The following is a 57,671-nucleotide window of genomic DNA, read 5'->3' on the forward strand; positions in this document are numbered from 1 at the left end:
TCGCCAATGTTCCGGGTGCCGCACAGGTGCAGCCAAAGATTTCGGCGACCGCCGATGGCCATTGGTGGATCAGCTGGTTCAGCCTGATTCCACAAGGCAGCCCCCCCCAGGGATATGACGTCTACCTGCAGCGACTGGGGCCTGACGGCAGCGAGAAGTATCCGCACCAGGGAATCCAGGTGGCCAATCTCGGCGTTGGCTGGACCGAAGACTACGGCCTTGCGAACGACGCGCAGGGCAATGCGCTGCTGACTTTCCAGGACGACCGCACCAACCCGCCGGCACGCGCGATTGCCGCGACCAAGATCAATGTCGCGGGCCAGCCGCTATGGCAAACGCTGACCGCCCCTTCGGGCCATGCGCCGCATGTCTCCATACTGCCCGATGGCCACTCGGTGATCGGCTGGAGCATGGACACCGAAAACAGCGTGCGCCTGCGCAAGCTCGACCCTCAGGGCCAGCCGGTCTGGAAATCTGCCGACGGCGCAGCGCTCGATTTCGTGCTGGCCGAGCCGGGTTTCAGCTACCACCTCGCAGACCTGAAGACCACCAGCGACGGCAGTGCGATCGTGTCCTTCGTGCGCAGCCGCGGCATCTCGGGCGCCAAGCACCTGTATGCGAACAAGATCTCGCCCAGCGGACAACTGCTCTGGGGCCAGGCGCATGTGAAGATCTTCGATGCAGGCTCGCTGCAGCAAGGCAATTTCCCGCACTTCGTGCTCGACGGCCTGGGCGGCGCGCTCTTCGCCTGGTACAGCATCTCCCCGCAAATGCAGGTTTACGCCCAGCATATCCAGGCCAATGGCAGCCCGGCGTTCGCGGTCAACGGCGTGCCGGTGTCGACCAATCTGCAGCAGGCACGGGTCGATCCTTCGCTGTCTTATCAGCCGTCGACCGGAGAGGTCACGCTGTTCTGGGCGGAGATGGACAACGCGGTGGAGCAGCGCCGGCGTGGCCTGTATGCACAAAAGCTCGATGCACGCGGTGCGCGTCAATGGGGCGAAACCGGGCGCACGATTCAGCCGCTGGCCCACCACGACATCACCAACCTGCGCACCGTCACGGCCGCCGATGGAACGCTGGCTTTCTGGGTGCAATCAGTCGCCGGCCAGCATGACAGCATTCAGGCCATCAAGCTCGATGCCATGGGCAACACGCTGTGCCCGCAGTTCGCGGTGTCCACCCGGCCATCGGGCAAGTCGCGCCTGGTGGCCCGTGCATCTTCCTCAGGCAAGGCACTGATCGCCTGGGAGGACCAGAGCCAGCAACAGGGCTCCGATATCTATGTGCAAAGCGTCGGGTCCGACTGCAAGCTGAGCGTACGCTGAGCCTCAGATCATCAGCGCCAGGCTCTCTTCGAGATGCTCGGTAGGCTGGCGGCGAAAGCCCGAACGCGAGAAGCGCTGCAGCCGGCCGAGCGCAAACGAGGTCAGCACGCTGGCGGCAACCTGCGCATCGACCGTGGGCTTGGCCGAGCCGCGCGCATCGGCCACGGGGCGCAGACATTGGCGCAGTGTCGACTCGATGCGGTCGAAGAACTGGTTCATGCGCTGCTGCAGGCGTTCGTGTTCGAACACCAGCGCATCGCCGACCATCACGCGGGCCATGCCCGGATTGCGTTCACCGAACTGCAGCACCAGCGCGATGACGAGCGCCGCCTGGCGTGCGCCGTCAATGCTGGGCTGATCGGGGTCGGGCACATCGCGGCCGACGATCTGCTGCACCAGCGTGAACACCGACTGCTCGATGAACTCGATCAGGCCTTCAAACATCTGCGCCTTGCTGGCGAAATGCCGGTACAGCGCGGCTTCGCTCACCAGCAGGTGGGCGGCCAGCGACGCGGTGGTGATGCGTTCGGCCCCAGGCTTCTCCAGCATGGTCGCCAGCGCTTGCAGAATCTGCTCGCGCCGCTCGCCCGGCTTGGGGCGCTTGCGGGTGGCGGGCGCTGCGGGTGCGGCGGCGGCGTCGCTGTCGCCAACAAGGGCGGCAGAGAGAAAAGAGGAGGACAGGACTTCAGACTCAGACATAGGCGATCAAGAATTTGTAAATAATTCTCTCACAGCCACCCGCTCCCATGTCCTACTGTTTTCACGCTGAATGGTCTTGACAAACTCAAGGCACCCCCTGAGCCGCTTCTCTGCATGGGCCGCGCCGGCGTACCTGACCCGAAGCACGCCAGCGGCTCAAGCTCAAGGCACGGCATCGGGCTCAGGCGGAAACACCAGCTGCACGCGCAGGCCCACGCCGTCGGCGCCTGGGCCCAGCACCAGGCGGGCCTGGTGCAGTTGGGCGATCTCGTCGGCGATCGCCAGGCCCAGACCCGAGCCTTCGCCCGATGCGCCGGGCAGGCGGTAAAAGCGCTGCACGATGCGCGCGCGCTCCGCTTCGGGCACGCCCGGGCCGTCGTCCTCGACTTCGAGGAAGGCGCCGTCCGGGCCCACGCCGCTGCGCAGCGTCACCCGCCCACCTTCGGGGTTGTATTTGAGGGCGTTGTCGACGAGGTTGCTCAGCAGCTCGCGCAGCAGCCAGGCATGGCCCCAGACGCTGGCCGGCGCGACCTCGAGACCGAAGTCGATGTTCTTCGCTGCCGCCTGTTCAAAGAAGGCTTCGAGCAGGCTTTCACACAGGTCCTTGAGGTCGACGCGCTGCAGCGGCTGCGACTGCGCATGGCGCGCATCGGCACGCGACAGCGCGAGCAACTGGCGCGCCAGCTGCGACGTGCGGCGCGTGGCATCGCGCAGCTGATGGATCTGTGTGGCGCTGAGCACCAGCGAGCGCTCGCCTGGCGGGCCCGACGCCGGCGCTGCGGCGTTCGCGGGCGCCGACTGCACCATCAGCGCCCAGGCCTCGACCTGGGCCTGCAAGGCCGCCAGCGGCGTGCGCAGCTGGTGCGCCGCGTCGGCGACAAAGCGCCGCTGCTCCTGGGCCTGGGCATCGACCAGCGCGAACAGCCGGTTGAGCGAGCGCAGCAGCGGCCGCACTTCTTCGGGCGACGCGGCTTCATCGATGGGACTCAGATCGCGCGGCGAACGCCGCTCCACGGCCCCGGCCAGCGCCACCAGCGGCTCGAACGCCTGGCGCACCGACCAGTAGATGGCCAGCCCCGCGGCGGCGATCAGCAGCACATTGGGCAGCAGCACGCGCAGCAGCAGTTGCTGCGCCCATTGCTGGCGCGCATCCGAGCCGTCGGCCAGCGCCACCACCATCTCGCCCGCCCCCGCGGTTTCCACGCGCAGCACGGCGACGCGGTACATGATGCCGGCGAACTCCTGGCTGTGAAACTCCGTGACCCGCGTGCTCGGCACTTCGACGCGTATCCAGGTGTCGCCCGCGAGCACCCGGCCCTTGAGGTCGGCAATCGCGTAGCCGGCCTCGTTCTGGCGCTGGCGCAGAAACTCTTCCACCGTGGGCGGCAGCATCAATACGGGCGGAGATTGGCCGTCGAGCGACGGCGCGAGCACGGCCTCGGCCAGCGCGGGCAGAAAGCGCATCAGCCGCTGGTCGTGCTGACCCGCTGCGGCTTCGGCCGAACGGTAGGCAAACCACGAGCCCATCAAGGCCAGCACGCTCAACGGCAGCACCAGCAGCAGCAGCAGCCGAAAACGCAGATTGGAAGTCATGGTTCAGGGCAAAGCCGACGCTGCGGCGTCAGCCGGCGCCAGCCACCAGCTCCAGCCGGTAGCCGAAGCCGCGGATGGAGCGCAAGGCCACGCCATACGGCTCGATCTTGCCGCGCAGCCGCGAGGCATAGACCTCGACGGCGTTGGGAGTGATTTCCTTGTCCCAGCCTGTGAGGGCCTGCAGCAGCTTGTCCTTGCTCGCGGGCTTGGGCGCATGGATCAGCAGGTATTCGAGCACCGTCCACTCGCGTGGTCCGAGGTCTATGGCCTGCAGATGGCTGCCTTCGGCGGAATCATCGGCCACGCGCGCGCCCACGCTGCGCGCCGCGGTATCGAGTTCGAGCGGGCCGAAGCTCAGCACCGCCGTGGTCGCGGCCTGGGAGCGGCGCGCGAGCGCGCGCAGCCGCGCCAGCAGTTCGGGCAGCTCGAAAGGTTTGACCATGTAGTCGTCGGCGCCCATGTCGAGCCCCTGCACGCGGTCCAGCAGTGCATCGCGCGCGGTCAGGATCAGGATGGGCATGGCGGCGCTGTCCATGCTGCTGCGGCGCAGGCGCTGCGTCAGCTCCAGGCCGCTCAGGCCCGGCAGGCCGATGTCGATCACCGCCAGGTCGAACGATTCATTCGCCAGCACCTCGAGCGCACGCTCGGCGCTGCCGACCCAGTCGACCGCATAGCCGGCATCGCTCAGGCCCAGCTTGATGCCGCTGGCCACCATCACATCGTCTTCCACCAGCAGCAGCCGCATGTCGAATCTTCCAATGCATGGCCCCGCAGGGCCCTGGCCACGTTCAGTGGCTGCGGATCATGGTGCCGTAAGCCTGGTCCGTGAGGATTTCGAGCAGCATGACATGCGGCACGCGGCCGTCGATGATGTGCACCGCGTTCACGCCGGCCTTTGCCGCGTCGAGCGCGCCTGCGATCTTGGGCAGCATGCCGCCCGAGATCGTGCCGTCGGCGAACAGCGCGTCGATTTCACGCGCCGTCAGGTCGGTCAGCAGATTGCCGGCCTTGTCGAGCACGCCGGGCGTGTTCGTCAACAGCATCAGCTTTTCAGCTTGCAACACCGTCGCCAGCTTGCTCGCCACCACGTCGGCATTGATGTTGTAGCTCTCGTTGTCTTCGCCGAAGCCGATGGGGCTGATGACCGGAATGAACGCGTCGTCCTGCAGCGCCTTGACCACGCTGGGGTCGATCGCCACGATGTCGCCGACCTGGCCCAGGTCATGCTCGATGCTCGGGTCCTTGTTGTCCGCGAGCTTGAGCTTCTGCGCCCGGATCAGTCCGCCATCTCGCCCCGTGAGGCCCACGGCCTTGCCGCCCGCCTGGTTGATCAGGCCCACGATGTCCTGCTGCACTTCGCCGGCCAGCACCCATTCGACCACTTCCATGGTTTCGGCGTCGGTGACGCGCATGCCCTGGATGAACTCGCCCTTCTTGCCCAGACGGTTCAGCGCGGTTTCAATCTGCGGGCCGCCACCATGCACCACCACCGGGTTGATCCCCACCAGCTTGAGCAGCACCACATCCTCGGCGAAGTCGGCCTGCAGGGCCGGATCGGTCATGGCGTTGCCGCCATACTTGATCACCATGGTCTTGCCATGGAACTTGCGGATATAGGGCAGCGCCTGGGCGAGGATTTCGGCTTTGTCGCGCGGGGCAATGGAGAGAATATCGTTCATGGTGCAGGCCGTGGGGCTGGGAAGTAATCAACAACAAGCGGGGCATTGTGCCGCAACTGCAGTGTCGCAGTGCGCTCTGGGGCCCCCCGAAACGGTAAACGGCTCACTTCTGCAGCCATCCCGGCACTTTGAACCGGACTATTGCCAGATAGGCGCAGACATAGCTGATCATAAACAACGCGCAAAAGGCAATCAGCACGGGCGTGTTGCGCCAGAACAGCACGGCCGGCAGCACCGTGAGCAACGTGAAGGCCCACAGATAGGGCGAAGTGCGGTTGTTGCGCATCAGCATCTGCCGTGACTCATCATCGTGGAACACGCCCCACACGATACGCCGGTAGACCAGCTGGTGGAAATGCAGCGCATCGGCCATGCCCGGCGAATCGCCGCGCACGAGCTTGCGGTAGATGGAGAACACCGTCTCCCAGACCGGGTAGATCAGCAGCAGCATAGGAAACCAGGGCGAAACCTGCGTGTGGCGCTGCACCAGCAGAATGCTCGAGAAAGCAATCACCACGCCCCAGATGTAGGCGCCGCCATCGCCTGCGAACAGCATGCCGCGCGGATAGTTCCACACCAGGAATCCGCCCGTCGCCGCCGCCGTGCTCAGCAGCAGCGCCGCCAGTGCACGGTCCCCGACCTGCAGGGCCACATGGGCCAGCGCCAGGCAGATGATCACCGCCACCATGCCCGCCAGGCCGTTGTAGCCGTCAATGATGTTGAACGCATGCGGCAGGCCGGCAATGGCCAGCAGCGCGATGCCCATGCCTATCCATGGCGCCCAGGCCAGCATGCCATCTATCCAGGGCAGATCAAGCCGTGGCACGCCAAGATCGAGCAGCCAGATACCCAGCACGCCGGTCAAGCCCGTGAGCAGCAGACGGTAGCGCACCGACAGGCGCTGCGTCAGGTCTTCGGCCAGGCCGCCGAGCACCGCGGGCATGATGGCCAGCATGAACCAGCCGACCCAGATCTTCATGCGCAGCGCGGACAGGTCGCCAAAGAAGGCGGTCGAGAGCATGCCCGCGCTCCAGCTCATCAGCAAGGCGATCATCACCGCCAGCCCGCCGATGCGCGGCACATCACCGAAGTGAAAGCGCTGTGGCATGTCCTCGCCATAGACCATGTGGTGGTCGCCTGACCAGCGCACTATCATGCCTCCCGAGATCAGGGCGAAAAAAAACGCGATTGTGGATAACCAGATCATAAATAGAGCTCAGGGAGCGATATGTCCCACATTACGCAAACGACAACGGGCCTTGGCATAGGCAGGCGACTGCCACAGCGTCCAGAGACTTTGCAGATGCCATTTGAAATGCATCCACTGCCGGCCGCTCGCACGCTGGCCCGCATGAACGATGCGCACCGGAACAACCACCAGGCACCAGCCCGCGAGTTGCACGCGCAGGCTCAGATCGACATCCTCACAGTACATGAAGAAACGCTCATCAAAACCTTCCACGGCACGCCAGACCTGCGCAGGCAAAACGACACACGCCGCGTTCACCCAATCCATGCGCACCTGCTTGCGGCCCAGCAATCTGCGCTGAAGCAGGCTCAGCGGGGTTGTCAGCTCACGCCGGCTGTCCTGCTCGTGTCCCGCTGCATCGACCTGCACGGGGCAAGCCATGCCGGCCCCCGGCGTCGTCGCCGCCCGGCACAGCGCATCCAGCACATCACCTTGCTCCGGCAACAAGACCACATCAGGATTCAACACACAGACAAATGCCTCATCCGCGCCGGCCAGGGCTTGGTTGTGGTTGGCACCAAAGCCTTGGGGCTGCGGATTGCGAACGATATCCAGCACGAAAGGCCAGCCTCCCTCAGGGGGGGCTGGGGGCATGTCAGGTTCCGGGATATTGAGGGTCAGCACCACCCGTGTCACGCGCGCACTCGACCACTCTGCCAGTTGATACAACAAGGAAGTGACATGCGCGGCGTGGCCGTGGCTGACCATCGAAACGACCAGGTTACCGGCGTCATCCGCGTATTTTTTGTTTTCACTCACTGCATTGCACCAATAGAAATACCCACTTAGAGCGGCCAACACACCCGTGGTACCTCGTGGCCTTGTCGTACGGGATGTACTGCCTGCGGCAAAGCACCTGACTCCACCGCAGATCTGACGATTTGCTGAATCGTATTGGCCGTGGCGCAACCTGCAGCGGCCACCGACTCACCGCTACCCCATACTGTTTCACGGCGTGGCGGGGAGACATCACACGGTCTGTCGGCAATCACCTGGCGAACATGCAAGCCTATGTGACCCGCACCGCCCGCCATGGCAAAGGCTTCTAGGCGAACACCTCTGCATCCTCCCATTGCGGTGCCTCGGCATCCTTGCCCGACAACTGCGGTGCTGCATTCAGCGGCCATTCGATCGCCAGATGGGGGTCATTCCAGGCAACGCTACGCTCAAATGCAGGCGCGTAATAGTTGGTCGTCTTGTAGAGGAAATCGGCTGTCTCGCTGAGCACCACGAAACCATGTGCAAAGCCCGGAGGCACCCACAGCTGTTTATGGTTCTCGGCCGTCAGTTCCGCCCCCACCCATTGCCCAAAAGTGGGCGAGCTGCGTCGCACGTCAACGGCAACATCGAACACCGCCCCCTGCACCACGCGCACCAGCTTGCCTTGTGCATGCGGCGGCAACTGGTAATGCAGGCCGCGCAGCACACCTTGGGCGCTGCGACTATGGTTGTCCTGCACGAAGTCGTAGTGCGAACCCGTGGCTTCGTCGAACGCCTTCTGGTTGAAGCTTTCGAGGAAAAATCCGCGAGCATCGCCAAACACCTTGGGCTCGAACAGGATGACGTCGGCAATCGCCAAGGGAGTCGCCTTCATGCATTCACCTTCTCTTTCAGCAGCCGCAGCAGGTACTGGCCGTAACCGTTCTTGGCCATGGCCTGGCCCAGGCTTTCGAGTTGCTTCGCGTCGATCCAACCCTGGCGAAACGCGAGTTCCTCCGGGCAAGCCACTTTAAGGCCCTGGCGATTTTCGAGTGTGGCAATGAACTGACCGGCTTCCAGCAGACTTTCATGCGTGCCGGTATCGAGCCAGGCATAGCCCCGGCCCATGATTTCCACCTGCAACTGGCCCTGCTCGAGATACATGCGGTTGAGGTCGGTGATCTCGAGTTCGCCGCGCGCCGAAGGCTGCAGGCGCTTGGCCATCTCGACCACCTGGTTGTCATAGAAGTACAGGCCGGTCACCGCATAGTTGCTCTTGGGCACGGCGGGCTTTTCTTCCAGCGACAGCACTTTGCCCGAAGCGTCGAAATCGGCAACGCCATAACGCTCGGGGTCTTGCACATGATAGGCAAAGACGCTCGCGCCCTCGTCACGCACGCTGGCCCGTGCCAGCAGATGCTGGAAGTCGTGGCCATAGAAAATGTTGTCGCCGAGCACCAGCGCGCTAGGTGCTCCATTCAGGAACTGCTCGCCGATGATGAACGCCTGGGCCAGACCGTCCGGGCTGGGCTGCACCGCGTACTCGAGGCGCAGTCCCCATTGGCTGCCGTCGCCGAGCAGTTGCTCGAAACGCGGCGTATCCTGGGGCGTGCTGATGATCAGGATTTCGCGTATGCCCGCGAGCATCAGCGTGCTCAGCGGGTAATAGATCATTGGCTTGTCGTAAACCGGCAGCAACTGCTTGCTGATGGCCAGCGTGGCCGGGTGCAGACGGGTGCCGGAGCCCCCGGCCAGGATGATGCCCTTGCGTTGTGTCATGATTTTTTAGAGAGTTTCGTGAAGCATGCGGGCCACGCCCTGCTGCCAGTCGGGTAGCTGCAGGCCGAAGCGGGCCTGCAGGCGCGACGTGTCCAGTCGGGAGTTCAGGGGCCGCTGCGCAGGGGTGGGAAAAGCGCTGGTGGGCACGGATGCGATCTCGCTGACGCGCAACGGCAGCTGCGGGCGCAGGCGGCGTGCGGTCTCGATCACGAAACCAGCGTAGGCATGCCAGGATGTCTCGCCCGACGCCACCAGGTGGTACAGGCCCAGGTCTTGCGGCGAATGACCCACATGCCGAATGGCATGGGCGGTCACATCGGCGATCAGATCGGCGCCCGTGGGTGCGCCCCACTGGTCATCGATGACCGTGAGGCGTTCGCGCTCCTGCGCCAGGCGCAGCATGGTCTTGGCGAAATTGCCGCCACGTGCCGCATAGACCCAGCTGGTACGGAAAATCAGATGCCGGCAGCCGGACGCGACAATCGCCTGCTCACCTTCGAGCTTGGTGCGGCCGTAGACCGACAGCGGCGCGGTTGCTGCGTCTTCCGTGCGGGCCGCGCTGCCGCTGCCATCGAACACATAGTCGGTGCTGTAGTGCACCAGCAAGGCGTTGAGAGCCTTGGCCTCGCGCGCCAGCAGCCCGGGCGTGGTTGCATTGAGCAGGCGCGCCAACTCGGGCTCGGCTTCGGCCTTGTCTACCGCGGTATGCGCGGCTGCATTGACGATCACATCGGGGCGAAGGTCGCGGACGCTGCGCGCCACGCTGTCGGGGTCGGCAAAGTCGACGGCAGGCGTGTCCTGGCGGCCCAGGGTGATGACTTCACCGAGCACGGCCAGGCTGCGCTGCAGCTCCCAACCGACCTGGCCCGTGGGGCCCAGAAGAACGATTTTCATGCGCTGGCGTATTGGGTCTGCACCCAGTCCCGGTAGGAACCACTTTGCACCTGCGCGACCCATTCGGGATTCGCGAGGTACCACTGCACTGTCTTGCGGATGCCGGTTTCAAACGTTTCTGCCGGCTTCCAGCCCAGCTCGCGCTCGAGCTTGCGGGCGTCAATGGCATAGCGTCGGTCGTGGCCGGGTCGGTCCTTGACGTAGCTGATCTGTTCGCGGTACGACAGGCCATCGGCGCGCGGACGCAGTTCATCGAGCAACGTGCAGACCATGTTGACGATCTCGACGTTGGGCTTTTCGTTCCAGCCACCCACGTTATAGGTCTCACCCAGGCGGCCGGATTCGAGCACGCGGCGGATGGCGCTGCAGTGATCCTTGACATACAGCCAGTCGCGCACCTGCATGCCGTCGCCATAAATCGGCAGCGGCTTGCCGGCCAGGGCATTGACGATCATCAGCGGAATGAGCTTTTCCGGGAAGTGCAGCGGCCCGTAGTTGTTGCTGCAATTGGTGGTCAACACCGGCAGGCCGTAGGTATGGTGCCAGGCACGCACCAGATGGTCGCTCGCGGCCTTGCTCGCCGAATACGGGCTGTTGGGCTCGTAGTTGTGTGATTCGGTGAACGCCGGTGCATCGGGCGCCAGGCTACCGTAGACCTCGTCCGTGGAGACATGAAGAAAGCGAAATGCCGTCTTTGACTCGCCTTCCAGCTGGCTCCAATAAGCGCGCACCGACTCGAGCAAGCGAAAACTGCCGACGATGTTCGTCTGGATGAAATCTTCGGGGCCGTGGATGGAGCGGTCCACATGGCTTTCCGCAGCGAAGTTGACCACGGCGCGCGGCTGATGCTGCTGCAGCAACTGGCCCAGCAGGGCACTGTCGCCGATGTCGCCTTGCACAAACACATGGCGGGCATCACCCTGCAGACTGGCAAGGTTGTGCACATTGCCCGCATAGGTCAATTTATCGAGATTAACAACCGGCTCGTCATGCGCTGACAACCAGTCGAGTACGAAATTGGCACCGATAAAGCCTGCGCCGCCTGTGATCAGAATCATGGGGGGTGTGTATAAATGCCTTTCGGCGAAGCTTTCAATTATCTCATTGACTCCCCAAGGCGTGCACTAAGGCGAGTCACCAGCGGTAATCCGTGCAGCGCGATGAATCCATGCACCGCTACGTGCCATGTCCTGGCCACGGCCGACGACCGCGGAGCGCGCATGCGTCAAGCCTGCGCACCCGGACAAATCCTCACAATTTCACGTGCGCAGATGCGCGTCTCACGCCTGCCAGCGCTGTGCCGCGATCACCAGCAGACCATCAAAGATCAGGTTGTCGGTGAGCTCGAACGGACGCGACATGCTGGGTGCCATTTTCCAGCCTGCGCCACCGGCCATGATGCAGGCCGGCGCCTCGCCGCAGCGTGCGCTCAGATGCTGGTAGATTCGTTCGACCGCGCCGGCAATCGCATACGTACCGCCACTGGTCAACGCATCGCTGGTGTTGGTCGGAAAAAGTGTGACCTCGCCCGTGGGCACATGCAGCCCCGCGGTACCGGTCTCGAGTGCGCGCAGCATGATGCCGTGGCCGGGAAGGATCAGCCCGCCGAGAAAACGGCCCTCGGCGTCAAGCGCATCTACGGTCACGGCGGTGCCGACCATGACAACCACCAGCGGCCGGGCCGCACCTTGGCGCAGCACCTGGTGGCGCGCACCTATCATAGCCACCCAGCGATCCGCGCCCAGACGGGTCGGATGGTCGTAGCCATTGGTCACACCAGCCTCGGCCATCGATGGCACCACCCATTGCGGCACGACATCCCAATCCGCCATCTGCTCGATTTGCTGCTGCACCCGGCGCATGACAGCATCGCCCGCAACCACGCAACCGAGCATGCGATCGGGCGCGGGCAGGCCCGCCCAACCGGTTTCCGCCAGTTGATCGATGTGCTCGAGGAATTCGGCGCCATGCGCCAACAGGTTGGCGCCAGGATGCGCCGCGTCGTACATCGCCCATTTGAGACGGGTGTTGCCAACGTCGATGGCCAGAAATGTCATGCGGCGAATTATGCGGAGTTTTGCCCTGGCTGGGGGGTTCGTGCGGCCTGGCGTTGACATATTGATGTCGGCCCGAAATGTATTGAAATGTCTTGACAAGTCCTTATCCGACGCCGCTGCGCCCCAACTCGGGCTAGAGTGAGGTCTCTTTGCTTTTCACAGGAGTCAATCCCATGGGTCTTTTCTCTTTCATCAAGGAAGCTGGCGAGAAGTTGTTTGGCGGCAAGGATGCCCAGGCGGCGCCCGTTCCGGGCGCATCGCAGGACGACTTGAACATCAAGGCGGCCAGCGCTATCGAAGCCTATATCGCCAGCCAGAAGCTGGGCGCGAGCAACATCAAGGTGGTGTTCGACGGCGTGCAAGGCAAGGTCACGGTGACGGGCGACGCGCCCACCCAGGCCGCCAAGGAAAAGATCACGCTGTGCTGCGGCAATGTCGCCAACGTGACTTCGGTCGACAATCAGATCACGGTCACCAACCCCGAGCCCGAAGCCCAGTACCACGATGTGGTGCGCGGTGACACGCTGTCGGCAATTGCCAAGAAGTACTACGGCGACGCCAACAAGTATCCGGCGATCTTCGAGGCCAACAAGCCCATGCTGAGCCATCCCGACAAGATTTATCCAGGCCAGAAGCTGCGCATTCCTGCGCAGTAAGCACTCATCGAATCAAAAAAACGGGCCGCTGGCCCGTTTTTTTATGGCGGACTCACTGGCGCCAGGGCAAACCTGCACGCCGCCAGCCGCCCATATTGCCGCGCTGGCCATTCGCATCCGCATCGCCTTCGAAGCCTTCGAGAATGTTGTAGGCCTCAAGGCCCAGGGTTGCCGCGCGCTGCGCGGCCGCGACCGAGCGCACGCCGCTGCGACACAGCAGCACCACTTTCATGCCTTCGGGCACGGCAGCGCGCAGTTGGGTGTCGAACTCGGCGTTCGCCGCCATGCCTGGCCATTGCTTCCAGGCCACGGCCGCGGCGCCGGGCACACGCCCCACCCATTCGCGCTCGGCGTCGGTGCGCACATCGACCAGCACCGCCTGCCCTTGCTGCACCCATTGCCAGGCCAGCGCCGCGGGCAGATCGCCTGCATAGCCCTGGGCGGGCCGCACGCCGGAAGATGTCGAAGAACCGGGAGTCAAAGAATCAGTCATGGCATACAGTCTCGCAGAACTACGGCCGCGTTTCCAGCGCAACCCTGCAATGCGCGCCCATGCAGCGCGACAACATATTCCACTGCGATTATTCCCCAGTGTCCCAAGCAACAGTCGACGGCGAAAACCGGGAACGTGCGCGCGTTCGCCTACAATGCGCAGCATCCCGAGAATCAGGTGTAGCCGAGGTCGATGCCAGAGTAGTGGCACCGGCACGGCGGCTCAAGCCCTCGCCGCATGGTCACCGACCTGAATCGCCTGTCCCCAAAAAAGGCCGGTTGAACCTGCAGCACATTGGCTGAGGTCATGCCTGGCTGGACACCGACACCCACGCAAGCCTGCAGGAGGCGCGGCGGTTCATCGCCGTGCCCGGGCAGCGCCAAGGCTTGAAACCACCCTGCACCGAAGACATCGCCTGACGCATGCGCCAGATCGATGCCGGCCAATGGCCTCAGCCCCTACCGAAAAATGGCTGCAGCTGCCATCCGCAACCGTTTCAGGAGCAATTGCGGCCTCAAGGCCGCAGAATCATTTTTGGCGTAAAGATATGCATGAGAGATATTTGTTCGTTAGGTATGTAATGGTCGGTGTGGCCAACACACTGGTTCACGCCGGCGTTTTCTTCCTGGGAATCTTGTTGCTCAGTCAATCGCTGGCGAATTTGATTGCATTTTTTGTTTCGGCGTCGTTTTCGTTCTTCGCCAATGCAAAATTCACTTTCAAGGCAGCACCAAAAAAATCAAAGTATTTGTGCTTTGTATTTTTCATGGGTGGGCTGAGCTATCTCACAGGATATTTTTGCGATGAATTGAGTATTGCCCCGGCTTTTACTTTCATACTGCATTGTTTCTTGAGTTTAATTATCGGCTTTTTATTCTCGAAATTTCTTTTTAAAGAGCGGGGTGTGCAATGATCATTTCTTTGGTGGTTCCGGTCTTCAACGAAGAAGATGCTGTTCCAATCTTTCACGAAGCCATCAAGAACAACCATGAACTTGGCGCATATGATCTGGAAATCATTTTCGTCAATGATGGAAGCACAGACGACACCGCGCAGGTTGTTAAAAACATCCTGCAAAATGAATCAAACATCAAACTGATCAATTTTTCCAGGAACTTCGGAAAAGAGCCCGCGCTTTTCGCCGGGCTTCAGCATGCGCAAGGCGATGTCATCATCCCCATCGATGTGGATCTGCAGGACCCGATTGAAGTCATTCCTCGACTCATAGAGAAGTACCGGGACGGTGCTGAAGTGGTCTTGGCAAAAAGAGTCGATCGTGCCTCCGATAGCTGGATGAAGCGCACCACGGCCGAGGCTTTTTACTGGATACACAACAAGATATCCAAGCCAAAGATCGAAAGCAATGTCGGCGACTTCCGGTTGATGAGCCGCAAGGTGGTGAATGAAATCATCAAACTGGAAGAAACCCAGCTTTTCATGAAGGGCATACTGAGCTGGGTCGGATTCAAGACGGACATTGTCGAATACACCCGGGAAAAACGGGTGGCAGGCGACACTAAATTTAATGCATGGAAGCTTTGGAATTTGGCCGTCGAGGGAATCACTTCGTTCTCCACTGCCCCACTCAAGGTATGGACATACATTGGACTGGTAGTTTCAGCGCTATCTTTCATCTACGCAATCGCCATCATTATCGACAAGCTGCTATTTGGGAATACCGTATCCGGATATTCTTCCATCATGGTTTCATTGCTTTTCCTTGGCGGCGTCCAACTGATTGGAATTGGCGTTCTGGGCGAATACATTGGAAGAATATATATGGAATCCAAGAAAAGGCCCAGATATATAGTCGCCGATGTATTTCAATCCAAGCAATAAAGACAAATCATGAAAGAGGCTTTCAGCAACTTGCTACTTTCCAATAAGAAGATATTTTTTATCGGATTTCTTGTTTTTATTGCATTCATCGTTTCCGAGACGATCAACTATTACTATATTGACACCGGCGACTACCCCAGAGTGGTCTCCGGAATCTTGAATTATCACCTCCCGACGCAACGAACCAACTTCTTGCTCCTGGAAATAAAAGATCATTTCGTCAAATTCGATTACTTCAGCTCCTATACACTGATTTTATATGGAGTGACGTGGTTGACGCGATTTTTTACTGATATTTTCAATCTGAAAATTTTCGCTTCCCTCTTGAAAATATCATACATCATCGTTCTTTTTAAATTTTACTCTTTTTACTTTAAAGAGAAAAATTTAACGAGCCTGATAATTTTCATCCTGGCGTCACTTCCTCTGCTGTCGTCAGCAAATCTTGGAATTTTCTCGTCGTTCTATCAGGAGCAGGTGGTCCTGATATTTCTGCCGCTGCTCTTGATTGGCTACTTGAATGGAACGATGAAAGGCTTCTTCCTTTCTCTGCTTGCAATCCTGATCATATCGACCGCCAAGAGCCAATTCTTCTACCTGCCGATCTTCGCGTTGTTTTTCTATTTCTTGTTCTCCAGAGAAAAAATATTAAAGAAGACAATACTCCTGATCGTTGTTCAGATTTTCGCTACGATTACCGCATTCTCGTCTTCCGGAGCGGTTAATTTGAATAGATACCATTCTGAATATTTCGGACTTTATCCATATCAACAATTGAATGGAAAAGAAATCGATGCAGCGGCCGACATCGCCTGTATCGGGGTGGATGCATGGGGACATAAATTTGATCTCGACCATGGCGCCGTCAGGACAGACATTGATCAAAAATGCATACAAAAGAATGCAAACTCTTCACACAAGAAAATCATCAACTATTTCCTGATGAATCCTGTGAATATCATCTCCTTGCTTTTCGACGAGGGAATCAATAGACAGGTACGCGAAAACTATTTTCACGTCTACTACAGTGAAAAAATCGTTGTGGACGATAACGATGTTTTCGAAAAAATCAAAAATGCCAAAGACAATATTTTCGCCGACAAGAAACTGATATTGCTAATTGCCTTTTTCATACTGGCCATATTTTTCCACAAAAGCAAATATGGCCAGATGACAATCTTTCTCTCTTTATTCGCTCTATCGCAACTCTATATTTCTTTCTTTGGCGAAGGCTATAGAGATCTGGCAAAGCATTTATTCGGCCTGAATTTCTCCTTTGACCTCATATTGTTCCTGTCAGTGATAGCAATCGCATCCTGGATCAAGAACAGGTCCGCCGGAATCACCGTCGATATAGCGCAACACAAAGGCGCCTGAACCCGGCGCTCGCTGCGCCGTTGCCGCTTCACGCCCCACTCGGGCGTGCACGACTCAGGCGTCGTCGTCAGCCCACATCGGCGCGGGCTGATCGCGCAGGCGCTGGCGCAGCGCGCGGTAGTCGGGCAGCACACTGGCCACCGTGGCCCAGAAGCGCGCGCTGTGGTCCATGTGCCGCAGATGGGACAGCTCGTGCACCACGACGTAGTCAATGACTTCGGGCGCGTAATGCAGCAGCCGCCAGTTCAGCCGGATCGCGCCATCACTGCGCGCACTGCCCCAGCGCGTGCGCGCGCTTGACAGGCGCAGGCTGCGCCACTGCACACCCAGTTGCGGAGCGAAATGGTCCAGGCGTTCGGTGAAATGGCTGCGTGCCGTGTGCAACCACCAGGCATGCACGCGGCCGCGCACCAGCTCGTCCGGCGCATCGGCGGCCAGCGCCAGCTGCAAGGCACCGGATGCGGGCTGCAGCTGGGCAGCCACAACGCCCGGCCCCGGCATGACGCGCGCGACCTGCAGCGTGCCGCCTAGAAACGGCAACACCGTCTGCGCGCCCCATTGCAGGCGCGCGCTATGCGCCTCCTCGCCGCGTTCCTTTTGTTCCGCGAGCTTGCGCACAATCCAGTCGGCCTTGTCCTGCAGCACACGCTCGACAGCGCCCAGGCTGGAGCTCAGCGGTGCACGCACGCGCAGGCCGTCGACGCCCACGGTCATGCCTATGCTGCGCCGACGACTGCGTTCAAGGAGATAGCTGACAGGAATGCCTGAGAGCCGCAGATGGTGGCTGGCCTGCGGATGCACAAACGCCACGGGCAACTCGATGCGCGGTGGCGCGGCCACGACAGCCGCAGGCGTCGGATCGGGCAAGGGGTCGAGCTCCAGCTGCAGCGCCACGGGCGCCGGCGCATGGCCCTGGCCCGCGGGCGGCGATGCCCCGCGCCGTGGGCGCTTGACCAATTGCCCATCGACCAGCGGCACCTCGGGCGGCGCCAGCCAGTCCCAGGCACGCTGCAGCAGGCCCGACATGGCTGTTCTCAGCGCGCGTAGGCTTCGGGATCCAGGCGCTGCATTTCGCTTTCGATCCAGTCTTCGGCTTCGCGCATCAGTTCATCGTGCTTGCGGCCCGTGGTCGAAATCTGCGGGCCCACGCTCACGTCGACGATGCCCGGGCGCTTGATGAACGCCTTGCGCGGCCAGCATTTGGCCGACGTCACGGCGATGGGCACCACAGGCACGCCGGCCATGATCGCCAGGCGCGTCGCGCCCGACTTGTAGACGCCCTTCTCGCCGCGCGGCACGCGCGTGCCTTCGGGGAACATGATCACCCAGGTGCCCTGGGCCAGCAGCCGCTTGCCCTGCTCGACCACCTTGTGGAAAGCGCGCGAGCCGTCGGCACGGTCGATGTAGATCATGTCAAGGCTGCCGATGGACCAGCCGAAGAAAGGCACGCGCAGCAGCTCTCTCTTGAACACATAGGCCAGCGGGCGCGGCATGATCGCCGGCATCAGGAAAGTCTCGTAGGTCGACTGGTGCTTGACGAGCAGCACCACGCCCTGCTGCGGGTCGGTCGGCAGATTCTCCATGCCCTGCGTGCGGTACTGCACGCCCGCAAACCAGCCGGCGCTGTCGACGCTCAGCTTGAGCCAGGCGCGCGCGATGCGGTAGCGCGTGCGCGGCGAAGCACCGAACAGCCGCACGACCAGAATGGCCAGCGTATAGGGAATGCAGGTCACAGCCATCCAGAGCATGTGAATCACGGAGCGGATCAGTGGCATGGCGAAATCAGTCCAATCAAGTCATAGGCGGAGCGTGCGCGGCGCGCACACGCCCGGCACTCAAGGCAGTGAGCCAGGGGGAGACGGTGGCGGCAGCGGCTCGGCAGGCAGCAGACTTGCGACCAGTTCGGCCAGGCTAGCGTGCGCGTGCACCTGTGGCGGGAATTCGGGCGGCAGCGCTTGCCCCGCCGCGGTCTGCGCGCAGACCAGGTGCAGATGGGCGCCCAGATGCGCGCCGGCCTGCAGATGCGCTGCGCAGCTGCCTATCACCCAGGTTTCATGGGACTCGGCGCCATAGCGCTCGGCGATCTGCCGCATCAGCCCGGGCGCGGGCTGGCGGCAGTCGCAGCCTTCGTCAGGCGCATGCGGGCAATAGAACACTGCCTCGATGCGCGCGCCGGCCGCGGCCAGCGCGCGGTGCATCTTGGCGTGCAGCGCATTGAGATCGCCCATGGCCACTTCACCCAGGCCCAAACCGGCCTGGTTGGTGGCCAGCACCACATGCCAGCCGCCGCGGTTGAGCCGGGCGACGGCCTCGAGCGCTCCTGGCAGCGCGACCCAGCTTTCGGGTGCCTGCAGGAACGAATCGTCCGCCGCGTTGAGCGTGCCGTCACGGTCGAGGATGGCGAGCTTCATGGCGCGGCAGCCTGCGGGTCAGGCCGCGAGGCGCGACAGGTCGGCCACGCGGTTCATGGCTTCATGCAGCGTCGCCAGCAGGCCCAGGCGGTTGGCCTTGAGCGCCGGATCTTCGGCATTGACCATCACCTTGTCGAAGAACGCGTCCACAGGCGCGCGCAGCACCGCAAGGGTCTGCAGGCTGGCCGTGTAGTCGCCTTCGGCAAACTGCGCGTCGGCGCGCGGCACGGTGGTCTGCAGCGCCTGGTTCAGTTCCTGCTCGGCGGTTTCCTGCAGCAGGCTCGCATCGACGCGCGCCTGCACGGCGGTTTCAGCCTTCTTCAGGATATTGCCCACGCGCTTGTTGGCCGCGGCCAGCGCCGGCGCTTCGGGCAGCGCGGCAAACGCGCGCACCGCTTCGAGGCGCTTTTGCACGTCTGCCAGGCGCTGCGGGCGCAGCGCCAGCACGGCGTCGACCTGCTGGGCGCTGAAACCCTGCTCGCGCAGGTTGCCGGCCAGGCGGTCATAGATGAAGTCGACCAGCGCGGGCGTGGCGTCGGTGATCTTGTCGCCGAACGCGGGCAGCGTGCTGACCAGCAGCGTTTCCAGATCCAGCGCCAGGTCCTTTTCGACCAGCATGCGGATCACGCCCAGCGCATGGCGGCGCAGCGCGAACGGATCGCGGTCGCCCGTGGGCAGGTTGCCGATGCCGAACATGCCGACCAGCGTCTCGAGCTTGTCGGCCAACGCGACGATCACGCCCACGTCATTGCGCGGCAATTCGTCGCCCGCGAAGCGCGGCTTGTAATGGTCTTCGATCGCATCGGCGACCGCGACATCGAGGCCGTCGTTGAGCGCGTAGTAGCGGCCCATCGTGCCCTGGAGTTCGGGGAACTCGCCGACCATGTCGGTCACCAGATCGGTCTTGGCCAGCTGCGCGGCCAGATCGGCCTGACGCGCCAGCGCGCTGTCGCCGAGTTGCTGGCCTATCGACTTGGCGATGGCGCGCACGCGGTCCACGCGCTCACCTTGCGTGCCCAGCTTGTTGTGATAGACCACCTTGCCCAGGCCTTCGACGCGCGAAGCCAGCGTCTTCTTGCGGTCCTGGTCGAAGAAGAACTTGGCATCGGCCAGGCGCGGGCGCACGACGCGCTCGTTGCCGCCAATGACCGCGCTCGCATCGGACGGACTGATATTGCTCACCACCAGGAACTGGTGCGTGAGCTTGCCGTCGGCGGCCAGCAGCGGGAAGTACTTCTGGTTGGCCTTCATCGTCAGGATCAGGCATTCCTGCGGCACGCCCAGGAATTCCTTCTCGAACTCGCAGATCAGCACATGCGGGCGTTCGACCAGCGCCGTGACTTCGTCGAGCAGCGCTTCGTCTTCAATGGCGCGCACGCCGCCGCCCACGCGTTCAGCCGCGGCCTGCAGCTGGCGCGCGATCTCGGCGCGGCGCTCGGCAAAGCTGGCAATGACCGCGCCCTGCTCGGCCAGTTGCTGCGCATAGCTGTCGGCGCTTTCGATGACCACGGGGTCCACGGACGCCTCGAAGCGGTGGCCATGGGTGGCGGAGCCGGCCGTGAGGCCCAGCGCCTTGAGGCCGATCAGCACCTGCGTGCCGTGCAGCGCGACCAGGCCATGGGCCGGGCGCACGAAATGCACGCTGGTCCAGCCGTCCTGCAACTGGTAGCGCATGACCTTGGGGATGGGCAGCTTGGCGATGGCTTCGTCGAGTGCCTTCTGCAGGCCGTCGGTCAGCTGCGCGCCGCGCGCCGTGCTTTCGAAGTACAGCACGTCGGCCTTGCCGTCGTGCACGCGCTGCAGGCCGGCCACGGCCGACGCATCGGCGCCCAGCGCGGCAAGCTTCTTGAGCAGCGCGGGCGTGGCCTGGCCGTCTGCCGTGAGGCCCACCGTGGCGGGCATGAGCTTTTGCGACACGGCCTTGTCGGCGGCCTGGGGCGCGACTTCGGTGATGTGCGCGGCCAGGCGGCGCGGCGAGGCATAGGCCGTGAGGCGCGAGCCGGTGCTGGTCAGGCCCTGGGCCGCGAGCTGGTCGAACAGCACGCCGGCGAATGCATCGCCGAGTTTTTGCAGGACCTTGGGGGGCAGTTCTTCAACGAACAGTTCAACAAGAAGATTCGAGTGGTTCATGGTGTTATCTCTGTCGCAGCGGCTCAGGCAGACTTCTTGGCGGCGGCGGCTTGCTCGGCCTTGGCCAGGTCGGCCAGCACTTCCTCGGCCCAGTGCTTGGGCGCCATGGGGAAGCCCAGGCGTGCGCGGCTGTCGAGGTAGGCCTTGGCGACGGTACGCGCCAGATTGCGGATGCGGCCGATATAGGCGGCGCGCTCGGTCACCGAAATGGCGCCGCGTGCGTCCAGCAGATTGAAGCTGTGCGCGGCCTTGAGCACCTGCTCGTAGGCGGGCAGCGACAGCGACTGCTCGATCAGGTTCTGGGCCTGCTTTTCATGCGCGGCAAACGCCGTGAACAGGAAGTCGGCGTCGGCGTGCTCGAAGTTGTAGGTCGATTGTTCGACTTCGTTCTGGTGGTAGACATCGCCGTAGGTCAGCGTGTCGGTCCACTGCAGGTTGTAGACGTTGTCCACGCCTTGCAGGTACATCGCCAGGCGTTCGAGGCCGTAGGTGATTTCGCCGGTCGCGGGCTTGCAGTCGATGCCGCCGACCTGCTGGAAGTAGGTGAACTGCGTCACTTCCATGCCGTTGAGCCAGACTTCCCAGCCCAGGCCCCAGGCGCCCAGCGTCGGGTTTTCCCAGTCGTCTTCGACAAAGCGGATGTCGTTCTGCTTCAGGTCGAAGCCCAGGGCTTCGAGCGAGCCCAGGTAGAGCTCGAGAATGTTGTCGGGCGCTGGCTTGAGCACGACCTGGAACTGGTAGTAGTGCTGCAGACGGTTCGGGTTCTCGCCATAGCGGCCGTCCTTGGGCCGGCGGCTGGGCTGCACATAGGCGGCTTTCCATGGCTCGGGGCCAAGGGCGCGCAAGAAGGTCGCGGTGTGCGAGGTGCCCGCACCCACTTCCATGTCATAGGGCTGCAACAGGGCGCAGCCCTGGGCGTCCCAGTACGACTGCAATTTCAGAATGATTTGTTGGAATGTCAGCATGACTTTTTGAGCTTGCGGCAGGCCGGTCCTGCGCTTCGGTAAGTGCGCGCGCGGCGCGCGTAAAACGTGATTTTATGTCGGCGCCCGGGTTTGCCGCCCGCGCGTGTCCCCATGGGCATGCTTGACCATGGGTCGCCCTACAATGTGCTGCACGTTTTCCACTCCGCCAAGGCCAGCCATGAGTCTGTTGAACATCATCACCAAGCAACTGATCGAAGTCATCGAATGGACCGATGATTCGCGCGATACGCTGTCTTACCGCTGGCCTGACGAAGACAAGGAAATCAAGAACGGCGCCCAGCTGATCGTGCGCGAATCGCAGCAGGTGCAGTTCGTCTCGGCCGGCCAGTTCGCCGACCTGTTCCAGCCCGGCAAGCACACGCTGAGCACGCAGAACATTCCCATCCTGTCCACACTGCAGGGCTGGAAGTACGGCTTCCAGTCGCCGTTCAAGTGCGACGTGTATTACCTCAACACGCGGCTGTTCACCGGCAACAAATGGGGCACAGCCAACCCGGTGATGATGCGCGACAAGGACTTCGGCGTGGTCCGCATCCGCGCTTTCGGCTCCTACGATTTCCGCATTGTCGAAGCGCCCAAATTCCTCAAGGAAGTCGCTGGCACCGACCAGAACTTCCGCCTCGATGAATTCGCCGACACCATGCGCTCGCGCATCATCAGCGTGTTCACCGAAGCCCTGGCCAAGGCACAGATTCCGGTGCTCGACGTGGCCACGCGCTACAGCGACCTGGGCGACGCGCTGCTGCAGCTGATCAACCCCGCGATGCGCGAGAAATACGGCCTGGAAATCAGCAGCTTCATTCTCGAGAACGTGTCGGTGCCGCCCGAAGTAGAGCAGGCCATAGACAAGCGTTCGAGCATGGGGGCCATCGGCAACCTGAACGACTATGTGAAGTACCAGATGGGCCAGGCCATGGCGGCCGGCGGCGAAGGCAGCGCCGCTGCGGCCATGCCCGCGACCATGGCGATGGGCTTTGGCATGGCGCAGGAAATGATGCGCAGCATGCAGTCGCCTGCCGGTACGGCAGGCGTGGGAACGGCGGCCCCCGGCGGTGGCGCGGCCGCGCCCTCGGACCCGTTTTCTCCCGCCGCGGCCCAGGCCGCACAGTCGCCCGCAGCCGCCGCGCCCGCCGCCGCGCTGCAGGTGCTCACGCCCGAACAGGTGGCGCAGGTGCTGGGCGTGGGCCTGGACGATGTGATGTCCGAAATCGAATCCGGCCACCTCAAGGCCCGCAAGATCGGCAGCAGCTGGCGCATTGCGCAGAGCGCCCTGGACGAATTCCTGCGCGGCTGAGCCCAACCCCTTTCCTGCAGATTGACCGGCGCCCGCGCGGCGCCAAGGTGGCTTGGCCGTGATTCCAGAACCTTCCCGCTCTCCTGATGCCGGCTATTCCCCCGTGGCCGAAGCACCGCCCCCGGCCATGGTCGGCAAGCATCCCTGCCCCGAATGCGGCGCCAACCTCGAATGGAACCCCAAGGCCCAGTCGCTGCGCTGCCCCTACTGCGGCACGGTCGTGCCCTGGAGCGAAGCACAGCAGCAGGAGCTGGGCAATGCCGTGGTCGAGCAGGACCTGGCCACGGCCCTGCAAGACCCGCAAGCGGGCCGCGGCTGGGGCCAGCAGCGGCGCGAAGTGCAATGCCAGAACTGCCGCGCGATCTCGGTGTTCGTCGATGGGCGCACGGCCCAGCGCTGCGACTTCTGCGGCTCGCCGGCCATCGTCGCGCACGAGGAGCGCAACGATGCGATCACGCCGCAAAGCATCCTGCCGTTCAAGATCAGCGACGGCCAGATTCGCGACGCGATCCGCAAATGGTATGGCTCGCGCTGGTTCGCGCCCAACAAGCTCAAGAACGCCGCGCTGACCGACACCCTCAAGGGCCTGTACCTGCCCTACTGGACTTTCGACGCCCATGTGCAGGCCTCCTGGCAGGCCGACGCCGGCTTCTACTACTACACCACCGAAACCTACCGCGACGCCAACGGCAACACGCAGACACGCCAGGTGCGGCATGTGCGCTGGGAGCCCGCGGCCGGGCAGCTCGCGCATTTCTTCGACGACGCCCTGGTGCCCGGCACCGTGGGCGTGCACGCCGGGCTGCTGCGCAAGATCGAGCCTTTCCCGACCACCACCGACCTCAAGCCCTACACGCCCGAATTCGTGCGCGGCTGGACCGTGGAGCGCTACCAGGTCGACCTGGGCAAGGCCGCCGAACTCAACCGCCAGGACATGGACGATGCCGTGCGGCAGATGTGTTCGCGCGAAGTGCCCGGCGACACCCAGCGCAACCTTCGCGTGCAAAGCCGCTACCAGGGCCGCACGTTCAAGCACACGCTGATGCCGGTCTGGCTCGTGGGCTACACATACGGGCGCAAGACCTACCAGGTCGTGGCCAACGGCTACACCGGGCAGATCGCCGGCGAGCAGCCTTATAGCTGGATCAAGATCACGTTGGCGGTGCTGCTGGCGCTGTTCATCGCGGTGCTGCTGCTGTCGGCAATGCAATAGATCGCAAGCCGGCGAGCCCACGGGCCGGGGCGGCAAAGCCTCGAACACACCGCTTGCCCTTCTGTAGGCAGCCCCTGTGTGCAAATTAATGAGGCGGCGCCCGCTGACAACTTGGGCCACTGTAAGCTTCGGCCCCAGTGGCATAATCCGTTCTAATTTTTTCGCAATGCGGCTGTACTCTAGCCTGCAGGAGCCCTGATTTTTCATCTACCGGCAGGGCTGCATGCGACCAAAAGTGCATTTTAAACACAAAGAGTTTTATTTTGAATTCAATTGTAATTTCATCTGCGTCAAGGCTCAAATCACCCGCCCAGGCTCACAGCGCCAATTCACCTGCGCTCTCCTGCCCTTGATGAAAATGGGAAATTCGCCTGCGACCAATAATTACAACAACCCGATCAAGATGCTCGACGGCTCGCTGTACCGCGCTTTATCTCCTGCATCAGGCGATGCTCCCATTATCGCAGAATAAAGCCGATCACTAGCAGATGTACAGACGCAATTAATAAATCAAAAGAAAATCTCCAGACACATGAATCCGCACCATTCATTGCCTTGTTGATTTTCAAACGATGAACGATCAAGGAAATAAAGATGCTTCAGAAAAAAAGTGTTTTGTGTGTTGTCGGCACCCGTCCGGAAGCCATAAAAATGGCCCCGGTCATTCTGGCGTTGAAGAAAGAGCCATGGGCGCAGGTCCGTGTGCTGGCGACGGCCCAGCACCGCAACATGCTCGATCAGGTGCTCAATTTCTTCGGTATCACTCCCGACATCGACCTGGACATCATGCGGCCCAACCAGGCACTGACTACCTTGACCGCGCGGCTGTTGCTTGAAATGGACCAGGTATTGACCAACGAGAAGCCCGATGTGGTGCTGGTGCAGGGCGATACGACAACGGTGATGACGGTGGCGCTTGCCTGTTTCTACCACCGCATCCCGATTGGCCATGTGGAAGCAGGTTTGCGCACCTGGGATATGCAAAACCCCTTTCCCGAAGAAGCCAACCGGGTCATTGCAGGCAAGCTCGCGCGCTGGCATTTTGCTCCCACCGAAGGTTCGCGCCAGAATCTGCTGCGCGAAGGTGTGCCGGACAAGGACATTCAGGTTACGGGCAATACGGTGATCGATGCGCTGCTGATGACCGCCGCCAAGGATCTGCAGATCGGCATCGATATCGACCCGAATAAACGCCTAGTGCTGATCACATCTCATCGGCGCGAGAACTTCGGCGCGCCTTTCCGCGAAATCTGCCGCGCCTTGCAAACGCTGGCCACGGATAATCCCGATGTGCAGTTTCTTTATCCGGTGCACCCCAACCCGAATGTCAAGGACGTTGCCCACGAGATGCTCGGCGATCGTCCGAACATTCGCCTATGCGACCCGCTCGACTATGCGCCTTTCGTGGCCGCGATGAAGCAGGCCTATCTGATCATCAGCGATTCCGGTGGCGTGCAGGAAGAGGCGCCGGCGCTGGGCAAACCGGTTCTGGTGCTGCGCGACGAGACCGAGCGCCCCGAAGCCGCGGACCAGGGCGTGGTCAAGCTGGTCGGGCCGAACTACGAACGCATCGTGACCGAAGCGCAGCACCTGCTCGATGACGAGTCCGCCTACCGCGCGATGGCGCGCGGAATATCGCCCTATGGCGATGGATTGGCCTCGGGGCGCATCATCGAGACCTTGCGGGAACACTTTTTTTGACGCGGCTCATCTATCTGTCTCCAGTGCCCTGGGCCAGCTTCGCCCAACGACCGCAGAAGTTTGTCGAGTGGTTTCACGCGCGCACAGGCAGCGATGTGATCTGGGTCGATCCCTACCCCACCAGACTGCCGCGGCTGTCGGACCTGCGGCGTCCGCGCCCGGCCAAGGAGCTCGCGGGCCACGCGCTGCCGCATTGGCTGCGCGTGCTCAAGCCGTTGGCGCTGCCGATCGAGCCATTGCCCGGCTCCGGCTGGATCAATGTTTTCTGGCGCCCGACACTCTGCGCGCTCGAGCGCTTTGCGCAAGGCCATGACACGCTGGTCGTAGCGGGCAAGCCCAGCGTATTTGCGCTCGAGGTGCTCAAGCGGCTCGAGCACGCGCGCTCTCTCTACGACGCCATGGACGAGTTCCCGGCGTTCTACACCGGCTTCTCGCGCCGGGCTCTGGCCCACCGCGAAGCACAACTGGTGGCGCGAGTCGATACGCTGTGGGTCACGAGTACGCGCCTGCAGCAACACTGGGGCCTGGTGCGACCCGACCTGCAGTATGTCGCCAATGCCCTGGACGACACGCTGATGCCCGCTCCACGCATGCGCGACCACGACGCGCAGCCCAAGGTGTTTGGTTACGTCGGTACAATTGCCTCCTGGTTCGATTGGGACTGGGTGATTGCCCTGGCCAATGCGCGTCCACAGGACGTGGTGTGCCTGATAGGCCCCGTGTTCCAGGCAGCGCCCGCGGCGCTTCCCGCAAACATCAAACTGCTGCCGGGTTGCCACCATGCGGCGGCCCTCGAGGCCATGCGCAACTTCGATGTGGGCCTTATCCCATTCCTCAGGAATGACCTCACGGCCTCGGTCGATCCCATTAAATTCTATGAATACCGCGCGCTGAATCTGCCGGTGATTTCCACCGACTTCGGGGAAATGACCTATCGCGCACAAGAGTCCGGCACGTTCATCAGCGCGTCGCAGCACGACATTGGCGCCTTGGCGGCTTCGGCGCTGGCGTGCGAAAACGATTGCGCTGCGGCCCAGGCATTCGCGGCCCGCAACGCCTGGAGGGCGCGTTTTGATGCTGCCAATCTCCTTCCTTGAGTGCCATTTTCCCGATTCGGACACGTCGTTTCCCCCGCCACTGTCCGCTTGGTGCGCACAAGGCCACCCCCTGAATCACGCCGAGTGTTTTGCATGACCTCTTCTTCCCAGACCATCAACCCCCATGCGGCCCCGCCCACGTCCCTGCAGGCGTTGGGCAAAAGCCTGTGGCGCAACCGCGCGCTGATCATGCAGATGACCCGGCGCGAAGTGGTCGGCCGCTACAAAGGCTCCGTCATGGGCATGGCGTGGTCATTCTTCAACCCGGTGTTCATGCTCACCGTGTACACCTTTGTATTTTCTTTTGTCTTCAAGGCCCGCTGGGGCACAGGCGGTGATGAAAGCCGAACGCAGTTTGCCGTGGTGCTGTTTGTCGGCATGATCGTCCACGGCCTGTTTGCAGAGGTACTCAACCGCTCGCCCGGACTGATACTGAGCAACGTCAATTACGTCAAGAAAGTGGTCTTCCCGCTGGAGATCCTGCCCGTCATCAGCATGGGCGCAGCGCTGTTCCACGGCCTGGTGAGCCTGGGTGTGCTGCTCGTCGCCTTCTTCCTTTTCAACGGCTTTGTGCACTGGACGGTGCTGTTCGCACCGCTGGTCATGCTGCCGCTTGTGATGCTGACGCTGGGTCTGGCCTGGATGTTTGCCTCGATGGGCGTGTTCCTGCGCGACGTGGGCCAGACCATAAACATCATCACCATGGTGATGATGTTTCTCGCGCCTGTGTTCTACCCGATCACTGCGTTGCCGGAAAAATACCGGCCTTGGCTCATGGCCAACCCGTTGACATTCATCATCGAGCAGATGCGCGCCGTGCTCATCTGGGGACAGATGCCGAATTGGACGGGGCTGGCGCTTTACACGCTGGTGGCCACCGTCGTTGCCTGGGCCGGTTATGCCTGGTTCCAAAAAACCAGAAAGGGCTTTTCCGATGTCCTCTAACGATATCGCCATCCGCGTCAGCCACCTCAGCAAGTGCTACGAGATCTATGGCACGCCGCGCGATCGCCTCAAGCAGTTCGTGCTGCCCCGGCTGCTGCGCCTGCTGGGCAAGCCCGCGCAGCGCTTTTTCCGCGAATTCTGGGCGCTGCGGGATGTGAGCTTCGAGGTCAGAAAAGGCGAGACCGTAGGCATCATCGGACGCAACGGCTCGGGCAAATCGACACTGCTGCAGATCATCTGCGGCACGGTCTCGCCCACGGAAGGCACGGTGTCGACCCATGGCCGCGTGGCCGCGCTGCTGGAACTGGGCGCGGGCTTCAATACCGAGTTCACCGGCCGCGAGAACGTGCTGCTGACCGCCGCCATCCTCGGCTTCCCACAGGAAAGCATGCAGCAGCGCATGGCCGAAGTGCTGGCCTTTTCGGAACTCGGCGATTTCCTCGACCAGCCCGTGAAGACTTATTCAAGCGGCATGCACGCCCGCCTGGCGTTCTCGATCGCCATCCATGTCGATCCCGAAATCCTGATTGTCGATGAAGCCCTGTCGGTGGGCGATGCACGCTTTGTCGCCAAGTGCATGCGTCGCATCAAGGAAATCCAGGACCGTGGCGCGACCATCCTGTTCGTCAGCCATGACGTCGGCTCGGTGCGCACACTGTGCCAGCGCGCGATCTGGCTGGACAGCGGCAAGCTGGTCGAAGACGGTGACGTGTTCCCGATTTCGGGCAGATACATGGAAATGATGTTCCGCGACGAGGTGACTGCGGAGCAAGGACCGCCCAAGGCCCTCGAAGTGCCGGCCGAAACGGTTGCTCAAATTGACGACGCTCCCGCCACGCCCGCGGACGCGCCTGCGGCGCATGGCCTGGATGCGCGCCCGGTCACGCACTGGGGCTCGCACCGCGGCGTGATCCTTGCCGCCTCGGTCTGTGATGCGCAAGGCATGCGCCGCGACACCATCGCCTGGGGCGAGCCCATGGAAATCCTGATCGACGTGCGCGTGCCTGCCGACATTCCACGCGAGCATCTGAGCCTGGCGTTTTCCATCAAGGATCTCAAGGGAACCGATCTGCTGGTATCGACCACCTATGACCAGGGCACGCCCTTACCCGAGGGAGAGTGCTTCAGGGTCAGTTTTCGCATGGACAACAATCTGGTCACAGGAAAATACCTGCTGGTCGCTGCGGTCGAGAACCGCGAGCATAGCAACGTCGCGCATTACTACGAGTATTTCGAGGGCGCCCATTACTTTTCTTCATTGTCCGATCAGCGATTCTTTGGAATCTTCCAGCCGGCGGTGCAGCAATCGGTGCAAGAGGCATAAATGTCAAACAGTTCAGCAATCAATTCAGACAACTATTGGGATGACCGGTTTTCCACCGATTGGGAAACCTTTGAAGGTCCGCGCCAGTCGCGCTTCTTTGCGCGCCTGGGCATGGAAAATCTGCCCGCATGGCTGTTCGAGCAGGCGCGCCGCAGCGCCCTGACACTTGCGGACTGGGGCTGCGCCCAGGGCGACGGCACAGATGTGCTCGCCAGCTATGTGGATTCCCGGCAGGTGACCGGCGTCGACTTTTCCGAAGTCGCCATCGCGCAGGCCGCAGGCCGCTACCCCGCATTGCGCTTTGTCACCGACAACTGGCTCGCGCCTTCCGCGAGTGCGACCGAATCCTTCGACATAGTTTTCTCGTCGAATACGCTCGAGCATTTCCACCGTCCCTGGGAAGTGCTGCAGGCGCTGGGTGCGCGCGCCACCAAAGCCGTGGCGCTGGCCTTGCCCTACCGTGAAATCGACCGCATCGACGAGCATTTCTATTCCTTTCTTCCCGACAACGTGCCGATGGTCCTGCCCAACGGCTTTCGGCTGGTCTGGTCACGCGTGGTCGATTGCCGCCCCATCGCCGACACGCTCTGGGGCGGCGAGCAAATCTTCCTGGTGTATGCCGCACAAGACTGGATCGACCAACTCCAGCTGACGCTGGGCGACTTCGAGATCGACCATGACGGCGCCGCTGCCAAGACCGCCGACCTGCGCCAGCAACTGACAGAGCTTGAAGGCAAGGTCGCATCCGCCACACAGCACGAAGCCCAGCTCGAACAACTTCGCCAGTCCATTGCGGCACAGGACGCGCGAATGAACTGGCTCAATCAAGCGCTAGTTGAGCGCGATCTACAGGCTGCTGCGGCGGCTACTGCGGCCGCAGCAGCAGCCGCAGCCGCAGCCGCTGCAGCCACCGCTGCTGCCAACGCGGCGATTGCTTCTGCTGCTGACGCTGCAACAGTTGTTGCTGCCGCTGCCAAAGCCGCGCATGCCGAAGCTGCGGCTGCCGAAGCTACGGCGGCAGAAGTTGCGGCTACCAAAGCTGCTGCTGCTGCTGCCGACGCTGCAGCAACAGAGCACACGGCCCAGATGGCAATTCTCAACCAGGCCCTTGCCAAACGCGACGAGCAGATTGTCGAGTTGCGCATGGAGGACCTGGTGCGCGAATCCCAATTGACAAACTTGAATACCCGGCTTTTCCAGCTGTCCGACTGGGCGGAAGAAATAAGCAAGCGCCCTTTGCGCTACGCACTCAAGAAGGCAGCGCTGGGTTTTGCCCGCAAGGCCTTGCGCGCCATGCCACTGTCGATTGCAACCAAGCAGCGTCTGCGAAATAGGTTCTTCTCGACGCTGCGCCCCCTGCGCCAGTCTGTCCAACCGCAGCCGCAGCTGCAGCCGCAGCCGCAAGCGCAGTTGGTGCGAGACAACGCCATCAGCACCGCAGTCCTTGCTCTGACGGACAAGGCTTTTGTGGAGCGGGAGCGCGATGTCTTCGTATTTGCCGTCATCGACTGGAGCTTTCGTATCCAGCGCCCGCAACACATCGCGCGCAGTCTGGCAGATTCAGGCCGGCGGGTGTTCTACTTCAGCAACCACTTTGTCGATGCCGACCAGCCCGGCTACCAACTCGAAAAGTTGCCAGGCGCACAGGCGCTCTACCAGATCAAGCTGCATGTCAAAGGCGCGCCGGCGATCTACTTCGATGCGCCTTCCGACGAGGCCCTGCACATGCTCCAACTCAGCATGGCCCAGGTCATCCAGGATTTCGGCGCACTGTCGAGCCTGTCGATCGTGCAGCATGCCTACTGGTATCCGCTGGTCACGCTGCTGCCTAACACCTACCGCATCTACGACTGCATGGACCACCATGAAGGCTTCGGCAACGTGCCCGAGAAACTCATGGCGATCGAAAAGGACATGCTCGCTGGCGCCGATCTCGTGACCGTGACCTCATCGTGGCTCGAAGACTTCGCACGCACCCACAATTCGAACGTGGCGCTGGTGCGCAATGCGTCCGAATACGCGCATTTCGCCCAGCGTCCGGCGCAGGTCTACGTGGACAAGAAAGGCAGACAGGTCATAGGCTACTACGGCGCGATCGCCGAGTGGTTTGACCTGGACCTGCTGCGCGCCCTTGCGCTGGCCTATCCAGACTGCCTCGTTCTGCTGGTGGGCAACGACACCGTGGACGCGCAAAAGCGCCTGGCCGACCTGCCCAACGTCGAGTTCACCGGCGAAGTGCCCTACGACAAGCTGCCGTACTACCTATATGCCTTCGATGTCTGCCTGCTGCCCTTCCAGGTGATTCCGCTGACGCTGGCGACCAATCCCGTCAAGGTCTATGAATACCTCGCTGCGGGCAAACCAGTGGTCTGCGTCGACCTGCCGGAAATCAGCCAGTTTGGCGGCCTGGTGGGATGCGCCGCGACCACGGCCGACTTCATCGCACTGACCGGCAGCGCGCTGCGCGAGTCTGGTGAGGAGGCTGCACGACAGGCGGCCGCTCGGCGCGCCTTCGCGGTCGAACAAACATGGCGCCACCGCGGCGAGGAGTTGCTCCTGGCGCTTGATGGAATCAAGATGCCGCGCGTGAGCGTCATCATTCTCACGTTCAACAACCTGGACCTGACGAAAGCCTGTCTCGACAGCGTACTCAAGCGCAGCGACTATCCGAATCTCGAAGTCATCGTCGTCGACAACGCGTCCACCGACGGCACCCCGGCCTACCTCGAGGAATTTGGCCGGCGCCATCCGGACGTGCGCATGGTGCTCAACAGCGACAACCTCGGCTTTGCCGCGGGCAACAACGTCGGCCTGTCGATCGCCACGGGCGACTATTTGGTGGTGCTGAACAACGACACTGTGGTCACCCATGGCTGGATACTGACGCTGCTGCGCCACTTCCAGCGCATGCCCACACTGGGCTTGCTAGGACCGGTGACAAGCAACATCGGCAACGAGGCGCGCATCGAAATCAATTATTCCGATCTCACCCATATGCCGGCAACCGCACTGAACTACACGCTGGCGCACATGGGGCAACGTTATCCGATGAAAAACGTCGCATTTTTCTGCACGATTTTTCCACGTTCGACCTATGAACGCTGCGGTGAGATCAGCGAGGACTATGGACTGGGCTTCTTCGAGGACGACGACTACTGCCGCAAGGTCGAAGCCGAGGGCCTCGCGATTGTCTGCGCCGAGGACGTGTTCGTGCACCACCACCTGTCTGCCTCTTTCAACAAGATGAACGATGAAAAACGCCGCGCGCTGGTCGAACGCAACAAGGCAATCTACGAAAGCAAATGGGGCACCTGGGAGCCGCATCGGTATCGCCCCTGATGACGCCGCAAAGGCTCCGGGGATGTCAGTAAAATCCCCGGGGCTGGCACACGTCTTGAAACAACAGTGGGTCTCGCATTCAGACTGGCTTTTACTCCGCCCTGATATGCCTTTCGGTCACTTGACACCTATTCATATCACTCAATGAACATTCCGCAGGACATCGCCGTCATTATTCCCTGCTACAAGGTGCGAGATCATATCCTCGACGTCCTGGCGGCGATCGGCCCGGAAATTGCGCGAATTTATGTCGTGGATGACTGCTGCCCGGCCCAATCAGGCAGCCTTGTCGAGACCCATTGCCACGATGAACGTGTCACCGTATTACGACATGCGCAGAACGAGGGCGTGGGAGGCGCCGTCATGACCGGCTACAAAGCAGCGATTGCCGACGGCATGGCAGTGCTGGTCAAGGTCGATGGCGACGGGCAGATGGACCCGGCATTGATCATGGATTTCATCGCACCCATTCTGGAAGGCGAAGCTGATTACACCAAGGGCAATCGGTTCTTCGACCTCGAGAACATTCGCGCAATGCCCAAGATGCGGCTGTTCGGCAATGCCGTGCTGTCGTTGATGTGCAAGCTCTCATGCGGTTACTGGAACCTCTTCGATCCGACCAACGGCTACACGGCCATTCATGCCAACGCGGCGCGCCACCTGCCTTTCAGCAAGATCAGCCGCCGTTACTTCTTTGAAACGGACATGCTTTTCCGCCTCAACACGCTGCGCGCCGTGGTCGTCGACATACCGATGCATGCCAAATACGGCGACGAGGTGAGCAACCTGAAGATTTCCAAGATCGCGGGTGAGTTTCTGGTCAAGCATGCACGCAATTTCTGCAAGCGGATTTTCTACAACTATTACCTGCGTGATATGTCGCTGGCCTCGCTGGAGCTGCCGCTGGGCATTATCTTCTTTGTTTTCGGCGTGCTGTATGGCTGCTACCACTGGAGTCTGTCGACGCATTTGGGCGTGCCGACACCGGCCGGCACAGTCATGCTCGCCGCGTTGCCGGCATTAATGGGGCTGCAGCTGATTTTGTCCTTCATGTCTTATGACATCGCGTCCGTTCCGCGCCGGCCAATTCATCCACGGCTGGGTTCGGCGCGGCGCGTGCGCTGATCGCCGTGCGCCGGTTCGTCACCTACCTCGGGGTGGGCATTGTCTGCGCGCTGATCGACATCGGCTTGATGCAATTGCTGGCCTTTCTCGGTGTGCATGTCATGGTTGCAACCACGGCGGGATTCGCGGCTGGGCTGGTGGTCAACTTCCTTTTGCATACGCATGTCACGTTCAGCGCGGGCTACTCGCATGGCGCACTCATGCGTTACCTGATCGTGGTGGTGGTCAACTACGCTCTGACGCTGGCTTCGGTATCAATTTTTCACGCCTGGCTGGACATGGCGCTGCTCGGCAAGCTCCTTTCGCTGCCGCTGGTCGCCGTCAACGGCTATTGGTTGGGGAAACTCTGGATCTATCGATGAATAACAAAAACCATGCGCCTGCGGTGTCACTGATGGCGGGTCTGCTGGCCCAAGGAGCGCTGCTTCATCTGCAGGACAATCCTGCGGTGCACGGGCATTCTGTCGCCCAGATCAGCACGAACGTCGGCGCGTCAAAGAAGAATTGCCCGGCATGACCGCCTCTGTGCCATCCCGCAACAGGAACCTCGATCTCATTCGCTTGATCGCCGCCATTCTGGTTCTGTTCAGCCATTGCTACCCACTGGCTGGTCGGGCGATAGAAGAACCCTTCCTCTGGACCTTCGGTCACACCGGAGGCGATATCGCGCTGTGCACCTTCTTTGTCATCAGCGGCTACCTTATTTCGGCCTCTTATATACGCAGCCAGAGCGCACTCGACTACGCTTGGAAAAGATGCCTGCGCATTTTCCCCGCCTTGTTTTTTGCGGTTTTTTTCTCCATCATTCTGGGCGCACTCCTGACTCCATTGGATTTTCAGGCCTACGTCGCCCACGAGCAGACCACAGCGTACTTGCGCAATATCTTTCTCGACATTCAATACAATTTACCGCTGGTATTCTCGGAAAATCCGTTCCCGAACGCCGTCAATGGCTCGCTATGGACCTTGCCCATCGAATTTTTCATGTACGCAATGATCCTGGCGATGGGCGTTGCAGGAATTCTTTCGGCACGGTTTTCCGTCGTTGCTGCCGGCCTTTGCATTTTTGGCGTGCTGGCCGTAAGAAATGCTGACCTGGCCCGCCCCTACATCGTCCTGGGAGCTGCCGAGCTCTCGGTCGCCCTGCGACTTGGCGCCTCATTCTTCATTGGCGCCGCCCTGTATTTTTACCGAGACAAGATTCGCTACCATGGCGGCATAGCACTGCTATTCCTGGCAATCATTTTCTTCACGAAATTCACGCCGCCTGCACTTTACCTATATGCATTGTTGCTGCCGTACATAATTTTCTATCTGGCCAGCGTTGATATTCCATGGCTTGACAACATCACGCGCCACGGCGATTTTTCTTACGGCATATACATCTACGCCTTCCCGATTCAGCAGTTGCTTGTCCACTGGTTTAACAACAGCATTTCCGTCTCCATGCTATTCATCGGCAGTCTTGCCATCACACTGCCGATTGCAGTCTTGTCCTGGAAATTCGTCGAAGAGCCGGCGCTGCGTCGACTCAAGCCAGTGCCACGCTCAGCGAACGCTTGACACGCCCCCACAGTCATCGAGAGCAGGCCATGCGAAGACCTGCAGGATGGAAGCCAGTGGCACGACCCAGCCCAGCCTGCAAGGATGGCCAAAGCGTTGTCTTTTTTTGTCCTATATGAACTTCATATAGGAGATCCCCGTATACTTCACGGCTGTATGCATTCCTTGATCCGTGTGCCCTTGCAAGCAGCGCCAGACCAGCTTCTGCGCCTGCAGGCTTTGCAGCTGGGCTTTGCCCAGCTGTGCAACGCATTGGCGCCTCTGGTGCAGACCACCCGGGTATGGAACCGTGTGGCGCTGCATCATCTGGCTTACCGCCAGTTACGCGAGCAGTTTCCCAACATGGGTTCTCAGATGGTGTGCAATGCCATCTACTCGGTGTCGCGCACCTGCCGCATGGTGTTTCAGCATCCTGGCAGTCCTTTGCATCTGGAAAAACTGGGCGACAAGCCGTTGCCTTTGCTGCGCTTCGCCGACAGCTGCCCGGTGTACTTCGATCGCCATACGCTGAGCCTGAAGAATGGCCTGCTGTCGATGTTCACGCTCGATGGGCGCATGCGTTTCCAGCTGTCGATCGCCAGTGAGATCGAGGAACGCTTTCAAACGCAGAAGCTGCACGAGGTGGTGCTTTCGCGCCAGGCCAACGGCACGTTTATGTTGTCTTTCTCGCTGGTGGACCAGGCCAAGCCTGCGACAACCGCGGTTTCCGGTGGGGTGTTGGAGCTGCCAGAACCTGGCGAGCTTCCCGAATATGTGATGGTTGACGAGGCCTTATGAAAACCAGCCAGGTTCCTTCCGAAATGCGCGCGGCCTTGGCCGATTTGCGCCCTTTCTTCGTGCGTTCCGCATGGTTCAGTATGTTTGCCAGCTTGCTGGTGCTTGCGCCTTCGGGCTACATGCTTGAAGTCTATGGACGCGTGGTCAACAGCCGCAACCATGAGACGCTGGTCTGGCTCACGGTGCTGGTGCTGGGCGCTTATCTGCTGATGGAAGTGCTCGAATGGGCGCGCAGCGAAATCATGCGCGGCGCGGCCGAGGCGCTGGACAAGAAGATGCACATGCGCATCTTCAACGCGATGTTCGAAGCCAATGTGCGCCGCGTTCCCGGCGGCCAGGTGAACACGCTCTCTGACTTCAAGCGCATCTGCGAATTCCTGTACTCGCCCGCCTTGCTGGCCATCATGGAAGCGCCCATCGCGCTGGTGATGATGGTGCTGCTGTTCCTGATCAGCCCCGTGCTGGGCTGGTCGGCCGTGGTGTTCGGCCTGCTGCAGGTGGGCATCACCTGGATGAACGAGCGCCGCACCAAGCCGCCGCTGATGGCCGCCAACCGCGAGTCCATGGAAGCGCAGCGATATGCGGACGACACGCTGAACAATGCCGAAGTGCTCGAAGCCATGGGCATGCTGAAGAACACCCACCGCCGCTGGATCGCCAAGCAGCGCAAATTCCTGCAATTGCAGGCCGTGGCTTCGGACAGCGCCGGCGGCTTTCAGGCGCTGAGCAAGCTGGTGCAGAACATCTTGAGCTCGCTGCTGCTGGGCCTGGCCTGCTGGCTGCTGCTGCACAACGAGTTGAACGGTGGCGGCGGCATGATGGTCGTCGCCTCCATTCTCGGCGGCCGCATGCTCGCGCCGCTGGTGCAGGTGGTGGGTCAGTGGCAATCCGTTGTGAGTGTCCGTGATTCCTGGAACCGCATTGAAGCGCTGCTGGCTGCCGTGCCCGCCAACCCCGCAGCGATGGCACTGCCCCCGCCGGCAGGCCGCGTGCAGGTCGAACAGCTGATGGCTGGCGCTCCCGGCAACCCCGGTACCATCGTGCGCGGCATCAACCTGGCGCTGCAGCCCGGCGATGTGCTCGCCGTGGTGGGCCCATCCGCCTCGGGCAAGACCACCCTGGCCAGACTGCTGGTGGGCCTGTGGCCCGCCACCATGGGCAAGGTGCGCCTCGATGGTGCGGATATCCAGGCCTGGAACAAGAAGGAGCTGGGCCCGCACATCGGCTACCTGCCCCAGGGCGTGGCCTTGTTCGACGGCACGCTGGCTGAAAACATCGCGCGTTTCGGCGCGGTCGACATGACCCGGGTCGAAGCCGCAGCCCGCGCCGTCGGCCTGCACGAGCTGATCAGCACATTGCCAGAAGGTTACGACACCCTGGTCGGGCCCGGCGGCCTACGCCTTTCGGGCGGCCAGCGCCAGCGCGTGGGCTTGGCCCGGGCGTTCTACGGCGACCCGGTGTATGTGGTGCTCGACGAGCCCAATTCGAGCCTGGACGAAGAAGGCGATATCGCCTTGTCGCAGGCCATCAAGCAGGCCAGCGCGCGCGGCGCGACCGTCGTGGTGGTGACGCACCGCACCAGCGTGCTGAGCGTGACCAATAAGCTGCTGGTCTTGCGCGATGGTCAGCAACAGGCATTCGGCCCGCGCGATGAAGTGCTGGCGGCGCTCAATCAAGCCTCCCGCCAGGCGCAGATGCCAGTGCCCACGAAGCCGGTGGCGGCATGAGTGCGGTCCGCGAAACAAATGAGATGAGTCCAACAATGAAGACTTCCGGTTTTTTCGAGCGCAGCGAATTGACGCGCGCGCTCTGGGCATTTCGCCGAGAGTTCTATGTGGTCGGCGTGTTCAGCATGGTGGCCAATGTGCTGCTGCTGGCGCCTACGCTGTATATGCTGCAGGTTTTCGACCGCGTGCTGCTGAGCCACAGCGAGCTGACCTTGCTCGTGGTCTCGCTGATCACGCTGTTCCTGTTCTGCGTGGGCGCGTTCTCCGAGTGGATGCGATCGCGCGTTCTGGTGCGGGCAGGCATGCGGCTCGATGAAATGCTCAGCACGCGGGTCTTCAATGCCAGCTTCGAGATGAACCTCAAGCAGCTGGGCTCGGGCACGACCAAGGCCTTTGGCGATCTGGTGCAGGTGCGCCAGTTCCTCACCGGCAACGGCATGTTTGCGCTGTTCGACGCACCGTGGTCGCTGGTCTACCTGACCGTGGTGTTCCTGCTGCATCCGATGCTGGGATATTTGGCGCTGGTGTTCGCCGCCGTGCAGCTTGCGCTGGTGTGGTTCGGCCACCGCAAGACCGTGGCGCCGGCCGAGCGCGCCCAGGCCGCCGTGGCCGCGGAAACCCAGAGCCTGCACGGCAAGCTGCAACAGCTGGAGACGCTGGAGCCCATGGGCATGGTGCACAACCTGGGCCGCGTGTGGCGGACCCGGCACCGTGACGTGGTTCAGTTGCAGGGAAATTCGCAGGCCCTGTCCCACAAGCTGATGGCGTGGAGCAAGTTTCTGCGCTATTCGCAGCAGTCGCTGGCACTGGGCGCGGGCGCGCTGCTGGTGATCGATGGCCAGCTGTCGGCTGGCGCGATGATCGCGGCCAACATCCTGATGACACGTACGCTGGCCCCCATCGACATGCTGGTGGGCACCTGGCGCGGTTTCGTGACCTCGCGCGCGGCGTTCCGGCGCCTGGAGTCCCTGCTCGACGCCCATCCCGAGCGCGATGAAACGTTGACACGCATGCCGCCCACAGGCGCCCTGTCGCTGCGCAATCTGGTCGCCGGGGCGCCCGGACGCGCCGAGCCCATCCTGAAGAACATCAGCCTCGAAGTGCCCCAGGGCTCGGTCGTGGTGGTATTGGGCCCCTCGGGCTCGGGTAAATCGACGCTGGCGCGCTGCATGATCGGCATCTGGCCACACATGTCGGGCGAAGTGCTGCTCGACGAGCGCCCCATCACGGGCTGGAGCCGGGACGAGCTGGGCCCGCACCTGGGCTATCTGCCGCAGGACATCGAACTGTTCGAAGGTTCGATCGCCGAGAACATCGCGCGTTTCGGCCACGTGGATTCGGCGCAGGTGATCGAAGCCGCGCGCAGCGCCGGCCTGCACGACATGATCCTGCGCTTTCCCAAGGGCTATGACACCTCCATAGGCGAGGCCGGTGGCCTGCTGTCGGGCGGACAACGCCAGCGCATCGGTCTGGCGCGCGCCCTTTACGGCAAGCCCAAGCTGGTGGTGCTCGATGAGCCCAATGCCAACCTGGACGACGTGGGCGAAGCCGCGCTGGTACAGGCGGTACAGATCCTCAAGCGCCAGGGCAGCACCGTGGTGTTGGTGACGCACCGTCCCGGCATTCTGGCCGCGGCCGACCGCGTGGTGATCTTGAACAACGGCGTGCTGCAGGCCAATGGCCCGCGTGACGCGGTCGTGGCGGCGCTGCGCGAGGCGCAGCAGGTGTCTCTGCCAACAGCGTGAACATGAACCACTTCCTGGCGCTCGATCGCGCTCCATTGCGCACAACTAATTTCCGGTGAGTTCCGACATGAATAAATCTTTGTCTTCCGAAGCTAAAAACAATCCATTGGCCAACGTGTCTGCTGGTGCTTTGACCACATCACCACAGGGCGATGCGCGCCCCGGTGATCTGGGCCGCTCGGGGCGCTGGGGCCTGTGGGCGCTGGCCCTGGGCTTTGGCGGATTTCTGCTGTGGGCCGCGTTCGCGCCGCTGGATGAAGGCGTTCCCGGCATCGGTACGGTCGCCATCGATACCAAGCGCAATACCGTGCAGCATCTGAACGGCGGCATCATCAAGAAGGTGCTGGTGCGCGAAGGCGACGAAGTGACTGAAGGCCAGTTGCTGGTGCAGCTTGATGCCGACGTGGCCCGCGCCAACTACGAGTCGGCGCGCCAGAGCTATCTGGGCCTGCTGGCCATGCAGGGACGGCTGGTGGCCGAGAAGAACGGCAAGCCCACCATCACCTGGGCCGAAGATCTGAAGACTGCGGCCAGCGACCCGCTGATCCAGCAACAGATACTGAACCAGGAACAGCTGTTCCATACGCGCCGCAATCTGCTGCGCTCCGATCTGCAGTCGATCGAGGAAAACATCCGCGGCCAGCAAGGCATGCTGCAATCCTATGAAGGCATGCTCGAAAGCCGCAAGAGCCAGCATGTCATGCTCAATGAAGAGCTGGGTCATCTGCGCGAGCTGGTCAAGGAAGGCTATGCGCCGCGCAATCGCCAGCTCGAGCTGCAGCGCTCGGTCGCCGACATCAACACGTCCATGGCCGACATGCAAGGCAACATGCTGCGCGCGCGCAGCGCCATTGCCGAGTTTCGCCAGCGCATGATTTCGCGCAAGCAGGAAGACCAGAAAGAGATCGAGACTCAGCTGGCCGAAGTCGGTCGCCAGGTGCTGGTCGACCAGGAGAAATACCAGGCGGTCAAGGCCGAGCTCGCGCGCACGGAGATCCGCTCGCCCGCGCAAGGCCAGGTGGTCGGTCTGATGACCCAGACCGTCGGCGGCGTGATCCAGTCGGGGCAGAAGCTCATGGACATCGTCCCCAAGGGCGCGTCGTTGATGCTCGAAGCCCAGGTGCCGCCCCATATGATCGACCGCGTGCACATGGGCATGCCTGTGGATGCACGCTTTTCCTCGTTTGCCAACACGCCTCAGTTGGTCGTGCAAGGCAATGTGGAATCGGTGTCCGGCGACTTGCTGACCGACCCCAATACCAACGTCAGCTATTACCTCGCCCGCGTCAAGGTGACGGACGAGGGCCTGAAGATCCTGGGCTCGCGCCAACTGCGCCCCGGTATGCCGGTGGAAGTGGTGTTCATGGGCGGCGAGCGCAGCATGCTGACCTATCTGCTGCACCCGCTGACCAAGCGCCTGGCTGCGTCCATGACGGAGGAATAAGACCATGCAAAAACTACCCGCATTTCGCATCAAGGCCCGCACGGGCGTGGCCCTCGCGGCCGCCCTTTTGCTCACGCCCGCCTGGGCGCTCGATTTGCGTCAGGCGTATGAGGCCGCGGAGCAAAACGATGCCACCATCCGCTCGTCACGCGCCGGTGCCGAAGGCATGCGCGAGAAGCTGCCGCAGGCGCGCGCCCAGCGCCGGCCCAATATCAGCTTCAATGCCGGGGCCAACCGCAATTCGCTCAAATCCTCCACGGAAACCGCGCTGGGCACGCGGGACTCCAGAAATGCCTACAACAGCAACAACCAGGCATTTCAATTGCGCCAGCCCCTTTACCGACCTTTTCTGAGTGCACTGGAAAAGCAGGCCGAGGCCCAGGTCGACGGCGCGAACGCCATGCTGGAACAGGACGAGCAAAGCCTGGTGCTGCGCGTCTCGCAAGCCTATTTCGATGCCTTGCTGGCGCGCACCCAGCTGAGCCTGGTGGCCGCGCAGAAGCTCACCTATACCTCGCAGCTCGATTCCGCCACCAAGGGCTTCAAGGCAGGCACGGGCATGCGCACGGACATAGACGAAGCCCAGGCACGCGTCGACATGGCACTGGCCCAGGAGCTCGAAGCGACACAGAACGTGGAGTTCACGCGCCGACGCCTTGAAGTGCTGATAGGCAAGCCGTATGACGATCTCGCCGATCTCGATGCCGCGAGCTTTCGCCCCCAGCAGCCCGTGCCCGCTTCGCTGGACGAATGGACCGCCCAGGCCGAAGCCGCCAACCCCGAGTTGCGCTCGCTGCAGGCCCAGGTCGATGCCGCGGCCAGCGAGATCAACAAGGCACAGGCCGGCCACAAGCCCACGCTGGACGCGGTCGCTTCCGTGTCGCGTTCCGACAGCGACTCCGTGACCAGCGTGAACACGGTCTACAACCAGAAGTACGTGGGCCTGCAATTGAGCGTACCCTTGTATGCAGGCGGGTATGTGAGTTCGCAGGTGCGCCAGGCCGTGGCCGACCACGAACGCGCACGCGAGGCCCTGGAAGCCGGCCGCCGCGAGACGGGCGCCAAGGTCTATGAGCAGTATCGCGCGATGACCGAAGGCGTGTTGCGTATCAAAGCGCTCGAACAGGCTGCACGCTCCGCCGAAGTGGCACTGCAGTCCAGCCGCAAGTCGCTTGCGGCCGGCGTACGCACCACGGTCGATGTACTCAACGCCGAACAGCAACGCACGCTGGCGGCGCGTGATCTGGCCCAGGCGCGCTACATGTATTTGCTTTCGCGCATCCGTTTGCACGCCGTGGCCGGGCATGACCGCTGGGTCAATGTGGACCAGGCCAATGCGAATCTGATCACCCCCCGAGCGACATCGTCGCTTGGGGCCGCCCTTCCCTAGAATCCCGCAACGAAACGGAGTTATCTATATGACCAAGACAACAAACACCACCAAGAAGAACAAGGCTGTGGCCGACGACCAAAACCAGGCGGCCACCGAACAGCAGACCGGTGCGCTGCCCGCAGCCAATCTGAGCCCTGAACAGGCGCGCAAGGACCTCGCAGAGATGTTCGCCAAGGCCACCAAGACGGCACCAAAAGCCGACTGACAGCCGTTTTGCGCCAGCGCCGCCCGAGGCAGGGCGCGCTGCGCGCCTCCTCAATGCCGCGTGATCGGATTCCAGCGCGCCCGTGAGAGCGCGGCAACTCGCGTCGCGACCATAACCGGCGTTGCCGCAGGGCTTGCTTTGCAACCGGCTGCGGAAATTTGAATACGCACCTGAGAATGCGTGCCGTACAACTGGACAGGAGAATCCTGGACTCCAGACTGATGTCGGCACTTCACCGGACGCAGGCCTTACCGTTTGGGCTTCGCAGTCTTGAGTGTGGTCGCGCAGCTCTTTTCGTCGCTGCCAGACGCTGTCTGGACCTGCTGCGGCGGACACTCGGTTTTAAGCGTGCCGAAAAAGCCCGCCATTGCAGCACCGGTCCGCCAATACACCGCACGTGTGATCAACCATGTGCAGCCCGCAGCCATGGACAGCCCGGCATCGGGATGAGCACCGCCCCATCGCAGCAGAGCCCTGCCGACATGTGCGCAGCGACAGGCTGCACGCAAGGACCACGATTTGTACTTAGAACAGTGCATAAGCCAACGCGACCCTGATATGTCGCCATGGCAAATCCAGGCAGCGGCGGGCCACACGCCTGCCTCGCCATGAAAAACACTGCCGGTTGGATTGCTGTCCGACTTGCGCCCATGCTTACAAATAGAAAAAACCCCGCCCCCTCGAGAGGGGCGGGGTTCGCTAGGCTTGGTTCAGCTCGACGGTGCCTGTGGCACCGTGCGCTAATTAAGCGAAGTTTGCTGCAGTCAAATCAGTCCAGTCACCGTTCACCAGCTCGATAGTGCCGACCAGAGTGGCCGTCACGCTGCCTGCGGCGACGCCGACAGTGTCGGTCACCGTGTACACAGTGCCAACGGTGCCGTCGTAGGCCACGTAAACGTGGTTCTGTGCGGTTGCCGAGTCGGTGTACAGCGCTGCGACTTCTGCAGCGGTGTCGTTGGTGGTGCCTTGAAGGGCGATAGAGATCGAGTTGTTGGCCGTAAGGACGTTGAATGTCAGAGCATCGCCGATACCACGCAAAGCGGTGAAGTCCAGCGTGTCAACACCAGTTGCTCCAACTGCTGTGAAGTTGACGATAGCGTCGTTGCCGAAACCAGGAGCGTACACCACGGTTTCCGCGCTGGTGGCACCCGTGCTCAGCACGATCACGTCGTCACCTGCACCACCGGTGATGGTGCTGTTGGTCACGGCAGACGATGCGACACCCGTCAGTTCATCCGTAGCGTCATTTGCCAGGGCCGACACGTAGTCAGCAGCGGTAGCCCAAGCGGTCACGCCAGCATCGATCAGTGTTTGCACATCGCTGAAGCTGGTAGCAGAAGCTCCGGTAGCCGCATTGAAGGCAGCCAGCTGTGTTGGCGAAATAGTCGTCAACGCGGGAGCGGTGATGTCCACTTCGAAGTCAGCTGCAGTGTATTCGCCATCGATCAGCGAACGGATCACCAGGGTGTTGGCAGGACCGTCTTCGGCAACGATCAACTTGCTCAGAACGTTGTCTTGGGCAATCGCGTTCTTGATCAGGTTGTTCAGGCTCAGGTCAGACGTCGTGAAGTCCTGGATCTGCACTTCTGCAGTGTGGCCCAGGAACGTCACGCTGACAGTCGAACGCCACAGGGTGAAGGTATCGTTGGCGTCGGACACGAGGTTGTCGATGTCGCGTGCGACAACAGCAGCACCAGCAGTAGCTTGGTCGGCGGTGTTCAACACCCAGGCGGCACGGCCCGAGTTGTAGTTCACGCCATCACCGCCATTGCCTTCCAGCGTGACGGGGTTGACAGCAGCATTCAGTTGGTTACCCGAGTTGTCCGAGTAGATCACGTCATTGCCAGCGCCAAGGTTCACCGTCCAGGTGCCTGCACCGAAGGTTTCAACGGTGTCGTCGCCTTCACCGGTGTTGATGGCCAGGTTCTTGTTCAGATCGCTGTTGATGAACCAGGCATCGGCGAGCGTGCCCACGCCGTCACCGATTTGGACCTGCACCTTGTCGTTGCCCGCACCCATGTTGGCTTCGAAATGGAAGTCTTCACGGTTGGTCGTGCCGGACTGGGCCAGATTGGTCTTGCTGATGTTCAGGTTCAGCAGATCGTTGCCACCGGCGAAGGTGTAAGCGAAGTCTGCATTGTCAGCCGCTGGCGAAGCCGCGTCATCCGTCAGATCCATGTACTTGGCCACGGATTCGTCGGAGATGTGAGCGTGCAGTTCGAGGTCGTTCTGGAACGAAGCGGCGTTGAACACCCGAACGTCCTTCAACGCGCCGTTCTTGAACGTCGTCTTGTCGTCGTCGCTGAAACCTGCTGCATTGACCACAACACCGGAGGTATGGCTGTTGCCGATGGTCAGGTCCGCAGCGCTGCCGGCAGCGGATGCCACGTTGACGATTGCCAAGGTGTTGTTGGTCGACTGCAGGCTGGCCAGCTTGCTGAATTGCGTCTCGTCACCGGACACGGTGATGTTGAACTGCTCGATGCCCTTGGAGCCGGAGCCCGAATTCCAGACATTTTGGCCGTTGGTGGACATGCCGCCCACGGTCAGGTCGCCGCCGTCGCTGCCGCGGCCGACTTTTTCCAGTTCGATGGTGGACGTCACAGGCAGAACGTTGCTTTCTGCGATGTTGTTGAAGTCACCGTAAACGTCGTAGTTGCCCAGAGCGTCTTCAACCTGTGCGAAGCCGACGGGAGTGACCACGCTCGCATCTGGAACGTTCAGAACGATTGCGGGGATGTCGCCCGACTGCGAGCCGTCGTCCAGGAAGGTCGCATCAGCCATTGCTGGGTTCAGCGTCAGGGTCGTGCCTTCTGGCAGGGTACCGGCGGCAATCAGCGCAGCCAGTTCATCTTGCAGGCTGGCGATGAAAGTCTCATGCGTGTCCATCTGGTCGGCGAGCCAGGCAGCACGGTCGTTCAGCGTGATGATTTCGCTGGTCACGCCGTTGATGGTCACGGTGAAACGCAGACCGTCGACGTTGATTTCGCGCAGGCGGGGAACCGTCAGGTCACCGTTGAGGCGGGCCAGTTCGGCCTTTTCGTCCAGCAGGAAGAAGAATGCGCTGGAGTTGGAAGTTTGGCCGGACACCAGGTAATCCTGGTCGAAATAGACTTCCAGGTCCGATTCCTTGGTCACTGCATCGCCGTTGCCGGTGTGATCCATGCGGATGGTCACGTCTTCGGTGTTGCGACGCTCAGCGTAGACACCGCTGTCGGTCAAGGTGGTCAGGTTGCTGATGACCAGCGAAGCATTGCTTTGCACCGAAGCGACCGAATCCAGACCCAGCATGAATTGGGCGTTCAGGTCGACGATTTCATCGGCGCCACGCACATTGGAGGTCGTGAGTGCCGTGATTTCGACATTTTCGACGTCCACGGTTTCAGGAGTGATGCCCATGGCAGGGCCGGCGTTCAGAGCCGAAGCAGAGATCACCTTGGCTTGCAGGGTGTCGTTGCCAGCGCCGCCGTTGATCTGGTCGCCGGTAGCCAGCTGGTTGGTCTGTTCGCCATTGGCGTTTTGCACCACGCGGGCAACGAACACGTCGCTTGCTGCGGTACCAGTCAGGCTGTCCCAGCCAGTGGTCAGCGAGAAAGTGGTGCTGTTGGCGCCTTCACCGACTTGGGAAGCGTTGTTGGCAGGGTTGGTGGAGTAGTTGTAAGCGGTCAGAACTTCTTGGTTCCATGCCTTGGCGGCGACGCCGAAGGTGCCGTCGTTTTCCTTGGTCGACAGGATCTGGCCCAGTTGCAGGGCGATGATGCCGATGTTCTGCGTGCCGTGGAAGGAGATGTAGTCGGTGACTGCAGCTTCCAGGATTGCCAGCGATTCGGCGTTCACGGTCGTGTTGTTCACGCCCAGGTTGGCGAAGATCAGTGCGGTCAGATCAGCAGCCGACTCGTTGCCCAGAGAAGCACCCAGCTTGTTGGCGAATGCGTACTCCGACGCATCGGTCGTACCAGCGTTGGCGACCTGGTTCAGGTAGACGCTGTTGGAAGGCGACGTATTGAACAGCGCGCGGTTGGCGAGGCTGACCGCAGCTTGTGCGCCGAAAATGGAGAGAGCCATTTGGTTTTCCTTGAGGGACTGTTGAAAAAAAACTCGTTACACACGGGGCAGGCACATATGCGCCTTATCCATACAAATTTGTTCAATGTTGACTGCCTGCCCCGACCAAAAACTATGTTCGGCAAGCCACTGATCCAAATCTGCGCCCATCTTAGGATTGGTCGAGACAATTAATTGGTGATCCGGATCACACGTTTTCGCAGTGTTTTGAGCTGCGGCTTTTATGCAACGGACTCACCATTGCGTGCGCAGCGCCATATAGGCGCCCTTGTTGCGCTGCTGAAAGAGCACCAGATTGGCGCGCTGACGCTGCCATTCGAGACCCAGCGCCAGATGCCAGCCCTGTGAACCAGCTTCCGTGAGAGGGAAGCTGTACTCGGCGCGCATGGCCTGACGGCTGATGCGGCGGCGGGCGGAATCTTCCAGAAGGGGGCTGTAACCCGTTGTGTCGGTTTGTAAGTATACCTCTGCGTCCACCAGCCATTGGTCGCGCGCACCCAGCCCCTGGCCAATCGCAACCAAACGCAACATACTCTGCTGCTGCGGGCCGCCTGCACGCTCGGCCTGCTCGGGGCGGTCTTCACCCAAGCGCAGGCTGGCTTGCAGAAACTGCATCCCCAGAGGCCAGTGGCTGCCAGTCCGGACCTCGCAGGTATGCTGCAGCAGCGCCCCGACATAGGTGCCAGACAGAATGCGGTTGTCCTGCAAGCGCCGCTCCTGCAACTCCAGGCCGCTGCGAATGGAACAGTTGCTCAGGCCCCAATGAAGGCCGCCCGAGAGACCCGCAGTGCGAAAGCGGGTGCCGGTGTCGCTGCTGAACGCTGCCACGTTGGCTCCCACATAGTGCGAAGACACGGCATATTCGGCCAGGCCCTGCACCTGACTCAATCGTCCGGCGCCAGAATGCACGCCCGTGCGCGCGCCCAGGCTCGCGGAGACCTGCCAGGGGCCCTTGCGCGCTGTCCAGCCCAGGTCGCTGCGCGCATAGTTGCCCGGCTGGCGCGCATAGCTGGCGTCCAGCGGTAGTTGCACGTTCTGTCCCTGGATGGTCAAGGTGAGGCTGGAAAGGTCGGGAGTGCCGAGCAGATTGGTGTCGTGGCCCAGCTTGACGGCCGCATAGCCGCTTTGGCGCCAGCCTTGCGGCTCGTCGGGCGCGCTCCAGCGCGCCACTTCGTGCGCCAGCGTGGCGCGCAGCGGCTCCGGCAGCTGCGGCTCCTGCAGCAGGCTTTGCATCAACTGAATGGAAGCCATGCCGTCACCGCTTCCGGCCAGGGCAATCGCGTAGTCCATCTGCACGCGCAACGGACTGGGTTCGAGCATCAGCGAACGTTCGAGGTAGTCGACGGCCTCGCTGTAGCGGCCGTTCTGGTTGAGCGCCCAGCCGACCCAGGCCAGCCAGGCGCTGTCTTGCTGGCATTCGGGTAGCTTGAGCAGCTCCTGCGGCAGTACGCCACGCAGCTGCTCGGCCGTGGTCGCGGCCAGGGCCTGCGGCGCGGGGGCGCACGCCTGCGCCTGCCCAGCCAGAGCAGCACCTGCGCCAGCCCAGAGCATGAGTGCGCCAACCAAGACCCGCGGAGGGAGCATGCGGCGCGGCTTAATTTTCATGCACCGTAATGTTGTCCCTCTCCCCCGGAGTCAGAGGGTAGGCGCAGATGTGGTGCGGAACACGCATGCCGTCGAGCATGAAGGTGCCCATCGACTCGAGACGCGACGCACCGACTTGGGCGGCCATGCCTTCACCGACCAGAATGGGGTGGGACAGGTCCATGGTCATCGCGACCAGCCGGTTGGCAATGGTGACGGTATTGCCCAGCACCATGTGTGTGCGTCGGCTGGCGCGGCCGAACGAGCCCACCATGGCGGGACCGCATTCGAGGCCTATTCCCAGCGCCAGCGGTTCAAGCCCGGCCGGCGCCGGATCGGGCAGCACGCCTTGCATGCCGGCGCTCAGCCGTACCGCGGCGCGCAGCGCACTTTGCGCATGCGAGGGATTGTCGGCCGCGCCGTCGTACCAGACGGCCAGCACCGCGTCGCCCTGAAACGCTTCGATCACGCCGCCTTCGGCTTCGACGATATCGGTGGCTCGCGAGAAGAAGGCATGCAGCACGGCCGCGGCTTCTTCCGGGGGACGCTGTTCGCAATACGCAGAGAAATTGCGAATGTCGGCAAACATCACGCTGACCTGGCGAATGGACGCCTTGATGGCGCTCGAAGGCGGCTGCAATGCCAGCGCCGCGGCGACGGGCTGGGGCAGGTAGCTCGAGAGGTGGGAGTAAAGGCGGTCACGATCCTTGCGGCTGCGCGCATGTTCCAGCCCCGCCCACAGCAGCGCGGCGCCCAGCACGGCGGCAGCGGCCGGAAGCCAGGCGACCCAGAGGTTGCCGCACAACAGCAGCACGGCATGGGCCAGCAGCAACAGCACGATCCAGCCCACGGCGGCCAGCGGCAGCCATTGGGCGGAGAACACCGAGAAACGACCGGTGTTCGATTGCGGCGCACTGCGGCGGCGCAATTGCAGCACAGTCAGCAGGCCCATGCCCAGCAGCACGGCACCGATCTGCAACAGCAGATGCCCCTTGGGGGTGTAGGGAACGCGGCCGTCCATGGCGGCGAGCATGAATTGGGCGTGGGCCTGCATGCCCGCGGCGGCGCTGCTGAAAGGCGTGGCGATGCGGTCGTTGAGCCCGAAAGCGCTGCTGCCCACAAGCACCCAAGCATTGCGCAGCAGGTCGGGTGGTACGCGGTTGGCGAGCAGGTCGGCGGCCGAGATGCTCACAAAGCTGTCTGGCGCCAGACGCCAAGGCATGCGCACGTCACCGTTGGCGTGCAGCGGCACCGGCGGGAAAGCGCCCTGCGCGCCCTGCAGGAACCACTGCGGGTCGAGCCAGCCGCTGCCGCGCACCAGCGCCAGATTGTCTTCACCACCGGCCTGCATGAGAGCGGCCAGCGCCAGCGCGCCATAGGCGCGGCCCTGGAAGCACAGCACCGCGGGCTGGTAGCGCACGATGCCGTCGTGCGACAGACGCGGCGTGATGTGGCCCACCAACGTGCCGGCGCCGGTCAAATCGGCATGATTACCCAGGTAGCCGCTGGCGGTCTCGAAAGGTGCGGGGCACGAAGGCCAGTTCAGCGCGCCGGCCAGCTGGCCGCCCTGGATGTCGTCGCCCTGGCCCGGCAGGGCGAAGATTTGCGAAAGTATGGGCTTGCTCTGCTGGATCTGCGCCTTGAGCACGGAAACGCCGTGGCGCTCGTCGGCAAACACGATGTCCCAGATTTGCTGATCGACGCCGTGCTCGGACAACTTCTGCATCAGCTGCGCGGTGCGCTCGCGCTCCCAGGGCCAGGCGCCCAGTTCCTTGAGGCTCAGTTCGTCAATGTCAACCAGCACCAGACGGCGCTCTTCGGCATGCAAGCCTCCCACGCGCCAGACGAGATCGGTGGCACGCTCCTGCAACGGTTGCACCCAGGTTGCGCCCCAGATGGCAAGAAGAGCCCATATGGAGAGCGCGAACAACCAGGCCAACACCGGAATCAGTGGCCGCAAAAACTTCGCTTGCTTCATCACACTTCAACTGTCCATGACGCATTGAACTGTATTGGTCCATCGCATGGGCGGCGACAGCCGCTCAGGGAGTGCTTCATTTCAGCGACCCCACAAGGTAATACCCTGCAATATTCCTGAAGATATGCCTTTTTGGAAAAGATAACCAGCTTCGCGACCATCGGCGCTGAGCCCGCCTTGCACGATGCTGCTGCCGCCGACCGAACGCATCAAGCCGGTTTTGCTGATGGTACCCACAGCCTGGACAACATCGGAGCCCATGTTCGCGCCCTGGACATCAAGGCGCGTGGCGAAGGTGCTGGCGTCAAAGTTCACACCCAAGGTCGCGGCAGTCACGCTCACATGCTCCACCGGCTTGCCCGCACTCACGACACTGGCAGCTGCGCCGGCAAGCCGAAATTGCGCCGTGCCCGAGCCCGGGGCATAGGCCACGGGCTTACCGTCCTCGAGCGGCCTGAACAGCGCATAGACACCGTTGCTGGCCAGTCGCTCGCTCGCTTGCAGCATGGCAGCGTCGATCTGCGTGCTGAAACTGTCGCCCGTCAATGACTGCGCCAAGGAGTAACGCCCCCAGCTGAGGGTCTTGACGACCGGCGGCTCGGGCGGAAGCACGGGCAGCGTTGGCAGTGTCGGCTGCTGGGGCTCGGGCGGCGTCGGAGGTTTGAGCGTATTGACTGCCGCGGCCACCTGTTCCTCGGTCAGCAGCGGTTTGTCGGCGGCCGCAAGCAAGACGGCCGTGCCGACATTCTGCGGCTGACGTTCGACCAGCGTGACCGCCTGCTGGGGCAGCGACGCCACCGCCAGATCGGCCAGGGGCACGAGGCGAGGCGCATTTTGCAGGCGCCCGAGCTCGACCATCTGGCCCTTCATGTCATCAGACAGCAGACGGCCCTCCTGGCAGGGGCCCAGACCCGCGCCGCATGCGCCCAGCAAGGGGGCCACCGAGATGGCGCCCGTGAACACCGAAGCCGAAGTCAGATCGGACGTGGCCTTGACCAGGAAGTCGGTGCCCTTGACGCCGATCGCCGCCACGGGAGTGTTGAGGCGAAAGCGATGGCGCGCGGCCGCGCCCCACTCGCCCGTGATGGAGCGCACGACACCTTCTTCGAGCTTGAATTTGATCGCGCTGGCCTGGGTATCGGTTTCCGAATACCCATAACTGTCTATCTGCAGACGGCTGGAAGGGCGTACGCTGATGCGTCCGCCATCGACGAAGCGCAAGTGCACATGGCCGCCCAGCTCGGTTTGCACCGTGTCGCCGACGCGCACTTCGAAGCCGCGCGTCATGGAGGAAGCGCTGCCGTCGGCATGCACCACACTGACCTGGCCGATGACCATCGTCGCCTGCGCGACCAAGGGCTGAACGGTGAGCGCGTGCGCAGCTGCGCCACTGGCCAGCATTGCCCCGATCACTGAACACCGCAGTACCTTGCTCATCGCCATAGTGCATACCCCAACGTAGTTCTGGCTAGTATCACAGAGTGGACCAGAACTTTCTGTGCGCCGGATCACACAAAAAGTCACATTACCGGCATAACGACCGAATCGCGCGCAGACGCAAATGCCTCATAGTGCAGCCAGAGGGAAAAGTCCGCACCGTCTTGACACCCGTGCCAGAAAGCGCACAAAAAGTCACACTCCCGGCATATTGACAGGAACATTGCGCATGAGCGCGCGCCTCATGGCGAATTCAGGGGGAAGAACAGAGCACCTGACGGCATTTTGGAAGCCGTTGAGAGTGGCCCCTGAATCTGATTGATACACTCTCGCCCTATGCCCGTTTCGGTTCAACTACTGACACAGTTCCCTTTGCTGCAGTCGCTGACTCGTGAAGAGCTGGAAAAGCTTTCAAGCCGCATGAACTTGCGCTCGTTCGCGCGCCGGGCAATGGTGTTGTCAAAAGACGCAAGCGTGTTCGAGCTGGGCTTTCTGGTGGAAGGCCGGCTGCAGGGCCTGGACTTCACCGTGGATGGGCGCAGCGTAGGCTTGTACTTCGTCGATCCCGGAGATTATTTTGGCGAGCTGACCGTGGTCGATGGCCAGCCGCCGGCGGAGTTCGTCGTGGCCGCCATGAAGTCGACCGTGGCGTTTCTCGATGCGGAAACAGTGCGTGAGGTGATCCTGAGCCATCAGGAGGCGGCCAAGGCGGTGATGCAGAAACTGGCGCGGCGCATCCGCGAGGTCACGGCGCAGCGCACGCTGCTGAGCCTGCCCAACCCGTTCCAGCGGCTTTGCGTTCTGCTCTTACAATTGCCGTCCAGCCAGATCAACAACCAGCGGGTTGTCGAGCAGATCCCGACCCACCAGGAGTTGGCGATCATGATCAATGCCAGTCGCGAGACCGTGACGCGGGCTTTTCAGCTGCTGTTCACCCAGCGCATCCTGGTGCGCGACGGGAACTCCTTGATCATCATCGACCCCGTGGTCATCAAGGATATTGCCGAGGGCCGCATGCCCCCGCCCAAAGCCTGACCCTGAGCCACCCTGAACCTTGAAAAAGCTTACTTCCTATTTCTTTCCTCTTGGCCACTCGGATCTGATCTTTCAATTCGCGCGCCGCGACATCGAAGCCAAATACCGCCAGTCATGGCTGGGCATGGCGTGGCTGCTGCTGGCGCCGCTGTTGATGCTGACCATCTACACACTGGTGTTCCGGCATATCTTTCAGGTGCGCTGGGCTCCGCCCGAGGAAGGCAACCTGGCCTTTGCGCTGCGGCTGTATACCGGCCTGCTGATCTTCAATTTCTTCGCGGAATGCATCAACCGCGCGCCCAGCCTTATGCTGGAGCAGCCGCATCTGATCAAGAAAGTGGTGTTCCCGCTGGAAATCCTGCCCTGGGCGACGGTGCTTTCCGCCGGCGTGCAGTTGCTGATCGGCGCCTGCATCTTGCTGACACTGCACCTGATCGGCCTGGGCAGCATCCCGCTGTCGGCGCTGGCCTTGCCGCTGGTCTGGCTGCCGCTGCTGCCGCTGTGCCTGGGCATGGCCTGGCTGCTGAGCGCCGTGGGCCTGTTCATCCGCGACATCGGCCAGATCGTGAGCCTGACCATGAGCGCGCTGGTTTTCATCAGCCCGGTCTTCTTTCCCGTCGAAGTCCTGCCCGCCAAGGTGCAGGAGTGGATGTGGCTCAACCCGCTGGCGCCCATCATGACGCAGACGCGCACGGTGCTGCTGCAAGGTCAGTGGCCCGACTGGGGTCAGTTCGCGCTGAGCTTCGGTGTCTGCACCTTGATTGCCGTGATCGGCGCCGTGGTATTCAATCGCCTGCGCGAGGGGTTCTCCGATGTCATCTGATTTCGCCATCGACGCCAGCGGCCTGTCCAAGCGCTATCCGCTCTACAACAACCCTTCGGACCGGCTGATGAGCCTGCTGTGGGGGCGCAAGCAGACCCAGGATCAATCTTTCTGGGCCTTGCAGGATGTCAACCTGCAGGTGGCGCGCGGCGAAGTCGTGGGCCTGGTCGGGCGCAACGGCGCCGGCAAGTCGACGTTGCTGCAGCTGCTGTGCGGCACGATTCCGTCTTCTTCGGGCCAACTGCGCGTGCAGGGCCGCGTGGCCGCGCTGCTCGAGCTGGGCGCGGGCTTCAACCCCGACTTCACGGGCATAGAGAACATCTTCATGAACGGCGCCATCCTGGGCATGAAGCGCCACGAGATAGAGCAGCGGCTGGACGAGATCGTGGAATTTGCCGATATCGGCGACTTCATCCACAAGCCCGTGAAGACCTATTCGAGCGGCATGTATGTGCGGCTGGCGTTCGCCGTCGCGACCAGCACCGACCCCGACATTTTGATCATCGACGAGGCGCTGTCGGTCGGTGACGGCGCGTTTGCCCGCAAGTCTTTCGACCGCATCATGCGCCTGAAGGAAGCCGGCAAGACGATCTTCTTCTGCTCGCATTCCATGTACCAGGTGGAAGCGCTGTGCGCGCGCGCGATCTGGATGGAAAAAGGCCGCGTGAAGATGGACGGCAATGCCGCGGATGTGACCAGCGCCTATGCCGCAAGCCTGAACGCGCCCACCACGCCCACGCCTGAGCAGGAAGCCGCGGCCGCCCCCGCACCCAGCGGTACGGGACGCATCATCAAGGCCGTGGCCCGCACCAGGACCGAGCAAGGCAGCGAGGTCAAGGTCCTTTCCGGGAAGTCCGATCTGACCATCGATATCTCCTTTGAAATCGACCCGCACCTGCCCGCCCCGGGAGTCGCCATCGGAATTTCCGATGCGAATGGGACCACCGTGACCAGCGCCATTTCCGTCAACGATGGCGTCGTCGTTCCCGTGGACGCCCAGGGTCGGGGACAGGCAAGCATTCTTTTCAAGAAATTCTCCTTGCTCAAGGGCAGCTACTGGGTGACATGCTTTTTGACTTCAGAGGATGGCTTGCATCCATACGACCAGGTGCTGCACTGCCTGCGCCTCAATGTGACCCAGGAAGGCACCGAGCAGGGCTTTGTGAGCCTTCCACGCGACTGGATCACCGCCGCCGCGCCAGCCGACCGTTGACTTGCGATGGCGCAAAATCTACAGATTGCCGGCCAGCCGCTTGAGTTGCGCGATATGGCCCACGGCGATGAGGGCGATGTGCTCGCCTTGCATCACCAGATTTTCAGCAGTGCACTGCAAGGCGACTGGTTCGAATGGAAATATGTCCAGGGCCAGGGCGACGGCGTCGGCATCTGGAATGACAAGCAGGACCTGATTGCCTATTGCGGCGGCTTTCCCCGGCGCATGTTGCACCACGGTCAGCCAGCGGATTTCCTGCAGGTGGGCGACTTGATGGTCAGCCCCGAATGGCGCGGCGTTCTCACCCGAAAAAACCCGTTTTGGTACGCTTGCGAGCATCTGTACACCACAAGGCTTGGCAAGAATCACCCCTACAAGGTGGGTTTCGGTTTCACGCATGCGCGCGCCGCGCGGCTTCACATCAAGCAGGGCCTGAGCTGGGACGGCGGCAATGTGCCGCACCTGCAATGGCAGGTCGCGCAGAGAAAGCCTCGCGCCGGCCCGCAGTGGCTTTGGAAGACGACGCTACTGGCTGCGCACGCGCCCCATTTTCGCGCCACGGTCGACAGGGCCTGGCAGGCCATGCAGCGCGAAGCGCAGGAATTCACCATTGGCATACGCGACGCCGATTACTTTTCATGGCGCTTCAATCAGCGCCCTGACAAGTCTTACCGCATGTTCACGCTGCGGCGTATCTGGGACTTGCACCCGCTGGGTGTGATCGTGCTTTCGCAGCCATCACACCCCGGGGAAACCGTGCAATGGATCGACTGGGTCGGGCCTGTGCGCCATCTGGCGCAGGCTTGTCTGGCCGCGCTGCAGATCGCGGACCAGGACGGCGCAGCGACCATGACAGCCTGGGCCAGCCCGGCCGTGGCTGCATTGCTGGCCAGCACGCAACCCGGATATCTGGCGCCAGCCGCTGAAATATGCATTCTCACGCCCTCTGACATAACGCCGCAGCAATTGCCTGCGCTGAAGCTCTGGGTGATGGCAGGGGATACCGATTTCCTCTAGCCTTGAGGTCGGGCACCAGCACATGGCGCCCATTTTCACATTCTTCCCGCGTATACATGTCCAGGCCACTTCCTCTCCCCTCCATTGCCGTCGTTACCAGCGTAAGCCGCCTTGATGTGCTGCAGCAGCGCCTGGCGCAGTCGGCTTGCCTGCAGCGCGGCGGCCTGCCCTGGTCGGCCTATTTCAACAGCACGTCGGCGGCTGCGGCCTTCAATCCGGCGCTGCAGGCACAGGCGGTGCAAGGTGCCGATTGGCTGGTGTGGGTGCACCAGGATGTGCACTTTCCGCCCGGCTGGGAAAATCTGTTCCGCCAGGCATTGAGCGACGCCTGTGCGCAGTGGCCCACGCTGGCCGTGGCCGGGGTATACGGCGTGCGCGGCGTGGGCGCACAAAGCGTTCGTGCCGGCCATGTGCTGGACCGCGGTCTTTTGCTGCAGGAGTCAGCTGCCCTGCCCTGCCTGGTCGACAGCCTCGACGAGCTGCTGGTAGCCGTGCGCGTGAATTCAGGCCTGCGCATGGACCCGGCGATGGGATTTGATTTCTATGCCACCGATCTGGTGCTGCAGGCACAGGAAGCGGGCCTGTGCGCCGCCGCGCTGGATGCTTTCTGTGAGCACTGGTCCGATACGCCCCCGCATGGCGTGATGCCAGCGGGCCTGATCGAACGTATCAAAAAGAACGCACAGGCGTTCGAACACAAGTGGGCCCACCGCCTGCCGGTCAAGACGCCCTGCTTTGAAATCCACCAGGCCGGCGATGTCGCGGCTTTCGTCGACAGCATCACCACTGCCGCACCGTGAAGAAATATCTATGGAAAGTGGCCCGGTGGCTGCATCACCTGGACTTCGCCTATGCGCTGCCACTGATGGTGCGCCTGCCGCTGAAGACGGCCTATACGCTGGGACGCTGGCGCGGCCTGCTCAACGGCGCCACGGGGCGCGACTGGCGCACGATGGCGCTGGGCTTTCGCCACATACAAAAGCAAACGCGCATTGCCTATGCAGAGCTCGCACCCGAGGCCACAGAGGCACAGCGGGAGACTTGGTGCAGGCAGCGTTTCATGGCCGAGGCCATGGATGAATTCGAAGCGCGCTGGATGAGTGCCGGCCGGGGCGCGGAGCTGACCTGCGAGTTCGATCCGCCCAACGCGCTTGACTATTGCCGTGATCGCAGCCGTGGACTGGTGATGCTGACGCCGCATTTTGAAAGCTTTTTCCTCGGCGCCAGTTTCCTCGCGCGCTCAGGAGAAACGGTCAATGCCATGTCGTCGGCGGTAACTCAGGACCCGCGCGTGGACGAGGCCGTACAGCGGCATTTCCACGCCAAGTACCGCGGGCTGGAGCAGTATTTGAACGGCGGCAAGGTCATCAACATGGAAGAAGGGTTGCGCCCTTTCTACGAGATGCTCAAGCGCCAGGAGATGCTGGTGGTCCTGGCGGATGCCCCGGTTTTGCCCAATGGCGCATCCATGACGGTGCGGTTTCTGGGTGCTGCACGAAAGATCGCAGGCGGTGCCTTGCGAATTGCCCAGCGTACAGATAGCGATATCGGTGCGTATTTATGCATTCCTGTGCGCAAAGGCCACTACAAGATAGTTTTTCTCCCGCCGGCACCCGCTCAAGACCCTGACACCATTCAGCGTATTTATGATTTTTTCACTGAAAACATCATGAGCCATCCGGGAGGATGGTTGGCCAGCGATCTGCTGCATGCCTTGCCCAAGGATACAGAAGAAAAGCCGACATCATCGCCAGATTG

At 62.0% G+C, this 57,671-nt stretch carries 50 protein-coding genes and 1 pseudogene (2 of these 51 only partly in view); 30 read left to right on the forward strand and 21 right to left on the reverse strand.

The annotated features are described in order from the left end of the window. Positions 1 to 1,328 carry the 3' portion of a hypothetical protein gene (locus KHY18_RS03435; RefSeq protein WP_213294350.1) on the forward strand. 100 nt of this gene lie to the left of the window's left edge, so the window shows 1,328 of its 1,428 coding nt (coding positions 101–1,428); the start codon falls outside the window, past its left edge; its stop codon occupies positions 1,326 to 1,328. 3 nt (positions 1,329 to 1,331) lie between these two features. Here the strand turns inward: KHY18_RS03435 and slmA are convergent, their stop codons facing one another. The 11 genes from slmA to KHY18_RS03490 form a co-directional block, all read right to left on the reverse strand. Beyond that, on the reverse strand, positions 1,332 to 2,027 hold the full coding sequence (gene slmA, locus KHY18_RS03440; RefSeq protein WP_213294351.1) for a nucleoid occlusion factor SlmA: 696 nt from the start codon (positions 2,025 to 2,027) through the stop codon (positions 1,332 to 1,334). 162 nt (positions 2,028 to 2,189) lie between these two features. Then, positions 2,190 to 3,620: a sensor histidine kinase gene (locus tag KHY18_RS03445; RefSeq protein WP_213294354.1), complete on the reverse strand. Its 1,431-nt coding sequence runs from the start codon at positions 3,618 to 3,620 to the stop codon at positions 2,190 to 2,192. A 28-nt stretch (positions 3,621 to 3,648) separates the two neighbouring features. Continuing rightward, on the reverse strand, positions 3,649 to 4,365 hold the full coding sequence (locus KHY18_RS03450; protein ID WP_213294356.1) for a response regulator transcription factor: 717 nt from the start codon (positions 4,363 to 4,365) through the stop codon (positions 3,649 to 3,651). 43 nt (positions 4,366 to 4,408) lie between these two features. Then, on the reverse strand, positions 4,409 to 5,299 hold the full coding sequence (gene argB / locus KHY18_RS03455) for an acetylglutamate kinase (RefSeq protein ID WP_213294358.1): 891 nt from the start codon (positions 5,297 to 5,299) through the stop codon (positions 4,409 to 4,411). A gap of 103 nt (positions 5,300 to 5,402) precedes the next feature. Then, a complete protein-coding gene (locus KHY18_RS03460; protein ID WP_213294360.1) occupies positions 5,403 to 6,506 on the reverse strand; it encodes an MraY family glycosyltransferase in 1,104 nt (367 codons plus the stop codon). A 9-nt stretch (positions 6,507 to 6,515) separates the two neighbouring features. Then, entirely contained in the window at positions 6,516 to 7,307 is a 792-nt protein-coding gene (locus KHY18_RS03465) for a glycosyltransferase (protein ID WP_349630240.1), read from the reverse strand. A gap of 286 nt (positions 7,308 to 7,593) precedes the next feature. Next, on the reverse strand, positions 7,594 to 8,142 hold the full coding sequence (rfbC, locus tag KHY18_RS03470; RefSeq protein WP_213294362.1) for a dTDP-4-dehydrorhamnose 3,5-epimerase: 549 nt from the start codon (positions 8,140 to 8,142) through the stop codon (positions 7,594 to 7,596). Then, complete coding sequence (gene rfbA / locus KHY18_RS03475) at positions 8,139 to 9,026, reverse strand: glucose-1-phosphate thymidylyltransferase RfbA (RefSeq protein ID WP_213294365.1); 888 nt, start codon at positions 9,024 to 9,026, stop codon at positions 8,139 to 8,141. The genes rfbC and rfbA overlap by 4 nt, the downstream gene beginning before the upstream one ends. Positions 9,027 to 9,032: 6 nt before the next feature. After that, a complete protein-coding gene (gene rfbD / locus KHY18_RS03480) occupies positions 9,033 to 9,920 on the reverse strand; it encodes a dTDP-4-dehydrorhamnose reductase (RefSeq protein WP_213294367.1) in 888 nt (295 codons plus the stop codon). Next, positions 9,917 to 10,978 carry a dTDP-glucose 4,6-dehydratase gene (gene rfbB, locus KHY18_RS03485; RefSeq protein ID WP_213294368.1) on the reverse strand — a complete coding sequence of 354 codons (1,062 nt, stop codon included), beginning with the start codon at positions 10,976 to 10,978 and terminating at the stop codon, positions 9,917 to 9,919. The genes rfbD and rfbB overlap by 4 nt, the downstream gene beginning before the upstream one ends. Positions 10,979 to 11,200: 222 nt before the next feature. Further along, positions 11,201 to 11,977 carry a type III pantothenate kinase gene (locus KHY18_RS03490; RefSeq protein WP_213294369.1) on the reverse strand — a complete coding sequence of 259 codons (777 nt, stop codon included), beginning with the start codon at positions 11,975 to 11,977 and terminating at the stop codon, positions 11,201 to 11,203. Positions 11,978 to 12,150: 173 nt separating this feature from the next. On the opposite strand from KHY18_RS03490, the gene lysM reads away from it, so the two are divergent. Next, positions 12,151 to 12,633 carry a peptidoglycan-binding protein LysM gene (gene lysM, locus KHY18_RS03495; RefSeq protein ID WP_213294370.1) on the forward strand — a complete coding sequence of 161 codons (483 nt, stop codon included), beginning with the start codon at positions 12,151 to 12,153 and terminating at the stop codon, positions 12,631 to 12,633. A gap of 52 nt (positions 12,634 to 12,685) precedes the next feature. Here lysM and KHY18_RS03500 read toward each other — a convergent pair whose 3' ends face one another. After that, positions 12,686 to 13,126, reverse strand: a complete 441-nt coding sequence (locus KHY18_RS03500) for a rhodanese-like domain-containing protein (RefSeq protein ID WP_213294371.1) — start codon at positions 13,124 to 13,126, stop codon at positions 12,686 to 12,688. 445 nt (positions 13,127 to 13,571) lie between these two features. On the opposite strand from KHY18_RS03500, the gene KHY18_RS03505 reads away from it, so the two are divergent. The 3 genes from KHY18_RS03505 to KHY18_RS03515 are packed head-to-tail and all read left to right on the forward strand — an operon-like array spanning position 13,572 to position 16,342. Continuing rightward, the gene (locus KHY18_RS03505) at positions 13,572 to 14,039 is read left to right on the forward strand and encodes a GtrA family protein (protein WP_213294372.1); all 468 of its coding nucleotides are present in this window, start codon (positions 13,572 to 13,574) and stop codon (positions 14,037 to 14,039) included. Then, the gene (locus tag KHY18_RS03510; protein WP_213294373.1) at positions 14,036 to 14,965 is read left to right on the forward strand and encodes a glycosyltransferase family 2 protein; all 930 of its coding nucleotides are present in this window, start codon (positions 14,036 to 14,038) and stop codon (positions 14,963 to 14,965) included. Before KHY18_RS03505 ends, KHY18_RS03510 begins: the two co-directional genes overlap by 4 nt. Before the next feature lie 9 nt (positions 14,966 to 14,974). After that, positions 14,975 to 16,342: a YfdI family membrane protein gene (locus tag KHY18_RS03515; protein ID WP_213294374.1), complete on the forward strand. Its 1,368-nt coding sequence runs from the start codon at positions 14,975 to 14,977 to the stop codon at positions 16,340 to 16,342. Positions 16,343 to 16,396: 54 nt separating this feature from the next. Here KHY18_RS03515 and KHY18_RS03520 read toward each other — a convergent pair whose 3' ends face one another. From KHY18_RS03520 to glyQ, 5 genes are read right to left on the reverse strand one after another with little or no spacing between them, the layout of a single operon-like run. Continuing rightward, entirely contained in the window at positions 16,397 to 17,368 is a 972-nt protein-coding gene (locus KHY18_RS03520; RefSeq protein ID WP_213294377.1) for a M48 family metallopeptidase, read from the reverse strand. A gap of 8 nt (positions 17,369 to 17,376) precedes the next feature. Further along, positions 17,377 to 18,117 carry a lysophospholipid acyltransferase family protein gene (locus KHY18_RS03525; RefSeq protein WP_213294380.1) on the reverse strand — a complete coding sequence of 247 codons (741 nt, stop codon included), beginning with the start codon at positions 18,115 to 18,117 and terminating at the stop codon, positions 17,377 to 17,379. A 60-nt stretch (positions 18,118 to 18,177) separates the two neighbouring features. Beyond that, entirely contained in the window at positions 18,178 to 18,753 is a 576-nt protein-coding gene (locus KHY18_RS03530) for a D-glycero-alpha-D-manno-heptose-1,7-bisphosphate 7-phosphatase (protein ID WP_213294382.1), read from the reverse strand. Between the two features lie 18 nt (positions 18,754 to 18,771). Continuing rightward, a complete protein-coding gene (gene glyS, locus KHY18_RS03535) occupies positions 18,772 to 20,883 on the reverse strand; it encodes a glycine--tRNA ligase subunit beta (RefSeq protein WP_213294384.1) in 2,112 nt (703 codons plus the stop codon). Between the two features lie 23 nt (positions 20,884 to 20,906). Then, on the reverse strand, positions 20,907 to 21,848 hold the full coding sequence (gene glyQ, locus KHY18_RS03540; RefSeq protein WP_213294386.1) for a glycine--tRNA ligase subunit alpha: 942 nt from the start codon (positions 21,846 to 21,848) through the stop codon (positions 20,907 to 20,909). Positions 21,849 to 22,026: 178 nt separating this feature from the next. Between glyQ and KHY18_RS03545 the strand changes: the two genes are divergently transcribed. The 19 genes and pseudogenes from KHY18_RS03545 to KHY18_RS03630 all read left to right on the forward strand — a co-directional run bounded on the left by KHY18_RS03545 (position 22,027) and on the right by KHY18_RS03630 (position 42,761). Then, complete coding sequence (locus KHY18_RS03545; protein ID WP_213294389.1) at positions 22,027 to 23,163, forward strand: SPFH and helix-turn-helix domain-containing protein; 1,137 nt, start codon at positions 22,027 to 22,029, stop codon at positions 23,161 to 23,163. A 127-nt stretch (positions 23,164 to 23,290) separates the two neighbouring features. Continuing rightward, positions 23,291 to 24,376: a TFIIB-type zinc ribbon-containing protein gene (locus tag KHY18_RS03550; protein WP_213294452.1), complete on the forward strand. Its 1,086-nt coding sequence runs from the start codon at positions 23,291 to 23,293 to the stop codon at positions 24,374 to 24,376. 223 nt (positions 24,377 to 24,599) lie between these two features. Beyond that, positions 24,600 to 24,848 (forward strand): hypothetical protein, encoded by a 249-nt coding sequence (locus tag KHY18_RS03555; protein WP_213294391.1) that lies wholly within the window; start codon positions 24,600 to 24,602, stop codon positions 24,846 to 24,848. Between the two features lie 122 nt (positions 24,849 to 24,970). After that, entirely contained in the window at positions 24,971 to 26,077 is a 1,107-nt protein-coding gene (gene wecB / locus KHY18_RS03560) for a non-hydrolyzing UDP-N-acetylglucosamine 2-epimerase (protein WP_213294393.1), read from the forward strand. Positions 26,078 to 26,100: 23 nt separating this feature from the next. Further along, the gene (locus KHY18_RS03565; protein ID WP_349630241.1) at positions 26,101 to 27,174 is read left to right on the forward strand and encodes a glycosyltransferase family protein; all 1,074 of its coding nucleotides are present in this window, start codon (positions 26,101 to 26,103) and stop codon (positions 27,172 to 27,174) included. A 93-nt stretch (positions 27,175 to 27,267) separates the two neighbouring features. Further along, positions 27,268 to 28,119 carry an ABC transporter permease gene (locus KHY18_RS03570; protein WP_213294396.1) on the forward strand — a complete coding sequence of 284 codons (852 nt, stop codon included), beginning with the start codon at positions 27,268 to 27,270 and terminating at the stop codon, positions 28,117 to 28,119. After that, positions 28,109 to 29,443, forward strand: a complete 1,335-nt coding sequence (locus KHY18_RS03575) for an ABC transporter ATP-binding protein (protein ID WP_213294397.1) — start codon at positions 28,109 to 28,111, stop codon at positions 29,441 to 29,443. The genes KHY18_RS03570 and KHY18_RS03575 overlap by 11 nt, the downstream gene beginning before the upstream one ends. 111 nt (positions 29,444 to 29,554) lie before the next feature. Further along, positions 29,555 to 29,803, forward strand: a pseudogene (locus KHY18_RS27405) (class I SAM-dependent methyltransferase); the annotation flags it as partial. A 90-nt stretch (positions 29,804 to 29,893) separates the two neighbouring features. Further along, positions 29,894 to 32,782, forward strand: a complete 2,889-nt coding sequence (locus tag KHY18_RS03580; RefSeq protein ID WP_249728884.1) for a glycosyltransferase — start codon at positions 29,894 to 29,896, stop codon at positions 32,780 to 32,782. 144 nt (positions 32,783 to 32,926) lie between these two features. Further along, positions 32,927 to 33,907 carry a glycosyltransferase family 2 protein gene (locus tag KHY18_RS03585; protein ID WP_213294399.1) on the forward strand — a complete coding sequence of 327 codons (981 nt, stop codon included), beginning with the start codon at positions 32,927 to 32,929 and terminating at the stop codon, positions 33,905 to 33,907. Positions 33,908 to 33,912: 5 nt separating this feature from the next. Further along, positions 33,913 to 34,269 carry a GtrA family protein gene (locus KHY18_RS03590; protein WP_349630242.1) on the forward strand — a complete coding sequence of 119 codons (357 nt, stop codon included), beginning with the start codon at positions 33,913 to 33,915 and terminating at the stop codon, positions 34,267 to 34,269. Continuing rightward, a complete protein-coding gene (locus KHY18_RS03595; protein ID WP_213294400.1) occupies positions 34,266 to 34,424 on the forward strand; it encodes a hypothetical protein in 159 nt (52 codons plus the stop codon). The genes KHY18_RS03590 and KHY18_RS03595 overlap by 4 nt, the downstream gene beginning before the upstream one ends. Beyond that, a complete protein-coding gene (locus KHY18_RS03600; RefSeq protein ID WP_213294402.1) occupies positions 34,421 to 35,470 on the forward strand; it encodes an acyltransferase family protein in 1,050 nt (349 codons plus the stop codon). The genes KHY18_RS03595 and KHY18_RS03600 overlap by 4 nt, the downstream gene beginning before the upstream one ends. 156 nt (positions 35,471 to 35,626) lie before the next feature. Continuing rightward, positions 35,627 to 36,247: a hypothetical protein gene (locus tag KHY18_RS03605; RefSeq protein WP_213294404.1), complete on the forward strand. Its 621-nt coding sequence runs from the start codon at positions 35,627 to 35,629 to the stop codon at positions 36,245 to 36,247. Between the two features lie 23 nt (positions 36,248 to 36,270). Further along, positions 36,271 to 37,974, forward strand: coding sequence for a type I secretion system permease/ATPase (locus KHY18_RS03610; RefSeq protein WP_349630244.1), 1,704 nt, complete (start codon positions 36,271 to 36,273; stop codon positions 37,972 to 37,974). A gap of 35 nt (positions 37,975 to 38,009) precedes the next feature. After that, positions 38,010 to 39,719, forward strand: coding sequence for a type I secretion system permease/ATPase (locus tag KHY18_RS03615; protein WP_213294408.1), 1,710 nt, complete (start codon positions 38,010 to 38,012; stop codon positions 39,717 to 39,719). Positions 39,720 to 39,849: 130 nt separating this feature from the next. Further along, entirely contained in the window at positions 39,850 to 41,163 is a 1,314-nt protein-coding gene (locus tag KHY18_RS03620; protein ID WP_249728885.1) for an HlyD family type I secretion periplasmic adaptor subunit, read from the forward strand. 4 nt (positions 41,164 to 41,167) lie between these two features. Further along, entirely contained in the window at positions 41,168 to 42,553 is a 1,386-nt protein-coding gene (locus tag KHY18_RS03625; protein ID WP_213294413.1) for a TolC family outer membrane protein, read from the forward strand. Positions 42,554 to 42,581: 28 nt separating this feature from the next. Next, on the forward strand, positions 42,582 to 42,761 hold the full coding sequence (locus tag KHY18_RS03630) for a hypothetical protein (RefSeq protein ID WP_213294417.1): 180 nt from the start codon (positions 42,582 to 42,584) through the stop codon (positions 42,759 to 42,761). 744 nt (positions 42,762 to 43,505) lie between these two features. On the opposite strand, the gene KHY18_RS03635 is transcribed toward KHY18_RS03630, so the two are convergent. The 4 genes from KHY18_RS03635 to KHY18_RS03650 all read right to left on the reverse strand — a co-directional run bounded on the left by KHY18_RS03635 (position 43,506) and on the right by KHY18_RS03650 (position 51,789). Beyond that, positions 43,506 to 46,826 (reverse strand): beta strand repeat-containing protein, encoded by a 3,321-nt coding sequence (locus tag KHY18_RS03635; RefSeq protein WP_213294420.1) that lies wholly within the window; start codon positions 46,824 to 46,826, stop codon positions 43,506 to 43,508. A 234-nt stretch (positions 46,827 to 47,060) separates the two neighbouring features. Then, positions 47,061 to 48,377: a tetratricopeptide repeat protein gene (locus KHY18_RS03640; RefSeq protein ID WP_213294422.1), complete on the reverse strand. Its 1,317-nt coding sequence runs from the start codon at positions 48,375 to 48,377 to the stop codon at positions 47,061 to 47,063. A 43-nt stretch (positions 48,378 to 48,420) separates the two neighbouring features. Continuing rightward, complete coding sequence (locus tag KHY18_RS03645; RefSeq protein ID WP_283771276.1) at positions 48,421 to 50,388, reverse strand: CHASE2 domain-containing protein; 1,968 nt, start codon at positions 50,386 to 50,388, stop codon at positions 48,421 to 48,423. Positions 50,389 to 50,469: 81 nt separating this feature from the next. Then, positions 50,470 to 51,789, reverse strand: coding sequence for a FecR family protein (locus KHY18_RS03650; protein WP_213294427.1), 1,320 nt, complete (start codon positions 51,787 to 51,789; stop codon positions 50,470 to 50,472). 408 nt (positions 51,790 to 52,197) lie between these two features. Between KHY18_RS03650 and KHY18_RS03655 the strand changes: the two genes are divergently transcribed. The 6 genes in view from KHY18_RS03655 to KHY18_RS03680 are tightly spaced (at most 56 nt apart) and all read left to right on the forward strand, a layout consistent with a single transcriptional unit that may run on beyond the window. Then, positions 52,198 to 52,860 carry a Crp/Fnr family transcriptional regulator gene (locus KHY18_RS03655; protein WP_213294429.1) on the forward strand — a complete coding sequence of 221 codons (663 nt, stop codon included), beginning with the start codon at positions 52,198 to 52,200 and terminating at the stop codon, positions 52,858 to 52,860. A 19-nt stretch (positions 52,861 to 52,879) separates the two neighbouring features. Further along, positions 52,880 to 53,683 carry an ABC transporter permease gene (locus tag KHY18_RS03660; RefSeq protein ID WP_213294430.1) on the forward strand — a complete coding sequence of 268 codons (804 nt, stop codon included), beginning with the start codon at positions 52,880 to 52,882 and terminating at the stop codon, positions 53,681 to 53,683. After that, on the forward strand, positions 53,673 to 54,896 hold the full coding sequence (locus KHY18_RS03665; protein WP_213294431.1) for an ABC transporter ATP-binding protein: 1,224 nt from the start codon (positions 53,673 to 53,675) through the stop codon (positions 54,894 to 54,896). The genes KHY18_RS03660 and KHY18_RS03665 overlap by 11 nt, the downstream gene beginning before the upstream one ends. A 54-nt stretch (positions 54,897 to 54,950) precedes the next feature. Beyond that, on the forward strand, positions 54,951 to 55,913 hold the full coding sequence (locus KHY18_RS03670; RefSeq protein WP_213294432.1) for a GNAT family protein: 963 nt from the start codon (positions 54,951 to 54,953) through the stop codon (positions 55,911 to 55,913). A 56-nt stretch (positions 55,914 to 55,969) separates the two neighbouring features. Next, complete coding sequence (locus KHY18_RS03675; protein WP_213294433.1) at positions 55,970 to 56,713, forward strand: hypothetical protein; 744 nt, start codon at positions 55,970 to 55,972, stop codon at positions 56,711 to 56,713. After that, on the forward strand, positions 56,710 to 57,671 hold the 5' portion of the coding sequence (locus KHY18_RS03680; protein WP_213294435.1) for a lysophospholipid acyltransferase family protein. The gene runs 1 nt beyond the window's last position; 962 of the gene's 963 nt are visible here — the first part of the coding sequence; its start codon is at positions 56,710 to 56,712; its stop codon straddles the right edge of the window (only 2 of its three bases are visible, at positions 57,670 to 57,671). Before KHY18_RS03675 ends, KHY18_RS03680 begins: the two co-directional genes overlap by 4 nt.

Origin of the sequence: Acidovorax sp. CCYZU-2555 (assembly GCF_018413525.1) — a bacterium.
Taxonomy (GTDB): Bacteria; Pseudomonadota; Gammaproteobacteria; order Burkholderiales; family Burkholderiaceae_C; genus Comamonas.

Excerpts from the sequence above, each read along its gene's own strand:
- slmA (WP_213294351.1), bottom strand. The coding sequence starts at position 2,027 with ATGTCTGAGTCTGAAGTCCTGTCCTCCTCTTTTCTCTCTGCCGCCCTT.
- KHY18_RS03445 (WP_213294354.1), bottom strand. The coding sequence starts at position 3,620 with ATGACTTCCAATCTGCGTTTTCGGCTGCTGCTGCTGCTGGTGCTGCCG.
- KHY18_RS03450 (WP_213294356.1), bottom strand. The coding sequence starts at position 4,365 with ATGCGGCTGCTGCTGGTGGAAGACGATGTGATGGTGGCCAGCGGCATC.
- argB (WP_213294358.1), bottom strand. The coding sequence starts at position 5,299 with ATGAACGATATTCTCTCCATTGCCCCGCGCGACAAAGCCGAAATCCTC.
- KHY18_RS03460 (WP_213294360.1), bottom strand. The coding sequence starts at position 6,506 with ATGATCTGGTTATCCACAATCGCGTTTTTTTTCGCCCTGATCTCGGGA.
- rfbC (WP_213294362.1), bottom strand. The coding sequence starts at position 8,142 with ATGAAGGCGACTCCCTTGGCGATTGCCGACGTCATCCTGTTCGAGCCC.
- rfbA (WP_213294365.1), bottom strand. The coding sequence starts at position 9,026 with ATGACACAACGCAAGGGCATCATCCTGGCCGGGGGCTCCGGCACCCGT.
- rfbD (WP_213294367.1), bottom strand. The coding sequence starts at position 9,920 with ATGAAAATCGTTCTTCTGGGCCCCACGGGCCAGGTCGGTTGGGAGCTG.
- rfbB (WP_213294368.1), bottom strand. The coding sequence starts at position 10,978 with ATGATTCTGATCACAGGCGGCGCAGGCTTTATCGGTGCCAATTTCGTA.
- KHY18_RS03490 (WP_213294369.1), bottom strand. The coding sequence starts at position 11,977 with ATGACATTTCTGGCCATCGACGTTGGCAACACCCGTCTCAAATGGGCG.
- lysM (WP_213294370.1), top strand. The coding sequence starts at position 12,151 with ATGGGTCTTTTCTCTTTCATCAAGGAAGCTGGCGAGAAGTTGTTTGGC.
- KHY18_RS03500 (WP_213294371.1), bottom strand. The coding sequence starts at position 13,126 with ATGACTGATTCTTTGACTCCCGGTTCTTCGACATCTTCCGGCGTGCGG.
- KHY18_RS03505 (WP_213294372.1), top strand. The coding sequence starts at position 13,572 with ATGGCCTCAGCCCCTACCGAAAAATGGCTGCAGCTGCCATCCGCAACC.
- KHY18_RS03510 (WP_213294373.1), top strand. The coding sequence starts at position 14,036 with ATGATCATTTCTTTGGTGGTTCCGGTCTTCAACGAAGAAGATGCTGTT.
- KHY18_RS03515 (WP_213294374.1), top strand. The coding sequence starts at position 14,975 with ATGAAAGAGGCTTTCAGCAACTTGCTACTTTCCAATAAGAAGATATTT.
- KHY18_RS03520 (WP_213294377.1), bottom strand. The coding sequence starts at position 17,368 with ATGTCGGGCCTGCTGCAGCGTGCCTGGGACTGGCTGGCGCCGCCCGAG.
- KHY18_RS03525 (WP_213294380.1), bottom strand. The coding sequence starts at position 18,117 with ATGCCACTGATCCGCTCCGTGATTCACATGCTCTGGATGGCTGTGACC.
- KHY18_RS03530 (WP_213294382.1), bottom strand. The coding sequence starts at position 18,753 with ATGAAGCTCGCCATCCTCGACCGTGACGGCACGCTCAACGCGGCGGAC.
- glyS (WP_213294384.1), bottom strand. The coding sequence starts at position 20,883 with ATGAACCACTCGAATCTTCTTGTTGAACTGTTCGTTGAAGAACTGCCC.
- glyQ (WP_213294386.1), bottom strand. The coding sequence starts at position 21,848 with ATGCTGACATTCCAACAAATCATTCTGAAATTGCAGTCGTACTGGGAC.
- KHY18_RS03545 (WP_213294389.1), top strand. The coding sequence starts at position 22,027 with ATGAGTCTGTTGAACATCATCACCAAGCAACTGATCGAAGTCATCGAA.
- KHY18_RS03550 (WP_213294452.1), top strand. The coding sequence starts at position 23,291 with ATGGTCGGCAAGCATCCCTGCCCCGAATGCGGCGCCAACCTCGAATGG.
- KHY18_RS03555 (WP_213294391.1), top strand. The coding sequence starts at position 24,600 with ATGCGACCAAAAGTGCATTTTAAACACAAAGAGTTTTATTTTGAATTC.
- wecB (WP_213294393.1), top strand. The coding sequence starts at position 24,971 with ATGCTTCAGAAAAAAAGTGTTTTGTGTGTTGTCGGCACCCGTCCGGAA.
- KHY18_RS03570 (WP_213294396.1), top strand. The coding sequence starts at position 27,268 with ATGACCTCTTCTTCCCAGACCATCAACCCCCATGCGGCCCCGCCCACG.
- KHY18_RS03575 (WP_213294397.1), top strand. The coding sequence starts at position 28,109 with ATGTCCTCTAACGATATCGCCATCCGCGTCAGCCACCTCAGCAAGTGC.
- KHY18_RS03585 (WP_213294399.1), top strand. The coding sequence starts at position 32,927 with ATGAACATTCCGCAGGACATCGCCGTCATTATTCCCTGCTACAAGGTG.
- KHY18_RS03595 (WP_213294400.1), top strand. The coding sequence starts at position 34,266 with ATGAATAACAAAAACCATGCGCCTGCGGTGTCACTGATGGCGGGTCTG.
- KHY18_RS03600 (WP_213294402.1), top strand. The coding sequence starts at position 34,421 with ATGACCGCCTCTGTGCCATCCCGCAACAGGAACCTCGATCTCATTCGC.
- KHY18_RS03605 (WP_213294404.1), top strand. The coding sequence starts at position 35,627 with ATGCATTCCTTGATCCGTGTGCCCTTGCAAGCAGCGCCAGACCAGCTT.
- KHY18_RS03610 (WP_349630244.1), top strand. The coding sequence starts at position 36,271 with ATGCGCGCGGCCTTGGCCGATTTGCGCCCTTTCTTCGTGCGTTCCGCA.
- KHY18_RS03615 (WP_213294408.1), top strand. The coding sequence starts at position 38,010 with ATGAAGACTTCCGGTTTTTTCGAGCGCAGCGAATTGACGCGCGCGCTC.
- KHY18_RS03625 (WP_213294413.1), top strand. The coding sequence starts at position 41,168 with ATGCAAAAACTACCCGCATTTCGCATCAAGGCCCGCACGGGCGTGGCC.
- KHY18_RS03630 (WP_213294417.1), top strand. The coding sequence starts at position 42,582 with ATGACCAAGACAACAAACACCACCAAGAAGAACAAGGCTGTGGCCGAC.
- KHY18_RS03635 (WP_213294420.1), bottom strand. The coding sequence starts at position 46,826 with ATGGCTCTCTCCATTTTCGGCGCACAAGCTGCGGTCAGCCTCGCCAAC.
- KHY18_RS03640 (WP_213294422.1), bottom strand. The coding sequence starts at position 48,377 with ATGCTCTGGGCTGGCGCAGGTGCTGCTCTGGCTGGGCAGGCGCAGGCG.
- KHY18_RS03645 (WP_283771276.1), bottom strand. The coding sequence starts at position 50,388 with ATGAAGCAAGCGAAGTTTTTGCGGCCACTGATTCCGGTGTTGGCCTGG.
- KHY18_RS03650 (WP_213294427.1), bottom strand. The coding sequence starts at position 51,789 with ATGCTGGCCAGTGGCGCAGCTGCGCACGCGCTCACCGTTCAGCCCTTG.
- KHY18_RS03665 (WP_213294431.1), top strand. The coding sequence starts at position 53,673 with ATGTCATCTGATTTCGCCATCGACGCCAGCGGCCTGTCCAAGCGCTAT.
- KHY18_RS03670 (WP_213294432.1), top strand. The coding sequence starts at position 54,951 with ATGGCCCACGGCGATGAGGGCGATGTGCTCGCCTTGCATCACCAGATT.
- KHY18_RS03675 (WP_213294433.1), top strand. The coding sequence starts at position 55,970 with ATGTCCAGGCCACTTCCTCTCCCCTCCATTGCCGTCGTTACCAGCGTA.